This window comes from Streptomyces pseudoechinosporeus (assembly GCF_054783935.1).
In genome coordinates this window covers 121,667-178,204 of the sequence record NZ_BAAGPS010000011.1, presented here as the reverse complement: position 1 = coordinate 178,204, position 56,538 = coordinate 121,667, and the positions used below count along the sequence as shown (strand labels likewise).

General features: G+C 69.9%; 47 protein-coding genes and 4 pseudogenes. 26 read left to right on the top strand and 25 right to left on the bottom strand.

The window, feature by feature from the left end; genetic code table 11:
- The first annotated feature begins 48 nt into the window (after positions 1 to 48).
- From ACYVO6_RS17265 to ACYVO6_RS17245, 5 genes are all read left to right on the top strand, one after another.
- Positions 49 to 1,008, top strand: a complete 960-nt coding sequence (locus ACYVO6_RS17265; RefSeq protein WP_461062179.1) for a carbohydrate ABC transporter permease — start codon at positions 49 to 51, stop codon at positions 1,006 to 1,008.
- A complete protein-coding gene (locus tag ACYVO6_RS17260; protein ID WP_461062177.1) occupies positions 1,005 to 1,901 on the top strand; it encodes a carbohydrate ABC transporter permease in 897 nt (298 codons plus the stop codon). The genes ACYVO6_RS17265 and ACYVO6_RS17260 overlap by 4 nt, the downstream gene beginning before the upstream one ends.
- Positions 1,898 to 2,965: a zinc-dependent alcohol dehydrogenase gene (locus tag ACYVO6_RS17255; protein WP_461062175.1), complete on the top strand. Its 1,068-nt coding sequence runs from the start codon at positions 1,898 to 1,900 to the stop codon at positions 2,963 to 2,965. Before ACYVO6_RS17260 ends, ACYVO6_RS17255 begins: the two co-directional genes overlap by 4 nt.
- A gap of 203 nt (positions 2,966 to 3,168) precedes the next feature.
- Positions 3,169 to 3,975 (top strand): DeoR/GlpR family DNA-binding transcription regulator, encoded by an 807-nt coding sequence (locus ACYVO6_RS17250; protein WP_461062173.1) that lies wholly within the window; start codon positions 3,169 to 3,171, stop codon positions 3,973 to 3,975.
- The gene (locus tag ACYVO6_RS17245; RefSeq protein WP_461062171.1) at positions 3,972 to 4,709 is read left to right on the top strand and encodes an HAD family hydrolase; all 738 of its coding nucleotides are present in this window, start codon (positions 3,972 to 3,974) and stop codon (positions 4,707 to 4,709) included. The genes ACYVO6_RS17250 and ACYVO6_RS17245 overlap by 4 nt, the downstream gene beginning before the upstream one ends.
- 134 nt (positions 4,710 to 4,843) lie before the next feature.
- On the opposite strand, the gene ACYVO6_RS17240 is transcribed toward ACYVO6_RS17245, so the two are convergent.
- Positions 4,844 to 5,254: an SseB family protein gene (locus tag ACYVO6_RS17240; RefSeq protein ID WP_461062169.1), complete on the bottom strand. Its 411-nt coding sequence runs from the start codon at positions 5,252 to 5,254 to the stop codon at positions 4,844 to 4,846.
- 14 nt (positions 5,255 to 5,268) lie between these two features.
- On the bottom strand, positions 5,269 to 6,852 hold the full coding sequence (locus ACYVO6_RS17235) for a hypothetical protein (protein WP_461062167.1): 1,584 nt from the start codon (positions 6,850 to 6,852) through the stop codon (positions 5,269 to 5,271).
- Positions 6,853 to 7,054: 202 nt separating this feature from the next.
- Here ACYVO6_RS17235 and ACYVO6_RS17230 point away from each other — a divergent pair, with 202 nt between their 5' ends.
- Positions 7,055 to 8,155, top strand: a complete 1,101-nt coding sequence (locus ACYVO6_RS17230) for a BUD32 family EKC/KEOPS complex subunit (RefSeq protein WP_461062165.1) — start codon at positions 7,055 to 7,057, stop codon at positions 8,153 to 8,155.
- On the opposite strand, the gene ACYVO6_RS17225 is transcribed toward ACYVO6_RS17230, so the two are convergent.
- The 5 genes from ACYVO6_RS17225 to ACYVO6_RS17205 are packed head-to-tail and all read right to left on the bottom strand — an operon-like array spanning position 8,112 to position 13,621.
- A complete protein-coding gene (locus ACYVO6_RS17225; RefSeq protein WP_461062164.1) occupies positions 8,112 to 9,926 on the bottom strand; it encodes a hypothetical protein in 1,815 nt (604 codons plus the stop codon). The genes ACYVO6_RS17230 and ACYVO6_RS17225 overlap by 44 nt on opposite strands.
- Positions 9,923 to 10,486 carry a hypothetical protein gene (locus ACYVO6_RS17220; protein ID WP_461062329.1) on the bottom strand — a complete coding sequence of 188 codons (564 nt, stop codon included), beginning with the start codon at positions 10,484 to 10,486 and terminating at the stop codon, positions 9,923 to 9,925. The genes ACYVO6_RS17225 and ACYVO6_RS17220 overlap by 4 nt, the downstream gene beginning before the upstream one ends.
- 44 nt (positions 10,487 to 10,530) lie before the next feature.
- Complete coding sequence (locus ACYVO6_RS17215) at positions 10,531 to 11,403, bottom strand: carbohydrate ABC transporter permease (RefSeq protein ID WP_461062163.1); 873 nt, start codon at positions 11,401 to 11,403, stop codon at positions 10,531 to 10,533.
- Positions 11,400 to 12,338 (bottom strand): carbohydrate ABC transporter permease, encoded by a 939-nt coding sequence (locus ACYVO6_RS17210; RefSeq protein ID WP_461062162.1) that lies wholly within the window; start codon positions 12,336 to 12,338, stop codon positions 11,400 to 11,402. The genes ACYVO6_RS17215 and ACYVO6_RS17210 overlap by 4 nt, the downstream gene beginning before the upstream one ends.
- The gene (locus ACYVO6_RS17205) at positions 12,335 to 13,621 is read right to left on the bottom strand and encodes an ABC transporter substrate-binding protein (protein WP_461062161.1); all 1,287 of its coding nucleotides are present in this window, start codon (positions 13,619 to 13,621) and stop codon (positions 12,335 to 12,337) included. The genes ACYVO6_RS17210 and ACYVO6_RS17205 overlap by 4 nt, the downstream gene beginning before the upstream one ends.
- 115 nt (positions 13,622 to 13,736) lie before the next feature.
- Here ACYVO6_RS17205 and ACYVO6_RS17200 point away from each other — a divergent pair, with 115 nt between their 5' ends.
- Complete coding sequence (locus ACYVO6_RS17200; RefSeq protein WP_461062159.1) at positions 13,737 to 15,086, top strand: Gfo/Idh/MocA family protein; 1,350 nt, start codon at positions 13,737 to 13,739, stop codon at positions 15,084 to 15,086.
- 485 nt (positions 15,087 to 15,571) lie between these two features.
- Here the strand turns inward: ACYVO6_RS17200 and ltrA are convergent, their stop codons facing one another.
- The 3 genes from ltrA to ACYVO6_RS17185 all read right to left on the bottom strand — a co-directional run bounded on the left by ltrA (position 15,572) and on the right by ACYVO6_RS17185 (position 20,384).
- Entirely contained in the window at positions 15,572 to 17,344 is a 1,773-nt protein-coding gene (gene ltrA / locus ACYVO6_RS17195) for a group II intron reverse transcriptase/maturase (RefSeq protein ID WP_461062157.1), read from the bottom strand.
- 900 nt (positions 17,345 to 18,244) lie between these two features.
- Positions 18,245 to 19,183, bottom strand: a complete 939-nt coding sequence (locus tag ACYVO6_RS17190; protein WP_461062155.1) for a sigma-70 family RNA polymerase sigma factor — start codon at positions 19,181 to 19,183, stop codon at positions 18,245 to 18,247.
- Between the two features lie 10 nt (positions 19,184 to 19,193).
- Positions 19,194 to 20,384, bottom strand: coding sequence for an NAD(P)/FAD-dependent oxidoreductase (locus ACYVO6_RS17185; RefSeq protein WP_461062153.1), 1,191 nt, complete (start codon positions 20,382 to 20,384; stop codon positions 19,194 to 19,196).
- A gap of 424 nt (positions 20,385 to 20,808) precedes the next feature.
- Here ACYVO6_RS17185 and ACYVO6_RS17180 point away from each other — a divergent pair, with 424 nt between their 5' ends.
- The 3 genes and pseudogenes from ACYVO6_RS17180 to ACYVO6_RS17170 all read left to right on the top strand — a co-directional run bounded on the left by ACYVO6_RS17180 (position 20,809) and on the right by ACYVO6_RS17170 (position 23,097).
- Complete coding sequence (locus ACYVO6_RS17180) at positions 20,809 to 21,501, top strand: haloacid dehalogenase type II (RefSeq protein ID WP_461062151.1); 693 nt, start codon at positions 20,809 to 20,811, stop codon at positions 21,499 to 21,501.
- A gap of 215 nt (positions 21,502 to 21,716) precedes the next feature.
- Positions 21,717 to 22,230: pseudogene (locus ACYVO6_RS17175) on the top strand (DUF6879 family protein).
- Between the two features lie 15 nt (positions 22,231 to 22,245).
- The gene (locus tag ACYVO6_RS17170) at positions 22,246 to 23,097 is read left to right on the top strand and encodes a helix-turn-helix domain-containing protein (protein WP_461062149.1); all 852 of its coding nucleotides are present in this window, start codon (positions 22,246 to 22,248) and stop codon (positions 23,095 to 23,097) included.
- A gap of 523 nt (positions 23,098 to 23,620) precedes the next feature.
- On the opposite strand, the gene ACYVO6_RS17165 is transcribed toward ACYVO6_RS17170, so the two are convergent.
- A complete protein-coding gene (locus tag ACYVO6_RS17165; protein WP_461062147.1) occupies positions 23,621 to 23,980 on the bottom strand; it encodes a hypothetical protein in 360 nt (119 codons plus the stop codon).
- A gap of 201 nt (positions 23,981 to 24,181) precedes the next feature.
- Here ACYVO6_RS17165 and ACYVO6_RS17160 point away from each other — a divergent pair, with 201 nt between their 5' ends.
- Positions 24,182 to 24,373, top strand: a complete 192-nt coding sequence (locus ACYVO6_RS17160) for a hypothetical protein (RefSeq protein WP_461062145.1) — start codon at positions 24,182 to 24,184, stop codon at positions 24,371 to 24,373.
- Here ACYVO6_RS17160 and ACYVO6_RS17155 read toward each other — a convergent pair.
- The gene (locus tag ACYVO6_RS17155; protein ID WP_461062143.1) at positions 24,367 to 25,677 is read right to left on the bottom strand and encodes a S8 family serine peptidase; all 1,311 of its coding nucleotides are present in this window, start codon (positions 25,675 to 25,677) and stop codon (positions 24,367 to 24,369) included. The genes ACYVO6_RS17160 and ACYVO6_RS17155 overlap by 7 nt on opposite strands.
- Positions 25,678 to 26,083: 406 nt before the next feature.
- Between ACYVO6_RS17155 and ACYVO6_RS17150 the strand changes: the two genes are divergently transcribed.
- Entirely contained in the window at positions 26,084 to 27,427 is a 1,344-nt protein-coding gene (locus tag ACYVO6_RS17150; RefSeq protein WP_461062141.1) for an IS701 family transposase, read from the top strand.
- Between the two features lie 92 nt (positions 27,428 to 27,519).
- Here the strand turns inward: ACYVO6_RS17150 and ACYVO6_RS17145 are convergent, their stop codons facing one another.
- The 3 genes from ACYVO6_RS17145 to ACYVO6_RS17135 form a co-directional block, all read right to left on the bottom strand.
- Positions 27,520 to 28,722, bottom strand: a complete 1,203-nt coding sequence (locus tag ACYVO6_RS17145) for a glycoside hydrolase family 6 protein (RefSeq protein WP_461062139.1) — start codon at positions 28,720 to 28,722, stop codon at positions 27,520 to 27,522.
- Positions 28,723 to 28,893: 171 nt separating this feature from the next.
- Positions 28,894 to 29,382, bottom strand: coding sequence for a hypothetical protein (locus ACYVO6_RS17140; RefSeq protein WP_461062137.1), 489 nt, complete (start codon positions 29,380 to 29,382; stop codon positions 28,894 to 28,896).
- Between the two features lie 9 nt (positions 29,383 to 29,391).
- The gene (locus ACYVO6_RS17135) at positions 29,392 to 30,840 is read right to left on the bottom strand and encodes a helix-turn-helix domain-containing protein (protein ID WP_461062135.1); all 1,449 of its coding nucleotides are present in this window, start codon (positions 30,838 to 30,840) and stop codon (positions 29,392 to 29,394) included.
- Positions 30,841 to 31,042: 202 nt separating this feature from the next.
- On the opposite strand from ACYVO6_RS17135, the gene ACYVO6_RS17130 reads away from it, so the two are divergent.
- The 7 genes and pseudogenes from ACYVO6_RS17130 to ACYVO6_RS17100 all read left to right on the top strand — a co-directional run bounded on the left by ACYVO6_RS17130 (position 31,043) and on the right by ACYVO6_RS17100 (position 36,495).
- A complete protein-coding gene (locus tag ACYVO6_RS17130) occupies positions 31,043 to 31,654 on the top strand; it encodes a hypothetical protein (RefSeq protein ID WP_461062133.1) in 612 nt (203 codons plus the stop codon).
- A complete protein-coding gene (locus ACYVO6_RS17125; RefSeq protein WP_461062131.1) occupies positions 31,651 to 31,842 on the top strand; it encodes a hypothetical protein in 192 nt (63 codons plus the stop codon). Before ACYVO6_RS17130 ends, ACYVO6_RS17125 begins: the two co-directional genes overlap by 4 nt.
- A gap of 86 nt (positions 31,843 to 31,928) precedes the next feature.
- Positions 31,929 to 32,897, top strand: a complete 969-nt coding sequence (hemC, locus tag ACYVO6_RS17120) for a hydroxymethylbilane synthase (protein WP_461062129.1) — start codon at positions 31,929 to 31,931, stop codon at positions 32,895 to 32,897.
- 1 nt (position 32,898) lies between these two features.
- Positions 32,899 to 33,003: pseudogene (locus ACYVO6_RS17115) on the top strand (transcriptional regulator); the annotation flags it as partial.
- Positions 33,004 to 33,178: 175 nt separating this feature from the next.
- Positions 33,179 to 33,754, top strand: coding sequence for an ArsR/SmtB family transcription factor (locus tag ACYVO6_RS17110; protein ID WP_461062127.1), 576 nt, complete (start codon positions 33,179 to 33,181; stop codon positions 33,752 to 33,754).
- On the top strand, positions 33,751 to 35,004 hold the full coding sequence (locus ACYVO6_RS17105) for an MFS transporter (protein ID WP_461062125.1): 1,254 nt from the start codon (positions 33,751 to 33,753) through the stop codon (positions 35,002 to 35,004). Before ACYVO6_RS17110 ends, ACYVO6_RS17105 begins: the two co-directional genes overlap by 4 nt.
- A 165-nt stretch (positions 35,005 to 35,169) precedes the next feature.
- Positions 35,170 to 36,495, top strand: a complete 1,326-nt coding sequence (locus ACYVO6_RS17100; RefSeq protein WP_461062123.1) for a lanthionine synthetase LanC family protein — start codon at positions 35,170 to 35,172, stop codon at positions 36,493 to 36,495.
- On the opposite strand, the pseudogene ACYVO6_RS17095 reads toward ACYVO6_RS17100, so the two are convergent.
- A pseudogene (locus ACYVO6_RS17095) lies at positions 36,444 to 36,560 on the bottom strand (XdhC/CoxI family protein); the annotation flags it as partial. The gene ACYVO6_RS17100 and the pseudogene ACYVO6_RS17095 sit on opposite strands and share 52 nt — an antisense overlap.
- Between ACYVO6_RS17095 and ACYVO6_RS17090 the strand changes: the two are divergent.
- Positions 36,558 to 36,872, top strand: a pseudogene (locus ACYVO6_RS17090) (Scr1 family TA system antitoxin-like transcriptional regulator); the annotation flags it as partial. The pseudogenes ACYVO6_RS17095 and ACYVO6_RS17090 overlap by 3 nt on opposite strands.
- A gap of 104 nt (positions 36,873 to 36,976) precedes the next feature.
- Here the strand turns inward: ACYVO6_RS17090 and ACYVO6_RS17085 are convergent.
- Genes ACYVO6_RS17085 through ACYVO6_RS17065 form a run of 5 tightly spaced genes read right to left on the bottom strand, consistent with a single transcriptional unit; the run spans position 36,977 to position 42,573 of the window.
- A complete protein-coding gene (locus ACYVO6_RS17085) occupies positions 36,977 to 37,468 on the bottom strand; it encodes a GNAT family N-acetyltransferase (RefSeq protein ID WP_461062121.1) in 492 nt (163 codons plus the stop codon).
- 44 nt (positions 37,469 to 37,512) lie between these two features.
- Positions 37,513 to 38,667 (bottom strand): XdhC family protein, encoded by a 1,155-nt coding sequence (locus tag ACYVO6_RS17080; protein ID WP_461062119.1) that lies wholly within the window; start codon positions 38,665 to 38,667, stop codon positions 37,513 to 37,515.
- A gap of 32 nt (positions 38,668 to 38,699) precedes the next feature.
- Positions 38,700 to 41,093 carry a xanthine dehydrogenase family protein molybdopterin-binding subunit gene (locus ACYVO6_RS17075; RefSeq protein WP_461062117.1) on the bottom strand — a complete coding sequence of 798 codons (2,394 nt, stop codon included), beginning with the start codon at positions 41,091 to 41,093 and terminating at the stop codon, positions 38,700 to 38,702.
- A gap of 2 nt (positions 41,094 to 41,095) precedes the next feature.
- A complete protein-coding gene (locus ACYVO6_RS17070; RefSeq protein ID WP_461062115.1) occupies positions 41,096 to 41,686 on the bottom strand; it encodes a (2Fe-2S)-binding protein in 591 nt (196 codons plus the stop codon).
- Positions 41,686 to 42,573: an FAD binding domain-containing protein gene (locus ACYVO6_RS17065; protein WP_461062113.1), complete on the bottom strand. Its 888-nt coding sequence runs from the start codon at positions 42,571 to 42,573 to the stop codon at positions 41,686 to 41,688. The genes ACYVO6_RS17070 and ACYVO6_RS17065 overlap by 1 nt, the downstream gene beginning before the upstream one ends.
- 284 nt (positions 42,574 to 42,857) lie before the next feature.
- On the opposite strand from ACYVO6_RS17065, the gene ACYVO6_RS17060 reads away from it, so the two are divergent.
- On the top strand, positions 42,858 to 44,531 hold the full coding sequence (locus tag ACYVO6_RS17060) for a PucR family transcriptional regulator (protein WP_461062111.1): 1,674 nt from the start codon (positions 42,858 to 42,860) through the stop codon (positions 44,529 to 44,531).
- A 153-nt stretch (positions 44,532 to 44,684) separates the two neighbouring features.
- The gene (locus tag ACYVO6_RS17055) at positions 44,685 to 45,458 is read left to right on the top strand and encodes a hypothetical protein (protein WP_461062109.1); all 774 of its coding nucleotides are present in this window, start codon (positions 44,685 to 44,687) and stop codon (positions 45,456 to 45,458) included.
- Positions 45,459 to 45,716: 258 nt separating this feature from the next.
- On the opposite strand, the gene ACYVO6_RS17050 is transcribed toward ACYVO6_RS17055, so the two are convergent.
- Positions 45,717 to 46,583, bottom strand: coding sequence for a GntR family transcriptional regulator (locus ACYVO6_RS17050; RefSeq protein ID WP_461062107.1), 867 nt, complete (start codon positions 46,581 to 46,583; stop codon positions 45,717 to 45,719).
- A 154-nt stretch (positions 46,584 to 46,737) separates the two neighbouring features.
- Here ACYVO6_RS17050 and ACYVO6_RS17045 point away from each other — a divergent pair, with 154 nt between their 5' ends.
- Positions 46,738 to 47,613 (top strand): (2Fe-2S)-binding protein, encoded by an 876-nt coding sequence (locus ACYVO6_RS17045; RefSeq protein WP_461062105.1) that lies wholly within the window; start codon positions 46,738 to 46,740, stop codon positions 47,611 to 47,613.
- Positions 47,614 to 47,935: 322 nt separating this feature from the next.
- Positions 47,936 to 48,985, top strand: a complete 1,050-nt coding sequence (locus tag ACYVO6_RS17040; RefSeq protein ID WP_461062103.1) for a DUF2637 domain-containing protein — start codon at positions 47,936 to 47,938, stop codon at positions 48,983 to 48,985.
- 71 nt (positions 48,986 to 49,056) lie between these two features.
- Here the strand turns inward: ACYVO6_RS17040 and ACYVO6_RS17035 are convergent, their stop codons facing one another.
- On the bottom strand, positions 49,057 to 49,548 hold the full coding sequence (locus tag ACYVO6_RS17035; protein WP_461062101.1) for an ATP-binding protein: 492 nt from the start codon (positions 49,546 to 49,548) through the stop codon (positions 49,057 to 49,059).
- A 201-nt stretch (positions 49,549 to 49,749) separates the two neighbouring features.
- Positions 49,750 to 51,309: a protein phosphatase 2C domain-containing protein gene (locus ACYVO6_RS17030; RefSeq protein ID WP_461062099.1), complete on the bottom strand. Its 1,560-nt coding sequence runs from the start codon at positions 51,307 to 51,309 to the stop codon at positions 49,750 to 49,752.
- Between the two features lie 228 nt (positions 51,310 to 51,537).
- Here ACYVO6_RS17030 and ACYVO6_RS17025 point away from each other — a divergent pair, with 228 nt between their 5' ends.
- Positions 51,538 to 52,527 (top strand): helix-turn-helix domain-containing protein, encoded by a 990-nt coding sequence (locus ACYVO6_RS17025; protein WP_461062097.1) that lies wholly within the window; start codon positions 51,538 to 51,540, stop codon positions 52,525 to 52,527.
- A 158-nt stretch (positions 52,528 to 52,685) separates the two neighbouring features.
- Positions 52,686 to 55,040: a glycosyl hydrolase family 95 catalytic domain-containing protein gene (locus tag ACYVO6_RS17020; protein ID WP_461062095.1), complete on the top strand. Its 2,355-nt coding sequence runs from the start codon at positions 52,686 to 52,688 to the stop codon at positions 55,038 to 55,040.
- Here the strand turns inward: ACYVO6_RS17020 and ACYVO6_RS17015 are convergent.
- Positions 54,955 to 56,448, bottom strand: coding sequence for a DNA-3-methyladenine glycosylase 2 family protein (locus tag ACYVO6_RS17015; protein ID WP_461062327.1), 1,494 nt, complete (start codon positions 56,446 to 56,448; stop codon positions 54,955 to 54,957). The two genes, ACYVO6_RS17020 and ACYVO6_RS17015, sit on opposite strands and share 86 nt — an antisense overlap.
- Positions 56,449 to 56,538 lie beyond the last annotated feature (90 nt).

Below are 56,538 nucleotides of genomic sequence, written 5' to 3'. Positions count from 1 at the left end.
GGCACCGCTCCCCTACCCCCCCGGCCGTCACTGGCAGAGGAAAGCTTCATGACCACGCTCACCGCTCCCCCCAAGACAACACCACCACCCACGCGCCCACGCACGTCCACCGGCGTCAGCAAGTGGCGGCGGCGCATACCGCTGCTGCCGGCACTGATCTTCACCATCGTCGTCACCCAACTGCCCTTCGTGGCAACGCTCGTCATCTCCACCTTCCAGTGGAACATCCTCAAGCCGGGCGACCGGCACTTCGTCGGCCTGTCCAACTTCACGTTCGTCTTCACCGACGAGCGGCTGCGCTCGGCGGTGCTCAACACCGTCGTGCTCACCGCGTCGGTCGTGCTCATCAGCGTGGTCCTCGGCCTTGGCCTTGCCATGCTGCTCGACCGCAGGTTCGTCGGCCGCGGGCTGGCGCGCACCCTGCTCATCGCGCCGTTCCTCGTCATGCCGGTCGCCTCCGCGCTGCTGTGGAAGCACGCCATCTACAACCCCGACTACGGACTGCTCAACGGCACCCTCAACGCCGTATACCGCCTCTTCGGCGCCGACAACGGCCCCACCATCGACTGGATCTCGTCCTACCCCATGCCGGCCGTCGTGCTCTCGCTGGTCTGGCAGTGGACCCCGTTCATGATGCTGATCCTCCTGGCCGGCCTGCAGGCACAGCCCGGTGACGTCCTGGAGGCGGCCCGCGTCGACGGTGCGTCGGCCATGGCGACCTTCCGCTTCATCACCCTGCCGCACCTGCGCCAGTACCTCGAGCTGGGCATCCTGCTCGGCACGATCTACGTCGTGCAGACCTTCGACGCGGTCTACACCATCACCCAGGGCGGTCCCGGCTCCCAGACGACCAACCTGCCCTACGAGATCTACCTGACCATGTTCCGCAAGTACGAGTACGGCGAGGCGGCCGCCGCCGGAGTCGTCGTCGTACTCGGCTCGATCGTGATCGCGACCTTCGCGCTGCGCACCATCGCGTCGCTGTTCCGTGAGGAGATATCCCGATGACCGCTCACGCAGCAGTCGCCGCCCCTGGAGCGAAAGCCAAGAAACTCGTCCGCCGTCACGACAAGCAGGGCGACCACGGCGGTGCGCAGGGTCTTTCGCCGCTGTGGACCTTCGTCGCCTGGCTCGCCACCCTGGCGTTCTTCGCGCCGGTGGCGTGGATGGTGCTCACCTCCTTCCACCAGGAGGCCGACGCGGCGACCAACCCGCCAACCCCCTTCGCCCCGCTCACCTTCGACCAGTACGAAACGCTGTTCAGCCGGGACATCACCCCATTCCTCCTCAACTCGGCCATGGCCAGCGTCATTTCGACACTGCTGGTGCTCGGGCTCGCGGTGCCGACGGCCTACGCGCTGTCCATCAAGCCGGTCGAGAAGTGGACCGACGTGATGTTCTTCTTCCTGTCCACCAAGTTCCTCCCGGCCATCGCGGCCCTGCTCCCGGTCTACATGATCGTCAAGGACGTCGGGATGCTGGACAACGTCTGGACGCTGATCGTCCTGTACACCGCGATGAACCTGCCGATCGCGGTGTGGATGATGCGCTCGTTCCTCGCCGAGGTCCCCAAGGAGATCCTGGAAGCGGCCGAGATGGACGGGGCCAACCTGCTCACCGTGCTGTGGCGGGTCGTCGCACCGATCGCCATGCCCGGACTCGCCGCCACCTCGCTGATCTGCTTCATCTTCAGCTGGAACGAGTTCATGTTCGCCGTGAACCTCACCGCCACACAGGCGTCCACCGCGCCGGTGTTCCTGGTCGGCTTCATCACCAACGAGGGCTTGTTCCTCGCCCGGTTGTGCGCGGCGGCCACGCTGGTGTCGCTGCCGGTCCTGATCGCCGGTTTCGCCGCCCAGGACAAGCTCGTACGCGGTCTGTCGCTGGGAGCCGTGAAGTGAGCACCCGACCCGAACGGAACCCCACCCCCATGAACCAGCAGATCCGCCGCGTACTCGTCCGGTCGATCGACGACATCCAGATCGAACGGACGGACGCCCCCGTGCCCGGCGACGGTGAGCTCCTCGTCCGTACCACCGTGGTCGGCGTGTGCGGCTCCGACACCCATGCCGCTCTCGGGCATCACCCGTTCATCGACCTGCCCTACCGCCCCGGACACGAGGCCGTCGGTGTCGTCGCCTCCGTGGGTACGGGAGTCGAGGACTTCGCCTCCGGCGACCGGGTACTCATCGAGCCGAACCTCTACTGCGGCCAGTGCTTCCAGTGCCGCTCCGGCCGCTACAACATCTGCCAGGAGCTGAAGGTCTTCGGCTGCCAGACCCCCGGCGCCATGGCGGACCTGTTCGCCATCCCCGCCGACCGCGTCCATCGCATCCCCGGCGGCGTGACCGACATCGAGGCGGCTCTCGTCGAACCGCTGGCCACCCCGGTGCACGCCGTGGCGAAGGCCGGTGATCTCACCGGACGTACCGTCGTCGTCCTCGGCGCCGGGCCCATCGGCCTGTTCACCCTCATCGCCGCGCGGCACGCGGGAGCCGGCCGGATCGCCGTAACGGACCTCATGGACGGCAAACGGGACCGGGCGCTGCGCCTCGGCGCCGACACAGCCCTCCCCGCCGACGCCCCCGACCTGGTCGAGCAGGTCCACGCGGTGCTCGGCGGTCCGGTCGACGTCGTCTTCGACTGCGTGGCCCGGGAGCAGTCCATGGCCCAGGCCACCGGCCTGGTCGCCAAGGGCGGTCACATCGTCGTGGTGGGTGTGGGCGCCGCCGGCCCGACCCCGATCCGTCTCGACCTGGTCCAGGACCGGGAGATCCGTATCGAAGGCACCCTGATGTACACCGCCGAGGACTACCGCACCGCCATCTCCCTCATCTCCTCGGGCGCCGTCGACGCCGACGAGGTCGTCACCGCCACGTACGGACTGGAGGACGCCGCCAAGGCCTTCGCCGCCTCCCTCGAACCGGAACACGTCAAGGTCCTGGTCACTCTGGAAGCTCTCTAACGGTGTGCGGGTGCTCTGGGCGGCAGCCGCGTGGGCGCCGGTTCCTCCCGCCGAATATGCGAAACTTCGAGTTTGAAGCTTCGCGGAGGAGGCCGACCGCACTGGCCGTGAACGCCGTGACCGAAGCGCTGTGCAGGCCCTGGTCCGTCAGTCCGTCGGCAGAGGCGCGACGGACACAGGACACGGATGGAAGGAGAGCCGCAGTGCCCGCCAGGACACGGTCGTCGCAGGCCGCGGTCGAGGAGCGGCGTCAGGCCGTCCTGCGACACGTCGCCGAGCACGGCGAGACACGTATCGACGACCTCGCCGACCGGTTCGACGTCAGCCTGATGACGATGCACCGCGACCTCGACGACCTTGCCCAGCGTCACCTGCTCCGCAAGGAACGCGGCCGGGCCGTCGCCTTCCCCGCGCTCACCATGGAGACGGCCACCCGTTTCCGCGAGAGCACCGAGCACTCGGCCAAGGCCGCGTTGTGCGCTGCCGCAGTCGCCCGGATCAGGCCGGGCAGCACGGTACTCATGGACGACTCCACCACCCTCTTCCCCCTCGCCCCCGCCCTCGCGGAGCTCGACCAGCTCACCGTCGTCACCAATTCGGTAGGCCTGGCGCAACGCCTGGGAACCGCCTCCGGCGTGGACGTCACCCTGCTCGGCGGGCGCTATCACGGCGACTTCAACTCCTGTACGGGCCCGGCCGTCACCCGCACCCTGTCCGGCATACGTGCCGATCTCGCCCTGATGTCCGCCACCGCCGTCCTCTCGGGCGAGCTCTTCCACCCCCTGAACGAGTACGCCGAGGTCAAGCTGGCCATGCTCGCCTCCGCCGAGCGGGCCGTACTCCTCGTGGACCACTCGAAATTCGGCAAGGCCGCCACCTACGCGTACGGCACCGCGGCCGACTACCAGACCGTCATCACCGACACCGGCACCCCCGACGGGGAGATCGCGGCCATCCGCGAACTGGGAGTTCCCGTCGAGACGGTCGACCCCGGAGAACCTTCCCCGTGATACAGACCCTGTTCGAAACCCCCAGCGCCTATCGGCTCACCACCGCCGAGATGGCCAATCCCGTACCGCGGGTCGAAGCCGTGCTGTTCGACTTCAGCAACACGATCTTCCAGATGATCGACCTCGAGACCTGGCTGCGCCGGGTCGGCGCAGCCACCGGCCGCCTCGCTCTGCTGCACGAGCAGGGCGCCGTGGCCGAGATCTCCCGGCAGCTGCGCACCGCGTTCCGGCTGCCCGAGGTCGCCGCCCTCCAGGAGGGCCGGGACCTGTCTCCCGAACGGCATCGCGACGCCATGCGGGGATGGTGGGGTCACGTCGACTTCCTGCGAGGCGTGGAGGAGGCGGCCTACCGGGAACTCACCGCGCCGGACGCCTGGCTCCCCTACCCCGACACCGCGCCCACCCTCCACAGCCTCCGCGCTCGCGGACTGCGCATCGGCATCGTGAGTGACTTCGCCTGGGATCTGCGGACCCACCTTGCCCGCCACGCCCTGGACGACCTGATCGACGCCTGCGTCATCTCCTACGAGCAGGGCCGCGAAAAGCCCGACCCCCAGCTCTTCCTCAAGGCCTGCGCCGACCTGGGCGTCGCCCCCCGCGCAACTCTCATGGTCGGCGACAACCCGGTCCGCGACGGCGGCGCGACCGCCTGCGGCCTACGGACCTACATCCTCCCGGCCGAGAACCGCACCGGCGACCGGGGCCTGTCCGACGTCCTCCGGCTCGTCACCTAAGCGGCCTTGGCGAAGTCCGGTGCGGTACCGCGCCCGCTTGAGGGGCCGCAGGCCCCGATAGGGGCGCGGGGAACTGCGCGACCAGCCACGACGAACCCGCAGATCAGAACCGCACAACCCAGCGGAGCGCTTAGTCATCGCTGGCAGTGGGAGAGCACGCTGCGTACGGCCGCGGAGGTGAAGGTGACCGCGTCCGGGTGGCCGAGGTCGATGGCCAGGGTGAGGTCGGTTTCGGTGGGCCAGTTGGCTGCCAGGACCTCGAGTTGCACCTGCCGGTAGCAGTAGATCTCCGGGAAGGCGTCCGAGAGCCTTTCCTCGCAGGTGAAGGCCACCACGGCCTGGGTTCCCGGCGGGTACTCGAGTACGGGGAGGGTCAGGACGCCGCTGTCCTGGGCGTCACGCGTGGCGATGTCTTCGGGCAGGGGCACGAGGACATCGCAGGCGATTAGCGTGTCCAGGGCCGACGGGTCGTAACGGTGGCGCTTGAGATCGCGCAGGGCATCCTGCGCGGCGGCCGTGAGCACTGCCTCGGGGATGGCGATCATGGCCTTCGTCCTCATCAGTGCGTTGCGGTTCTGGACGGGGCGTTTTCCCACGTACCCCAGGTGAGAGCAGGTATGCGCGCTACCGCCCGGTTGCCGCTCCGCTCGCCATGCACGGCGGGTGCCACATAGATCCACACGTCAGCGATCCGGTGGGGCAGCCATGTGCGGGCGTACGCGGGCGGTTGCCCTCCCTCCGTGGTGAGGACGGCGACCGGCAACCGCCCGGCGGTCCGCACGATGTCCGCCCGGGTGGTGTTGGCGTTGTTGCCGTGGGTCTGCGCCGAGGCGCACCCGGTGTAGAAGGCGATCGGGATGGCCTCGTACCCGGTCAGCAGGCACGGCGGCCGTACGCCGAGCCGGTGCAGCTCCGCTGCCGTGCGGGCCCAGTCGCGGCGGGCGGCGTAGGTGCGGTCCACGATGTGGTCCAGCACCGCGTACTGGATCGCGAGGTGCCCGGCGAGACCGAGCGCCACCAGGGTCACGGCCACTTTCCGCCGCGTTCGGCTCCGCGGGGTGGTGACCAGGTGGACGAGCGCGCCCGCGACCGGGAGCGCCAGCAATGCGTAGGCGGGCAGCAGGAAGCGTGGCGCCGCGTATCCGATCAGGAACAGGTACGGGAAGGCGGCCGTCGCGGCGCAGGTCAGGGGCAGGAGGGTGGCGGCCGTCCGGTGGACCCGGACGGCGACCGCGAGGCCGAGGGCGGCGAGCAGGGGGAGGACGAACCACCAGATCATCACCGCCGGGTGCGGCCACGGCGCGGTGCACGGGCGGCACAGCGTACGGCCGACCAGGGTGCGCAACTGGTCGTCGACGGCGAGGTTCCAGCCCAGTCCGCCCTGGACCAAGGAGGCGTCGGCCAGCCGCTGCCTCAGGCCGCCATAAGCGACGTACGCCTCGACGACCCACTCGGCCGCCCCGGCCGCCAGCCCCGCGACAAGCGACAGGAGCAGTGGCCATCGCCGCCAACGGCGCACGCACACCAGCAGGGCGAACAGCGGCAGGGTCACCCAGACCGCGTCGGTGGGCCGCATCCACGCCATCAACGCCGCGCTCGCGCCCACACCCCACAGCGCCGCCCGGTCGAAGCTGTTGGTCTGGGCGCGCAGGAAGTACCCGACACCCGCCAGGGCACCGATCGCGACCCAGTAGTTGGGCATGACCTGCGGGCCGTAGAACAGGGTCACCCACAGCGTCGCGAACAGTGCGCCCGCCAGGGCCAGCACGCGCATGGGGAACAGTCCCCGCCAGGCGCGCAGCGCGAGGAACAGGCCGAGTCCGGACAGCAGCGCCAGATAGACCCGCAGCAGTTCCGTGGACGTCGACCACGAGGCGATGGGCGCGGCCAGCAGCGAGATGCCGCGGGCGCGCGGCGCGCTGAAGAACGCCGCCGGGGCCTGCGGGCTGACCTGACTGACGTACACCGCCTCGTCCCAGCCGAGGCCCATCCCGGGGCGTACGAGGGTCAGTTGAGCGAGTGTGAAGGCCCCTGCCACGAGGGCGAGCCCGCCCTGACCGCCGAAGCGCCGCGCGGTGCGGGCCCGCGAGGACGGGCGGCGGCGCTCGGCGTCGACGAGCGGGACGTGCAAGGTCTTGGGCATCGTCGACCCTTCACCCCCAGCCTGAAGAACGCAGCCGTAAAACAGCGGAAACAGGAACAAATTAACGCGGGTCGGTCAGGTGCGCAGCACGGGGGAGACGAATGGGGAGGGGGGTCCGGCCACCCGAAGGGCTGTTACGTAGGGTGGCGGTCATGCCAGGAGACGGGTGGGCGCGGTAATGGCGGAGACAGAGTCCCCTGACATGTCACGCGGAGCCCGGCTGGCCGCCCACAGCGCCGTCTCCACAACGCTCGCCCTGTGCAGTGATCAACGGCTGCGTGAACTGGTGGACGCCGCCGTGCCGTTGGGCTCCGGCATCGGCGGCAAGTCGGTACTGATGCAGGTCGCCGGACGCCCGGTGTTCGTGAAGCGGGTGCCGCTCACCGACCTGGAGTCGCTGCCGGAGAACGTCCGGTCCACGGCGAACCTGTTCGGGCTGCCCGCCTTCTGTCAGTACGGCATCGGTGCCATCGGCGGGGCGGGCTTCGGGATCTGGCGGGAGCTCGCCGTGCACATCATGACCACCAACTGGGTGCTCGGGGACGAGCACCAGGGCTTCCCGTTGATGTACCACTGGCGCGTGCTGCCGGACCCGGCGCAGCCCCTTCCCGAGGACCTGGCCGATATGGACCGGGCCGTCGCCTACTGGGGAGGCGGGCCGGAGGTACGCCACCGGATCGAGGCGCTCGGCCGGTCATCGGCGAGCGTCGCGCTGTTCCTGGAGTACATCCCGCAGACCCTGCACACCTGGCTGGGCGAACGGATGCGCACGGAGGACGCGAACGAGGCCTGCTCCCTGGTGGAGCGGGAACTGGAGGCGGGCGTCTCCTTCATGAACACGCGCGGGCTCCTGCACTTCGACGCCCACTTCCGGAACATCCTCACCGACGGCCGTCGCCTGTACTTCACCGACTTCGGGCTCTCGCTCTCCTCCCGCTTCGACCTGTCGCCGAGCCACGCCGCCTTCTACGACCGGCACCGCGTCTACGACCGCGCCTACACGATGACCTGGCTGGTGAACTGGCTACTCAAGGACCGGTACGGCTACGAACGGGAGGAGCGCGAGGCAGCGGTGCGCGCCTGCGCCCGGGGCGAGCGCCTCACGGGAATCCCCGACGCGGCGGCGGCGATCATCGCCCGCTGGGCACCGCTGGCCGCGGTGGTGTCGGGCTTCGACCGCACGTTCCATGACGAGAGCAGGGAGACCCCGTACCCGGTGGAGGAGATCCACCGGGTCAGCGAGAAGTACGGCTTGGCCGTCAGCGCAGGTTCAGCCGGTACGTCAGCGGAGACCTCCCGGTGATCAGCACCCGTATCCCGTCCGGTGTGAGCGAACCGCTCATCCAGGAGTAGCGCTCCCCCGCGTCCACCACCGGCGGCTGTTTGCCACCCTTGCCGTTGCCGGGGCCGAAGGTGATGCGGTCGTCGCCGACGGTGTACGTGGCTTCTCCGCGGACGAGCTGGTACGTGTCCGGGGAGTCGGTGACGGGTTCCAGGCCGTCGCCGGTCAGGGTGCCGCCGCGGCGGAAGCAGAGTTCCAGGGCGAACGGCACCTCGGAGCCGGCCAGTTCGACGTCCAGTGTCCAGGAGCTGTCCCCCGCCTCCTTCACCAGCACTTCGGTACGCAGCGTGCGGTACTCCTTCGGCCGGTGCGGGAAGTCCATGGCCGACCAGAAGCGGCCGTCGTCGGTGAGCGGGTAGAGACCGTCGCGGCGGCGGTGCTGTGGGGGCAGCGGCTGGTGGTAGGCGGCGCGGACCTCGGCGGTGAGCCGCCAGCCGCCGTCCGTGCGCTCCAGGTTCTCCGCCCGGAAGTGGCCGAGCGAGAAGAACTGCGGGGCCAGGCGGAGGGAGTCGAGGATGGCCCCTCCCTTGCGCATCTTGAAGAACGTGGGGTTGGTGGACAGGCCCGACGAAATGGCGTGCACGTCGGGGAAGTCGGTGCCGCCGTAGATGCTCGCGGTGGCGTCGCCCCGTCGTACGCGCACCAGGGCGCAGCTCTCGTCGTGGTGTTCGAAGTCCGTGGGCAACTCGGCGACTTGGGGCAGCTTGCGGGCCAGCTCGGGCCGGTCGAGGACCTCGGCGAGCCGGTCTCCCGGCGGGGTCTCGCCGAAGGTCTGGCCGGCTCCCCGCTCCTCCAGCAGCGCGGCCACCGCCGCGAACCGCCCGTCGCCGTCGCGGATCGCCAACTCCCGGTACTGGAGCCAGAATTCGGGAAGGTACCGCAGGACCGTCTGGTCCTGGCGGCGCGAATGGACCGACTCCACCTCGCCGTTGGGCTCGATGACGTACAAGGTGGCGGCGAGGTTCTTGCGCACGACCGCGTAGAGGTCCCGGCGTCCGTGGTGGCGGGCGAGGGTCAGGAGGGCCGGATTGGTCACCACAGCCGAGTAGGTGGGACTGCGCTCGCTGTACTCACCGCCCGCCAGCTGGTCGATGCCTTCGGCGAGCCAGGCGTCGATACGCCGCGCATACGCAGGGTCGGGCCAACGGCGGTGGATGCGGGCCAGCGCCGCGCACACCAGCCAGCGGTGGTTCGCCGTGTGCAGCCCACCGGTGGCGAGCCCCGGGCCCGCCGCGCGCAGAATCCGCTCGACGGTCGCCCGCAGCTTCGCGGTCGGCCGGTGACCGTCCTCGTCGAGCAGGCTGTACGCCAGATTCAGGTCGACGATCGAGAACGCGGTGTCCGGCGGCGAGTGGGCCGCGCCCTGGTCCCAGAGCCCGTCGTCGAACTGCTCCTCGGCCAGCGTGTCCGCGAGCGTTTCCAGCGGGCCGAGCAACGCCTCGTCGTGGTGGTACGCCGAAGGTGCGTGCACGTAGACCGAGGTGAGAGTGCGGAGCGCGCGGGCGGAGGAGCGGGCCTTGCCTTTGTCGCGCAGCTCGGTGAGGTAGGTGGCGTACTCGTCGAGAACCGACCTGGCGCGGGTGTCCGCGGCCGTGGTGAGAAAGGCCAGGAAGTCCACGTCCTCATCCCCATCAACTCCCGTGTCTGCAAAGGCAGTTCCCTGCCCCACGGCCGCACTCGCGGCAGTGGCGGCGCCCGTGGTGGAGGCGAGGAAGGTTCTACGGCCCATCATGCAGACCCCGTTCGAGAGGCCCCGGAAGACAGCCGTACGTCGATCGCTGTCAGCGCCAGCGCCAACGGTCCCGGTGCCAGGAACGCCAGCGGCAGCAGCATCCACGCGCAGAGCGCGGCTGCCGCCACGGCGAGGAGTACGAGGCCGGAGCCACCGACGTCCCGTACGGAGTCCCGGGCCGCCTCGCGCACCGCCGCGCGCCAGTCGGTGAGGGACTCGGGGCGGGCGCAGGCGCGCAGGCCGACGACAGTGGCGTACGCACCGATGAGCGCGGCGATGGCGGCGAAGAGCGGCGCGCCCGGCAACCCCGCCCGAGCCAGCGCCAAGTCCGCCAGCAGCAGCAATACACCCGCCGCGGACAGCACACCGGCCGCGAGGTCCCCGGCCCGCAGCCGCTGCCGCAGCAGCGCCAAGTACCGTCCCGCCGTGGCCGGTTGGTCCTCCCGCGCGCCACGCAGCACCGCGCACGCCGTCGACAGCGCCGCCGGAAGCGTGACGACCGGCAGCGACACCAGCGCCGTACAGACCCCCACACTCAGCACATCCGCGAACAGGGTCATCCGCGGTCCGAAGATCTCGCCCGTCTCGCGGGCCTGCCCGGCGCTCACCCCTTGATCCCGGAGTTCGCCATGCCCTCGACCAGGAAGCGCTGGAAGGCGAGGAAGAACAGCACGATCGGCAGCAGCGCGATCACCGACATCGCGAACATCGGGCCGAAGGCCGACTGGCTGGAGGCGTCCACGAACTGCCGGAGTGCCAGCGTGAGCGTGAACTTCTCCGGCGAGAAGAGATAGATCAGCTGGGTGAAGAAGTCGTTCCAGGTCCAGATGAAGGTGAAGATCGCGGTGGTGATGAGCGCGGGCCGGGTCAGCGGCAGGATGACGAGGAAGAAGCTGCGGAACGGCCCACAGCCGTCGATCCGCGCCGCCTCCTCCAGCTCACGCGGCAGCCCTCGCATGAACTGCACGATGAGGAAGACGAAGAACGCCTCCGTGGCAAGGAACTTGGGCAGGATCAGCGGCCAGTACGTGTTCACCATGCCGAGCTGGTTGAAGATGATGTACTGCGGGATCAGTACGGCGTGGTGCGGCAGCATGATCGTCGCGATCATGAACGCGAACAGCGGCCCGCGGAAGCGGAAGCGCAGCCGCGCGAAGGCGTACGCGGCGAGGGAGCAGCTCAGTACGTTGCCGATGACGGCGCCGCCCGCGATGAACAGCGAGTTGCCGAGCAGCCGCCACACGGAGACGTCGTTCACTCCCTCCAGGGCGGTCGAGTAGTTGGACCATTCCAGGCTGCTGGGCAGCAGGTTGAGGCTGGCGATCACCTCGTCGGCGGGCTTGACGGAGGTCGCGAGCAGCCAGGCCAGCGGGTACAGCATGACCAGGAGCGCGGCGAGACAGCTGGCGTGCAGGGCGATGCGCCGCCAGGCAATGGGCTTGCGGGCGGCGGGAGTTGCGGCGGTGGAGGTGGTCATCGGTCCCCCTCGGACGCGTAGAAGACCCAGGAGCGCGAGGTCCGGAACAGTACGGCTGTGACGGCGCCGATCACGATGAGCAGGGTCCAGGCCATCGCGGAGGCGTAGCCCATGTGCGAGGCGACGAAGCCGCGGTCGTAGAGGTAGAGGGTGTAGAAGAGCGTGGAGTCGGCCGGGCCGCCCTTGCCCGCGCTGATCGCGAAGGCGGGGGTGAAGACCTGGAAGGCCTGGATGGTCTGGAGTACGAGATTGAAGAAGATCACCGGGGACAGCATGGGCACGGTGATGGACAGGAACTGCCGCCATCGGCTCGCCCCGTCCACGGCCGCCGCCTCGTACAACTCCCCCGGGATCTGCTGGAGTCCGGCCAGGAAGATGACCATCGGTGCGCCGAACTGCCACACCGTCAGCAGAGCGACGGCGAACAGCGCCCAGCCCGGCTGGTTGACCCAACCCCCAGTACCCAGCAGGTTGTCGACCGTGCCGCCGTCGTTGAAGACGGCCCGCCATACGAGGGCGATGGACATGGACGCGCCGAGCAGGGAGGGCGCGTAGAAGGCCGAGCGGTAGAAGCCGCGTCCGCGCCGCATGGACTTCAGGGCGAGCGCCACGACCAGGGCGAGGCCGAGTTGGAGGGGCACGGCGATCACGACGTACGTGAGGGTCGCGACGACCGAGCGCCAGTAGCGCGGGTCCTCGGTGAACATCTGCGTGTAGTTGCGCAGGCCCACCCACTGCGGCGGGTTGAACAAGTCGTAGTCGGTGAAGGAGAGATAGAGCGAGACCGCCATCGGGAGCAGCGTCAGCACGGCCGCGCCGAGGACCCATGGGGAGAGGAACACCCAGGCGGCGCCCTCGCGTTGGCGGCGCGGGGGCTTCTTTCCGGTGGCGGTCTGCCGGGTTCGTACGGCCGTCGGCATCTCGGTGGTGGTCATGACCTCAGCTCCGCCTTCGCTTCGGTGACGTAGTCCTCGGCCGCCTCGCGGGGCGACATCTGCCCGAACGACACCTGGTCGTAATCGCGCTGGAAGGTGGTCTGCAGGGCGCTGTCGCCCGAAGGGGGCGCCTGGGGTGGGTCGTTGAGGTCGCCGTCCAGGGAGGCTTGGAAGTCGGCGACCGTCTTGTCGAAGTCCTTGAGCTCGGGTGCGATCTCCTCGCGGATCACCTCGTTGACGGGGATGCCACGGGTCGCGCCGAGGATCTTCGCCGCGTCCATGTCGTTCAGCATGAAGTCGATGAACTGGGCAGCCTGCTTCGGGTGGCCGGAGCTGTCCGCGATGCCCATGAACATCGACGGCTTGAAGTACTGGCCGGGCGTGCCGTCCTCGCCGGACGGCATGGGGGCGAGGGTGACTCCGGTCGGGACGAGGGCCAGGAAGCCGCTGGACGGGGCGTCCCAGTTGTTGTCGGAGAGGGCCTTGCCGCCGCGCCCGAGCGGGGTGTTCTCGACGGTGCCGTCGAGCTGGGTGGTCTCCTCGGCCGGTGAGACGGCCCCCTCCCGGCGCAGTCCGTCCGTAAAGGTCCAGTAGCGCGTCAAGTCGTCGGCGGTGAAGCCGAGTTTCCCGTCCTTGGTGTACAGGGACTTGCCCTGGCCGCGCAGCCAGACCTCGAAGGCGTCCTCGCTCCATCCCGGATCGGTGCCGCCGGGCTTGCCCGTCTTCTCGGCGAGGGCGCGCATGGAGTCGGCCCAGTCGCTCCAGGTCCAGCCCTCGCGGGGCAGCTCGACTCCGGCGGCCTTCCACTGCTTCGTGTCGTACACGATGGTCTCGGTGCCGCGCGCCTGGGGGATCGCGTACTGCTTGCCGTCCACCACGCCCGTGGCCAGCAGGCCCTTGTCGATGTCCGCGGTGCTCAGCGCGGACTTCTGCTTCGCGAGGTCCAGGAGGACACCGCCGGACGCGTATTGGTCGATCATGCGGTAGTCGAGCTGCATCACGTCCGGGGCGTCACCGCCGGCGGCCTGCGTGGCCAGCTTCTGCTTGTACGCGTCGTATCCCGAGAACGAGGTCTGGATGTCGATGCCGGGGTTCCGTTCCTCGAACAGCGCGACGGCCTCCTCGGTGCGGGCTGCCCGGTCCGGGTTGCCCCACCAGGTGTAACGGAGCACGACCTTGCCGCCGCCGACCGAGTCGCCGGATCCCGTACAGCCGGTGAGTGCCGCACAGAGTGCCAGCACGGCGACCGTCATGCAGGACCTCGTTGTCCTGTTTCCGGGCATACGCAGAGTCACCTCTCTCAGTTCTTTCAGCTCTTCTGCTAGAAAGCGCTTGCACCCTGGCCGACCCTAGGTAACGTCCGGATGTCAGAACAAGACCTGTGCAAGGAGAAACGGAATGCGACCGACCGTTGACACCGCACACCGCCGCCGCTGTGCCGTGGTGGGGCTTGGCGCACGGGCCCAGCTCTTCACCCGGGCGCTGTCAGGCCCGTACGCGGACCGGATCGAGCTGGTGGGCTTCTGCGATGTCAACGCGCACCGCATGGCCGTCCACAACGACTGGCTCGCGGCCGAGCACCCCGGCCGGGCGCCCGTACCGGCGTACGCGGCCGAGGACTTCGAGCTGATGCTTCGTGAGGAGCGCGTCGATCTGGTCGTGGTGTGCAGCATGGACCGCACTCACGATCACTACATCGTGCGGGCTCTGGAGGCGGGCTGCGACGTGGTCACGGAGAAGCCGATGACCACGGACGCCTCGCGGGCCCGGCGCATCCTGGACGCTCAGCGACGCACGGGCCGCGAAGTGCGGGTCGCCTTCAACTACCGTTACAACCCGGTGCATTCGGCCGTACGTCAGTGCATTGCCGCCGGTGAGATCGGCGAGGTCGGCTCCGTGCACTTCGAGTGGCTGCTCGATCTGCGGCACGGTGCGGACTACTTCCGCCGGTGGCATCGGGACAAGGCGAACTCCGGTGGCCTGATGGTCCATAAGGCGACTCACCATTTCGACCTGGTGAACTGGTGGTTGGGGACGTCGCCCGAGACGGTCTTCGCGCAAGGCGGTCTCTTCTTCTACGGGGAGAGTGCGGGGCGGCGGCGTGGACTTGCGCGCTCGTATACGCGGGCTCATGGCGCCCCCGCCGCCGACGGCGACCCCTTCGCCGTACGCCTCGCGGACTCGCCCGTGCTTCGCTCGCTGTATCTCGACGCCGAGGGGGAGGACGGCTACCACCGCGACCAGAACGTCTTCGGGCCCGGCGTGAGCATTGAGGACGACATGGCGGTACTCGTGCGGTACGCCTCGGGCGCGACCCTGACGTACCACCTGACGGCGTACGCCCCTTGGGAGGGCTACCGGGTTTCGTTCAACGGGAGTTCGGGGCGGCTGGAGCTGCTGGTGGAGGAGACGACGTGGGTTCGTCCGGACGTCGTCGGGTCGGAGGGCTCGAGTCCTGTCATGCACGGCTCGGCGGTCGGCGAGGAGGCGGGCCGCACCGAGCTGCTGCTGCGCCGCTTCTGGGAACGGCCGCGCGAGGTGAAGGTCGCGACCGGCGCGGGCGGGCACGGAGGCGGGGACGTCCGCATGCTGGCGGACCTGTTCGGCCCGCGGACGGACGACCCGGATGACCTGGGCCGCGCGGCGGACGCGGCGGATGGGGCACGGTCGCTGGTCACGGGGCTGGCGGCTAATCGGTCGTTCGAGACGGGGGCGGTGGTTCGGGCGCGGGATTTGCTGGATGTGTGAGGCGTTGGCGTCCGGCGGTTGAGGGGGTGAGGTCGCGGGTGGGTGCGTGCGGGTTCGGGGTGACTGGTCGCCGCTCACGTTGGGGTTCCGGTCGCGCCCACGGACGTGCCGTATGGCGGGCTGGTGGCGACGGCGGGGTCTGAGCCCTGGGCGCGGTGATCGGCACGGAGGTGTTGAGTCCCACAGCGTGAGCAGTTCTTCCCCTCATGTTCACGCGGTGCTCGTTTGAGCGCCTGAAGGGCATCCTTCCCCTACCTGTTCACGCTTTTTGCAGGACAGGGGTCATGGGCTCGCGATGTGTGTACGGCCTGGAGGATTTGCGCGCCGCGTGGGCTGTCCCGACAACCGCCCCGCCGACCAGTACAGCAATTCCCCGGATGCTGTGGTCGGGTAGCCGGAGCCCATTGCTGGACCCCGGCCCCCTCAGAACCGTGCTTGCACCTCGCAGTGCACACGGCTCAAGCAAGCCCCTGGGGCTTCGCAGGTCAACAGACTGATGCGGTCCGTCGGCCGTCGCCTGCGTGATGCTGGCGGTGGCAGTCGGCGTGAACGAGGCGGAGGTTGGTTCGTTCGTCCGAGCCGCCGTCGCGCCGGTAAACGAAGTGGTGCTTGTGAAGCATCTTCTTCGACGCCGCGAACCAGTTGATCCACTCGCGTGGGCTGTCCGGTTCGTATTCGGCTCCGACGATCAGCGCCTGTTTGCAGAGGGGACAGAGTCCCCTCTGCCGGGCCGCCAAGGTCAAGCTGACCTTGTCCATCGGCGGTGGCGCCTTGCGGCGGCGGCGTTGGCGCCAGTACTCGGCGAGAGCAGGGTCATCCGGTGATGCCGTGCCCTTGACCGGGTAGTGGCGGACGATCTTTGTCCAGGAGAGGTAGGGCAGGAAGGTGCCGCTGTCGCGGTCACCGAACACCCACCGGTTGTTCCTGAACTCGTTGAACCTGCCGAAGTACCGGTCGACGACCCAGTGCCTCGACTTCTTTCGGTGGGCCCGCCGGGCCCACTTATAAAGGAGCCTCCACAGGTAGTGGTCCAGGGCGGAGAAGACCTCCGAGGACGACACCGCCCGGTAGTAAGCCGCCCAGCCGCGAACGATCGGGACGAGCTTGCGCAGTACGGCCTCGGCGTTGGAGCCGCGCAGGCCCCGCACCTCGGTCCGTAACCGCTCCCGGAACCTCTTGCAGGCCGTTGTGCTCGGCGTGGTGATCAGCTGGTTCCCGGTCCGGCGGACGGTGAAGCCGAGGAAGTCGAACCCCTTCGAGAGGTGCACGACCTTGGTCTTCTCCTCGTTGAAACGAAGACCTCTCGGCGCCAGCCAGTCCTCCAGCCGGGACCTGACCTGCTGCACTTGGACTTCGTCGTGGCAGAGCACGACGAAATCATCGGCATACCTCACCAGTACCGGGGTGCCCGCGACCGCGCCGGGTTCCCGCCCGGCCCGTTTCACCGCGTATTGGCACCCCGCGGCCTGCTCCAATCCGTGCAGGGCAACGTTCAGCAGCAGAGGGCTGATCACACCGCCCTGAGGAGTTCCCTCCTCGGTCGGCGCGAACCGGCCGCGATCCATCACGCCCGCCTTCAGCCAGCCGCGGATCAGGTCCCTGGCGGGGAACTGACCGAGCATGGTCATCAAGTGGTCGTGGTTGATGCGGTCGAATGCCGCCGACAGGTCCGCGTCGAGGACCCACAGACGGTTAGGGTGCTTGCCCTTCACCGTCCAGAAGATCGCGGATATCGCGTCCTGGCAGCTGCGGCCGGGCCGGAAGCCGTACGACTTGGGCTCGAACCGCGCTTCCCACTCGGGCTCCAGTGCGTTCTTCACGCGGGCCTGGAGGACCCGGTCACGGATGACCGGGATGCCGAGCGGTCGCTGTTTCCCGTTGCTCTTGGGGATGAACACGCGCTTGACCGGCCTGGCTCTCCAGGGCTGAGACGACCGATGGAGTTCGGCTGCCAGCTTGCCCCTCGCCGCAGGCGTGAGGGCTCGTTCCCCGTCGATGCCAGCGGTCTTGCGACCACTGCTCTGCTGTGTCACCCGCTTCACGCTGACCAGCGTGTTGCTGCGGCTCCGCAGCATGAGCTTCTGTAAGTTGCGGGCCTTCTTCAGGTCCCTGTCCTGCGTCGCCTTGAAGATCCTCTGCCTCAGGCGTCGTACGTTTTCCTCGCATTCGGCCCAGTCGATGCTGTGCCAATCGAGGGTCGCGTCCTCGGGTCCGTTCGCCGCAGGCGGGAGCATCGCGGCCGTTGCCGTGATCTCCATGTTCGCCTCCGGTGTCTAACTTGTCCCTTGGTTCTGACGTCCTTGCAGTGGTGACTTCGAAGGCTCACCCGATCCACGTGGGCGCCCTTTCGGGCCGGGCCACCGGGACCCGTATCCGGCGAGTTATGCGGAAGAGCGTGAAGGTCTCTCTTCCGGTTTCCTCTGGTCTTTCGGCCCGCCGGCGTTCGCTTCTTGGATCATCCTTCTCCCGCTGGGGAGTTGAGCCTTCCTCGCGGTCGGCCTACCAGGCTCAGGGCCTGGACCCCGACGGGGTTTCCACGTTCCGCACCAGTAAGAAACGGCTGGGATGGACGCCCCCTCTACCCCGGGACCAGCGGTGTCCGTCCTCCGACGAAAGTTGGCCGGAGATCGCTTGGCACCTTCCAGCGCCGGGTCCTGCAACTGCCGCTTGCACACCATCGCGCAGCTCTATCGTCACGAGGCATAGTCAGGGGTTCACTCGCGTTCGTCCGCTCAGCCTTCCCCTCACCTGTGGCTCCTCGATGGCCGAGGTGCCCTTGGGCTTGAACGCTCAGCTTCACACCCCGCCGTTACCAGCGACGCATGTGAGCGTGGGGACGGGCCTGGACACTGGCCCGAAGTCCAGCTCTCTCAACTTCCCTTCATGCAGCTGTCCTTACTTACCTGGTGCGACTTCGTGTCGCACACTTCGAGCGATAGGTGGCCAGGGGCGTTCGGATCCGCCCTGGTCAGCCCTCCGTGACGATTCGTAGTTGGCCATTGTGTCGACTGATAGTTGGCCATCGGGGATCCGAACTGCATGGCCGAGTCTGATTCGGGAGACCGACGTGCTTCGGCCCCCGTGCTGCTGTGCAGCGCGGGGGCCGAAGGGATGCCGTCCTCGCTCCGACTCAGGTCACTGGATTCCGGTGGCTCTGGTCACCATGCGTTGATGACCGGAGCGTCGGGTTCGTGCTGCCGCCAGGCCTCGTTGAGGCGCGCGAGCCGGTCCGCGGCGGCGATGCCGCGCAGGGACGCGACCTTGCCGTCACTGACTTCGAACGCCACGGCGCCCACGACCCGGTCGTCGACCACGGCGAGGACGGCCGGGGAGCCGTTGACCAGCACGATGTGCATCGCGGGGGAGCCGCCGGCCAGCCGCCGCTTCGCCGGAGTGGGCTTGAAGCCGGCCCGCACGTAGGAGGCGACGCGCTCGCGCGTCTTGTACCGCAGCAGCCGCCTGGCCAGTCCGGCGCCGTCCGAGACCGCGGTCGCGTCGGCGGTGAGCATCGCCACCAGCCGTTCGGTGCGCCCCGACGTGGCGGCGGCGAGGAACTCCTCGACGATCCGGCGCGCGGACGCGGGGTCCACCTCGTCGCCGCCGCGACGCTCGGCGGCGACCCGGCGTCGGGCCCGGTGGACATGCTGCTGGCTCGCGGACTCGGTGATGTCGAGGATCCCGGCGATCTCGGCGTGGGGGTAGGAGAAGGCCTCGCGCAGGACGTAAGCGGCCCGCTCGACCGGCGAGAGGCGCTCCATGAGGGTCAGTACGGCCAAGGACACCGATTCGCGCTGCTCGAAGGTATCGGCAGGGCCGAGCATCGGGTCGCCCTCGAGGAGTGGCTCGGGCAGCCAGTCTCCGACAGCGCGCTCATGGCGCGTCTGCGCCGAGCGGAGCCGGTCGAGGCAGAGATTGGTGACGACCTTGGTCAGCCACGCCTCCGGCACCTCGATACGTTCCCGGTCCGCGGCCTGCCAGCGCAGGAACGCGTCCTGCACGGCGTCCTCGGCGTCGGCCGCCGAGCCGAGCAGCCGGTACGCGAGCGAGGCCAGCCGACCCCGGCTGGCCTCGAACCGATCGATGGCTGCACTGTCCATGCGGAACAGCCTATGCGGCGACCCTCACACCGACCCGGTCAGGCGCGGTGGCCAGGCGGCGCTTGCGCTTCGGCATGCCGAAGGTCGGGTGGGCGATGCCCCACCCGGCCCCCTTGAGCACGCCCGACTTGAGCCGCGCGGCGGCCTTGCCGCCCAGGTACCAGGACTTCGACCGGACGTCCCCGTCCACCATCTGGAAGATCGCGTCCCGCCGACCGAGGCTGATGTGGTTACCGTGGTACTTCAGCCCGGTGGTCGGGACCTCGCTGCCCGTCAGGCGCGCGATGATCGCGGCGGTCGCCTGCATGTTGGTGTAGCCGGCCGAGGCGCAGGACATCGGCAGCGGCCGGCCGTTCTCGCCGATCGCGTAGGCACAGTCACCGGCGGCGTAGACGTCTGGATGCGAGACCGAGCGCATGGTGCGGTCGACGAGGATCTGGCCGGTCTCGGCGACCTCCAGGCCGCTGGCGGCCGCGATGGGGTGCACGGCGAACCCGGCCGACCACACGGTCACGTCGGCCGGGATGGACGTGCCGTCGGCGGCGATCGCCCGTGTCGGCTCGACGGCTTCGATGCCGGTGTGCTCGTGGACGGTGATGCCGAGCCGGTCGAAAGCCTGGCGCAGGTGGCGGCGGGCCTTCGGGGAGAGCCAGGCGCCCAGCTCGCCGCGGGCGGCGAGCGCGACCGAGAGGTCGGGTCGGGACTCGGCGAACTCGGTGGCGGTCTCGATGCCGGTCAGCCCCTCACCGACGACCAGCACGGTGCCGCCCTCGCCCAGGCCGACCAGGCGCTCGCGCAGACGCAGCGCCGAGGACCGGCCGGTCACATCGAAGGCGTACTCGGCCACGCCGGGGACGCCATGGTGGGCGACGGAGCTGCCGAGCGCGTAGAGAAGCGTGTCGTACGCGAGCTCGCCGTCGCCGTCCTCGCCGGTCACGGCGACGGTCCTGCGCTCGGGGTCGACGCCGGTGACGCGCGCCAGGCGCAGCCGCACCCCGGTGCCCGCGAATACGTCGGCGAGCTTGCGGAACGCGAGGTCCTGGCCGATCGCGAGCTGGTGGAGCCGCATCCGCTCGACGAAGTCGGGCACGGCGTTGACGACGGTGATCTCGGTGTCGGCGGGGGAGAGTCGGCGGGCCAGGTTTCCGGCGGCGAAGGCCCCGGCGTATCCAGCGCCGAGTACGACGATGCGGTGCTTCATGACGTTGCTCCTGTCTCGTTCGCGTGCCCCTTGAACGAGACGGCGCCCCGATTGCTGACAGGAGCCGGGTGTGACACGGGTCACCGAACAAAGACGAGCGGCTGAGCCCCCGACAGGCGCTTGGGCCTGCCTTGGGCAGTCGAAACGGGGCGATGGCCAACTACGGATCGAGACGGCCAACTATCGATCGGCGTCACAGATGCGGCCCGGCTGCCCACCGGCAGGCGTGTCAGGGAATGTGACAGATCGCCCAGCAGGTGTCACAACTACAGCCGGACACCCCTCGAGTGGACGTGCCCCGCTGAGCGGACATCCCGACGCGTCCCCTTCCGCCGGTACGGCGGCCCAAGTGCGGCCCGCCACAGCGGAGTTCCAATGTGGCAGGCTACGTCGCGTCCGTACACCCTCAGCAGGAGACCACCGGATGGCCGATGCATGGGACATCGAGGTCGTCGTCTTCGACGTCCTCGGAACGATGGTCGACGAGCCAGGCGGACTTCGAGCGGCCATTCGCGACGCGGTGCCCGCGTCCGACGATGCGTCGGTCGACCATCTGCTCACCGTGTGGCATGAGCATGTCAAGCACGAGCAGCAACGTATCGAAGAACGAAGCCGGGCATACGCCAACACCGAGATCATCGACCGCGAGGCAGCTCAACGCGTAGCCGACCGTGCCGGACTCACCGACCCGGCGGCCATCGAGCGACTGACTACCGCGAGTCAGCGCCTGAAGCCCTGGAACGACTCCGTCACCGGACTCACGCGCCTCGCGCGGCGATTTCCTGTACTGGGGCTCTCCAACGCCAGTCGCGCGACGCTGCTCCGTCTCAACGCATACGCCGGGCTGCGCTGGCACCAGGCGTTGTCCGCCGAGGATGCCCGGGCCTACAAGCCCGCACCGGAGGTCTACCGGCTCGCGATCGACGCGGCAGGATGTCCACCGGAGCGCGTGCTGATGGTCGCCGCCCACGCCTGGGACCTTCGCGGAGCCCAGGCGGCAGGAATGCGAACCGCCTACGTTCAGCGACCAGTCGGGGACCCTCCGAAGAGCACCGACACCTTCAATTGGCGTTCAGACAGCCTGGATGAGTTGGTCACCGCACTGACGGCGACGTAGCAGCGCCGACCTCGGTTATCGGCCTGGCCAGTGGCAGCACACGTGCAGGGGCGCAGTTACGAAGCACCTCCATCCCGGCGGTGGCAGAAGCAGCCACAGCGGCGCACCAGGAGAACGCGGTACGAGTACGTCACCGGCGCACGATCCGGTGCCGGACGACGAAGCGATCATTCGTATCCCGGCCCGGATGATCCCGATGATCAGGGAGGCATGCGATGCCGTCGAGCGTGCCCACGTTCGCTGATCTCCTGGCTGCTTGCGATCACTCCGCCGTGCATCTGGAGATGCGCGACGCCTACGCCCCCACCGAGCGCTTCGAAGCATGGCGACGCGGCGACCGGATCAACTGGGAGGATCGCGCCTCCTGGTGGCACCCGTACGACCAGACAATTGCGGACGCGGTCAGCAGGGGCGTGGTGATCCGCCGGGCGCGCGTCATCTCGGAGCCGGTGAGCGAGTACATCCTGGGAGCACTACGTCACGCGGGAGTTGATCGAGGCCGGCGAGGACGTCCGCTGGCTGCCCCGCCGCCAGACGACGGACCTGTCCCTCCCGGGCAACGACTTCTGGCTCTTCGACGACCGGCTGGCATGCGTGCACCACTTCGACGGCGACGGGGCCGTGGTCGACGACGAGTTCATCGAGAACCAGGCGCTGATCAAGCACCTCGCCGCCGCCTTCGAAGCGGTCTGGGAACGCGCCGTCCCACACGACCAGTACAGCATCTGACCGATCGGCCGGCTCATGTCTTCCCCCCCGTCGTCCAACGTCCAGCAGGCCCGCGAGGCACTCGCCGCGCGTCTGCGGGACATCCGCCTGGACGCCGGGCTGACGAAGCGTGAGCTGGCCGTGCGCTGCTCCTGGCACGAGTCGAAGTCCTCACGGATCGAGAACGCCCGGACGCCGCCGTCGGACGCGGACATACGGGCCTGGTGTGAGGCGTGCGGTGCGGCCGGGCAGGCGCCGGATCTCATCGCCGCCAATCGGCAGTCGGCGGAGATGTACGTCGAGTGGCGGCGCCTCCAGCGCACCGGCCTGCGTCGCCTTCAGGAGTCAGGCGCCACTCTCTACCAGCGCACACGGCACTTCCGGGTGTACTGCTCGGACGTCGTCCCCGGCTTTCTCCAGACGCCGGGGTACGCCACCGCACTCCTCAGGTCCATCGCCACCTTCCGAGGGACACCGGACGACGTGAGCGAGGCGGTGGAGGCACGCATGCGCCGCAACTCCGTGATTCGCGAGGGCGACCACCGGTTCGCGATCGTCCTGGAGGAGTCGGTACTCCGTTACCGGATCGGTGACGCCGACACGATGGCCGCGCAGCTCGGTCACCTGCTCTCCGCGATGGCACTGCCGTCGGTCTCCGTGGGCGTGATCCCCTTAACGGCAGATCGCGACATCTGGCCGATGGCGACCTTCACCGTCTTCGACGACGCGCGCGTGCACGCCGACTCCCTCGACGCCGCCGCGACGCTCAGTGAGCCGGGACAGGTCGATCTCTACCTCCGCGCCTTCCAAGGACTGTCCGCCGCCGCGGTCCACGGCGCCGCCGCGCGCGGGCTCGTCACCCAGGCACTCACTGCCCTGGACGGTTAGTTCGGGCGCGCGGTGAGCGGGTCGTTGAAGCCGCCTCGATCTCGAGGTTCACCCACTCACACGCTGGGTCCACGTGTCAGGGTGATGTCCATGTCGAACCGTCGTCGTCAACGCTGGTCGTTCACCGCCGCGCGCGTACCGGCGCCCTTTGCCGCGTGCCGAGAGACCGCCGCTTCGGCCGCGGAACATGCGTTGGCGGGGGACGCCACGCTTTGTGGCATCGGGCGGAAGCAGGTGACCGTGTATCGGCACCTGTTCTCCGCCGAGAGGGCAGAGGCGTGCTCGGAGTGCAGGATGAGGGCGGCTGCCGCTCCGGCCGGACCTGAAGTCCAAGAACGCCCTCACGAACGCTCTGGAGACGCGCCGCCGGGCGGCCCGGCAGGATGAGCCGCTCGACGCTCTCCAGCGGGGCTGCTTCGGCCGCGCGGACGAGTCGACCGAATTGCCCGGAAGCCTGAGAGGTTCGACGAGATTCGAGGTGTCGGCACCGCCACCAGTCGCGGCGGAGCGGAGCCGATAACTGTCAAATGCCTTCGCGCTGGGACTCGTGCCAGCGGCGACGTTCTCGGCGAAGACGGCGCCGTAATCGATAACGGCCCATCCGCTTGCCGCATGCACTTCCTGCACTCAGGACCAGCAGCAAAGCGAGAAGCGCAGCCAAGACTGCCTGAGACGCGCTGGCCACTCGCAGGTCAGCCCAATAGAAGCCGTAGCTGATCGCCGCCAAGGACGTCGGCCCCACACTCACCAGGAAGAACCGGCTCGCCGCACCGGGAACGGGCCCTCCATTGGCAGCCCACTTCTTCAGGCCTTCGACGAACCAGAAGGCAACCAGTGCCGCCACTTCGAGCCCTGAAAACAGGACCGCCAATCCAAGGTCCACGACCCACCTCAACATGGTCACCATGCTGAAGCGGACGGACAGCCGTGCGCCTGAGTACGGCTACTCAATTGGAGTTCTGGATAAAGCATCGGGCGAAAGCGCCCTCTGACACGGCAGCTGTAAGTCTTGATCGTCGAGGCGTCCGTGCAGGTCAGCAGGTGCCTGCGGGTGTGGGAACGGCCACCGTGATCATGAGCGTTTGTGACGACGTTCAACGATCAGGTGGCCGTGGAGGCCACGACAGCCGAGCAGGTGTGGAGGACGGCGTTCGGGGCGCTGATGGCCGAGGTGGCCGACGTACGGTCCGTACACACCGACGAGGCGATACGTGAAGGATCGGGGCTGGTCCTCCGCGCAGACTCGCAGTTCTGCAGTGCGGGACGGCGTCAGTAGGCGCCGGCGTAGCCGAGGTGGCCGTAGTACCGGTTGCCGTTCGGGTTGTCGGGGTCACCGGCGAAGCCGTAGGAATCGGGCTGGGCCGCGGCGTCGGCGCGGAGCTTGCTGATGACCTGGGCGGGCGTCTTTCCGGCGCAACCGCCCTGCGATTGCGGCCTGATGATGCACAGGGCTGCGATGCCGGCCATGTGCGGCGAGGCCATGGAGGTGCCCGACAGGACACGGGTGTCCCCGCCTAGGGCGGTGGATTCGATGCAGACACCCGGAGCGGCGATGGTGTGCTCAACGTCCGCGGAGCCCTTGGTGGTGAAATTGGAAAAGTCCGCGGCGCTGTCGTCCTCGTCGCGTCGGCAGGTGGGTGAGGCGCCGCCGCCGGGCCGGCCGTTGAAGTCGGCCATCGCGGTGGCGGTGAGCACCTCGTTGTAGGCGGCGGGAACGGTGTTCGCGTAGTTGGCTGCGTCGTTGCCCGCCGCGACCGCGAATGTCACGCCCGCCTGGTCGACGGCCCGGCAGATCGCCATGTGCATCGGGTCGTCGTTGGTGTTGCCGCAGTTGCCGTCGTCGGAGCCGGATCCGCCGAGGCTCATGTTCGCCACGGTGATGTTCTTGGCCTGGGCGTTCTTCGCCACCCAGTCGATCCCGCAGACGATGTTGGAGGTGAAGCCGGAGCCGGCCGCGTTGAGCACTTTGACCGCGTACAGCCGCGCCCCGGGCGCCACACCGACGGCGCCTCGGCTGTTGTCCCTGGCGGCGATGGTGCCGGCCACATGGGTGCCGTGCCCGTGGTCGTCCTGAGACGAAAGGCCGGGAGCGGGAAGGGGAAGGGTAAGCCGAAGGGGGAGAGTGCAGTTGACCCCGCCGGCCACGTTGAGATCACTGTTGAGCTGGTCGATTCCGGTGTCGAGGACCGCGACACCCGCATTCACGGTGCCCATCCCGTCCCCGGAGCGTGTGCTGCTGTGGTCGCCCTCCACCCGATCCACGCCTGTGGGCAAGGTCTGCCGGCTGGCACGCACCGGCAGGTCGGTCGCCACCGCCGCTACATCGGGGTCATTCCGCAGCTCCCGCACCCGGTTCTTCGGGACAGCGGCGGAATAACCCTCCAGCGCGTGCCGGTAGACGAACCTCGGGAGCAGTCCATAGCGGATGCCGTGCTTCCGCACGACCGCGCCCACATCGGCGACCGAATCGCGGAGCACAACCACATAGCGGCCCATCTTCTCGCGGGGCTGAGCCGTAACCTCCGCCCGCGCTCCTGCGGGCGGAACCATTACCAGCAGCGCTACTACTGGCACGGACACAGCCACCAGTTTTTTCGGCAATCCTCGGAACCATCTTTGCCACAACACGCTTAATGTCCCCTTGTCTTGTGCTATTCGTGACAGTTCATCCCGAAGCAATGCCTACTGTGCGGATACGGCAGGATCCCAGTGACAAGGCCGCCCACTCACTCGAAGGTGCTCGCGAGCTCGGCGGGCGCGGGGCCTGCGCCAGCGGAGTGAGCAGCTGCTCCCGTGCCTTGTCGGCCGGACAGCGATGAGCCGATCAGCCCACACCCCACCAGACCAGCAGCCACTGCACCAAGAAGTGGTATCGGGGTGGCTCGCAGGTCATGCACGGTGGCTGTAAGTCTTGATCGTCGAGGCGTCCGTGCAGGTCAGCAGGTGCCTGCGGGTGTGGGAACGGCCACCGTGATCATGAGCGTTTGTGACGACGTTCAACGATCAGGTGGCCGTGGAGGCCACGACAGCCGAGCAGGTGTGGAGGACGGCGTTCGGGGCGCTGATGGCCGAGGTGGCCGACTGTTTCCCGCGCCGTGATTCGCGACTGCTGGCGCGGGAGATGACCGAGGCGATGCTGATGGAGCTGGAGCGGCGCAACTGCTGGACGCTCGCCGAGGCACTCGGCCACGACGGGCCGTACCGGCTGCAGCACTTCCTTTCCCGCGGCTCGTGGGACCACGACCTGGCCCGTGACCGGCTGGCCTCCTGGGTGTCAGGTGAACTCACCGACAGCGATGCGGTGTTGGTGGTCGATGAGACGGGGGACGAGAAGCCCTCCACCGACTGCGTGGGCGCCGCTCGCCAGTACTCCGGCGCGCTGGGCGGGATCGGGTTGTGCCAAGTCGCCGTGCACCTCACCTACGCCACGCCGCGCGGCCACGCGCTGATCGACCGGGAGTTGTACCTGCCCGCCGCCTGGGCGCAGGACGAGGAGCGCCGCCTGCTACGGCACGTGCCCGACGAGGTCTGTTTCGCCACCAAGCCCCAGCTCGCCGCCGTCATGCTGCACCGGGCCCGCGAACTGGGTGTGTGCGCCCGCTGGTTCGCCGGCGACGAGGTCTACGGCAGCCTCGAGCTGCGACGAACCGCCCGGACCCTCGGCTTCGACTACGCCCTGGCCGTCAAGGCCGACCACACCGCCACCACCTCCGCGGGCCGCTTCACCGCCACCCGACTCGCCCGCCAGGTCCCGGCGAAGTCCTGGATGCGGATGCGCACCGGGCACGGACTGAAGGGCGACCGGCACTACGACTGGGCGCTGATCGAGGTCCGCCCCGACGACACCCCCACCGACGGCGAGGCCACCGGGCACGCCTTCCTGGTCGTGCGCCGCCACCGCTACACCCGTGAACTGTCCTTCTACCGCTGCCACTCCACCACCCCCGTCAGCCTCGTCGGCCTCGTCAACATCATCTGCACCAGGTGGAAGATCGAAGAGGACTTCCAGGGCGCGAAGGGCCTCACCGGCCTCGACCAGGGCCAGGTCACCTGCTGGAACTCCTGGATACGCTGGAGCCTGATCAGCCTCCTGGCCGCCGCAGTCCTGGCCATCACCCGCTCCCGCACCGCCGCCCCGGCCGCCGGCATCGCGCTCATCCCCGCCAGCCCCCGCGAACTGCTCGCCGTGCTCCGCGTCACGGCCCTTCCGACACCCCGCCGCGACCTCGGGCACGTCCTGCACTGGTCCGCCTGGCGCCGCCACCACCAGCACCAAGCCGTCCAGGCCCACCGCCGCTGGAACAACGTCACCGCAGAAGCGACAAGGTGACCCCACGACGAAGATCACGACTTACAGCTGCCGTGTCTGAGCGGCGGGCGCGCCAACAGGCCGGCCCGCCGCTCAGTGAACTCCCGGGCCCGTCACCCCCCGCCCAGAATCGGCGGATTGGCCAACCGCACCAGTTCCAGGGCCTGTTCGGGGAACCAGTCGCCTGCGTCCGGATCGACCATCCCGCGCTCCGGATCCTCCGGGCCCTCCGTGCCGCGCAGGCACAGGCCGTCCGACTCGCCCGGGATCTTGATCCAGAGCCGGGCGTCGTGGAGCGGGTCGCCCGTGTCGAGGGTGGGGCGGGCGCCGAGGCCGCGGTCAGGTGGGTTGCACCAGTCCTGGGGGTCCGTGTACTTGCCCGGGGGCGGGGTCCAAGGGCCCCGGCCGTTGCGACTGGAGTCGGTGACGAAGTGCTTCATACTGGAGGGCGGTACGCGTACGTTCTCCTCCAGCCAGGCCTGGGCGTCGGCGCGTGGCCAGCCCTGGTGGGGGCAGTCGGCCGCGTCGCCGCCTCCGTCCACGTACGCGAGGCAGGACGAAATCAGCTTGCCGTACCAGGAGTTGGCGTCGTCGGTCTGGTAATTGGACGTGTTGGTGTAGAAGCCCGTGGCGCGGGCGATGCCGCCCTTGAGGAGGCGGGGGACGATCGAGTTGACCGTGTGCCAGCCGGGGTGGCCCGTGTCCAGGTACACGCGGGTGCCGCGCAGCGGTTCCAGCTTGTCCACCGCGTAGTTGACCTCGGTGTAGCGAGCGGCGGTGAGCGTGCCCTGGGCGTCGTCCTGGCCGCAGTCGGCGGGGACGAGGGCGAGGGAGTCGGGCTCGAGGACGACGAGCGCGTCACGGCTGCCGATGCCGCGCGCGACCGCGTCGATCCACGCCTTGTACTCCGCCGTGTTGGAGGCGCCGCCACCCGAATAGTTGGAGCAGTCGCGGCCGGGCACGTTGTAGAGCGCGAAGACGGGCAGCGCATCGTCCTGGTCCGCGTCGCGCGCCACCTCGCGGATCTGCCGCTCGACCTGGACCGGCGTCTGATCGCCGTACCAGACCGCCTGCGGTGTGTGCGCCATGGCCAAGGCGCCTGCGGAGTCCCGGAGTTGGCCCGCTCGGGCTAACTCGAAGGCTTGGCGGTACGCCGCCGGGTTGGCCTCGGGGACGTACATGCCGGGTCTGTGCCGATCGGCATCCGCCGCATCCGCCGCAACATTCGCTACATCCGCCGCGCCTGCCGTCGGCACGCTCAGCAGAGAGGCCAGGCCAACCAGTAAGGCGGCCAGGCCTGTTGAGATACGTCTCATGGGTTCACTCCTTGGTTCGCAACGGTCACCGGGGACTTGCGGACTTACGGGAGCGCTCCCACGAGCCTCGTCGCGCACGGGGCGACCCGTCAAGGTGGCTGCACCGGACGGCTTGTGGCCGCACGGGTCAGCCCTTCGGGGCCGGGAGGGGGTCTCTCACTATTTGGCTCCTCAGCCCCGGCGTGCCGCGCCGTCTGGCCATACGACGTCGACGGGGAGGCCTGCCTCGCGCGCTTCGAGGACCGTGTCCGCGGTGCCACCGCCCTTGCCCGTGGGCGGCTCGCCGTTCCAGACCGCCATGAGCCGGTCTGCGCGTTGCAGCAGAGTGCGGTTGGCGTCCTCGTAGGCCGCCCGGTTCGCGGTCTCGTTGGGCAGGACCAGCACCTCGTCAGCGGCCTCCGTGAGTCGATCGAAGGTTTCCGCGTGTTCGGGCTTGACCTTGTTCTCTCGGTAGTCCTGTGACGGGATCACCGCGACCAGGCGGCCGCCGAGCTCCAGCACGGCTTCCGCGAACAGAGAGTCGGAGCCCTGGGCGATGCACGAGACGCCGATCAAGCTGCCGTCCGCAAGAGGCTTCAGGGCCGAGCGCAGGGCCTGGCGCACCAGGGGAACGCTGGCGTCGGTCAGGTCCATGTGCCCGGTCACGGCGATGGTGGTCACGTCTCTCCCTCAGCTCGACAACAAGTCGCGGATCATAGTGCGCGCCTCGCCAACCGCTCGAGATGCCCCCCGGCCAACGGTGTACGGGTACAGCTGCCCGAGCTGCGCGCGCACGCGGTTGGACTGGGTAAGAGCCGCTGCCTCGACTGCCTTGTGCGTGTGATTGACGGCGCTCGTTACATCGCCGATGAGGAAGTGGCACTCTGCCAGGCCGATCAGGTCGAGGGCGTGGCTTCGGCCGGCCTCCGGTCCCCGCGTCGCGAGGGCCTTGCTGATGGAGCGGGCGGCGGCTTCGGCGTGGCGGTGCGGTTCCTTGCGGGCCATGTCGAGGAGACGGCCGCCGGTGACGCCGGCCAGCTCGGCGCTGTCGAAGTAGGCAATCCAGTACGGCTCTTGCTCCGTTCCGGCGTCGGCGAGGGCCTCGATAGCTTCTTTGGTGGCCCGCTGAAATGCCGTGGAGCGACCCAGCGCGGCGTACGCCCACGCCTCGCGGGTGTGGAGCATGGCGCGCACGCGCGGGCCCGCGTCGCGGCCGGCGCCCTTCTGCGCGAGGTGCACCAGCTCGAGGGCGTCCTGCGGCCGGTCGCGGTAGAGCATCTGGCGGGCCATGCCCGCCAACACGTTGCCGCCGAACGCCGTGTCTGCTCCGGCGTGGGCTGCTCGCAGCGCGAGACGGTAGTAGTCCTGGGCCCGCTGCTGGTGCCCGGAGTCCCAGGCCATAGTGGCTGCGATGCCTCCGAGTTGGGCCATCACCCGGTACAGGCGCTGCTCCACGGCGGGCGCCTGGTGCTCTTCGAGGTGTGCCGCAACTTCGTTGAGCTGTCCGACGACAGCCTTGCGACGCAGGCCTCCGCCGAACTTGTGGTCCCAGGCCCGGAACGCCCTGGCGGTAGCCTCCAGCTCTTCGACGTCTCGCTTGCCGAGCCTTCCGCGCCAGCCGGGTGGATCGGTTGCGGCGGCGGGCCGGAGCCATGCTTCGAGGGGGTCGAGGAGGGGGGCGCCGCCTATCACGGCACCGGCCAGGGCGCGCGTTGCTGCGCGGCGGTCCATCACGAGGTCGCTCCTGGTCAGTTCAGATGCCAGGTGCACGGTCGTGTCGGGGCGCCAGGGAGCGTCGTCGTCGGGTAGCCGTGCGGCTGGCGGCTTCGGCGGGTCGGGGTCGTCGGGCTGTCTCTCCCACGGGCGGTCGGCGAGGCCGACCATCCGGCCAGGGATCCGTAACCCGTCGGCGATGCGGCAGATCACGTCGAAGCTGGTGACCTGCTGCTGCCCGCTGGTGATCGTGCTCACCTTGCCGGGCGTGAGCTGGCAGGCCGATGCGATCCGGTTCTGGGAGAGGCCGCCCCACTTCTTGATGAGGGTGAAGGCGGCTGCGAAGTCGTGCTCTGCCAGGGCTCGTTTCACGTCGTCACGGTCGAGGACGTCGGGGGCGAGCGGGCCGGGGGTGGTGGCGTCCATGGGGCCAACTTCCGGAGTGATCGTATGCGCATCGCAGCGCCATGCCGAACCAGAAACGAGTGTATTACCGCCTCGGTAATCCCCGCTGGTCATCCCGGAGTTGCACGCACACAACGACTCTCGACGAGTGAACGGAACACACGGCCCCGGCGACCGCACGAACGGCCCCGGGGCATGGCCGACGCTTCGAGGGAGCGACGACATGACGCAACGTACTGCCCGAGTGCCTGCCTCGGCAGAGCGGGATCCGGACCCACTGGACAGCGACGACAAACAGCAGGCGCTACACCCTGTGGAAACCGAGTCCGAGATCCTCGTCCACACCTCCGCGGACCGGGAGTTGGCGACCGCCCACTGGCTGCTCGCCTCAGCCGACAGCCACGACGAGGCCCGCGCGCAGTGGCATAAGCACGGGCTCACCCTACTGCGCTGCGGCACCCTGTTCTCCGCCGTCCGCATCCCCGCGCGCCTGGTGCACGCCGCGGCCGGCAGTGAGGATCCCGCGACGGTGGACGCGTTCCTCGCCAGAGCCCTCCACGGCGGCCCCGTTATCTGCGACCCGCGCGGGCGCCACTACTACGCGCTGGTGCCCGCCAGCACGGCCGTCAGGTGGCGGCAGCCGGGCGCGGAGTGCCTGGGCCGCGACACGTATCTGGGGGTGCCGCGGCCGGACGCTGTGGGGCTGGACCACCGGGCGTGGTCCTCGTACTGGTCGGTGCCGATGCCCTCGGCCGCCGAACTGTGCACGCCGGCCGCGGTGGCGCAGCTCGTGGCGGTCGGCAACTTCCGGACCGCCGACGAGGAGTTGGAGTGACCGATAGCTGGCCGGAGCGCTTGCAGCGGCTCGCGAGCAACAGCGAGTTCACCCGCACGCAGCTCGCGTACCGGGCCTACCTCGACCACTCCATCGCGTGCGCCGGCTGCGGGCACGGCCAGACGCGGTGCGAGACGGCAGAGGAGCTGTGGCGCGCGTACAAGGACGCACAGGAGAAACGACCATGACGCGGAAGCAGCCCGGATCCGGGGCCGCTCCAAACGCCTGGATCGACCCTCTACCGTGAGACGCGAACCGAGAGGACCCCGACCCCATGAACGACTTCCCGGCCCGGACCCTGCGCATCGGTACCCGCAGCTCCCCGATGGCCCTCGCGCAGGTCGAGCACGTGTCCGGCCTGCTGCGCAAGATCGAGCCCGACCTCGACATCGAGGTGGTGCCCGTGACGACCGAGGCCGACAAGTGGCAAGGCGACCTCGCGCAACTGGGCGGGAAGGGCCTGTTCGTCAAGGAAATCGACACGATGTTGCAGCGCGGACAGGTCGACATGGCCGTCCACTGCATCAAGGACGTACCGGGCGACGTGCCCATGCCGCGCGGACTGATCTTCGCCGCCTACCTCCCCCGCGATGACGTGCGCGACGTGCTGCTCTTCCCAGAGGGCTCCGACATGCAGACGCTCGACGACCTGCCGTCGGGCGCCACGGTCGCAACCTCGGCCGTCCGCCGTAAGGCACAGATCAACCGCGTCCGCCCCGATCTCAACGTCGTCCGCGTCCGCGGCGCCGTCGGCTCCCGCGTCGACAAGCTCGACGGCAAACGCAAGATCGACACCAAGCTCGACGCGATGATCCTCGCCCGCGCGGGCCTCGAACGGCTCGGCATCCCCGACCGCGCCCGCCAGGTGTTCAGCGTGGACGAGATGCTGCCCGCGGTCGGTGCCGGCGCCCTCGGCCTCGAGTGCCGCAAGGACGATGACGCGGTCGCCCACCTGCTCCAGCAGCTCAACCATGAACGCACCATGACCGAGATCACCGCCGAGCGGGTCATGCTGCACGGCCTGCGCGGACACTGCAATTCGCCGATCGCCGGGTACTGCATCACCGAACCAGACGGACAACTCAGCTTGCGCGGGATGGTCTTCTCCCGCGACGGCTCCAAGTTCGTGCACGCCCACATCTGGGGCGAGTCCATGAACGACCCGGCCGTACTCGGCTCGCGCGTCTGCGCCGAACCGCTGCGCCAGGGGGCCCGCGACATCATCGAGGGCATTCCGCACTGACCTGAGCACGTACCTCCGCACCTGGAACACGCTGAAGGAATCCGCCGTGTACGGGGCCGACGCGCACCGGGCCATCAGCGCCGCGCGCCGGACCCTCAACGTCTGACACCCGCTGTGCCCGCAGCCGTCCTTCAACGCCTGCTTGGGATCAGCCCATCGGCTGCCGAGCGATGGGCGGCCGGGGCCGTCAGGACGGCCTACGCAGCCGAGGTGGTCCACCGATCCCAAAAAGCCACGTGAAGAGTATTGAGAAGAAGTCTTTGCATAGATACCTTCTCGTCATGCCTGAATTACGACCACGCGTGCTGTCCGACATCGACGCACTCAAGGCCCTCGCTCACCCGCTGCGCCAACAACTGGTGAACTGGCTTCAGCGCCATGGTCCGGCCACGTCCGCCGACCTGGCTGCCGAGTTCGGTGAGGACCGCGGCGCGACCAGCTATCACCTGCGGCAACTGGCCCGGTTCGGGTTCATCGAAGAGGACACGGACCGCTCATCCGGGCGTCGCAAGTACTGGCGAGCCATCCCACAGGACGTGCGGCTGCCGCGCCGCCCGACGGAACCCGAGGTTGCTCTCGCCGCCGAGGAGATCGGCCGGCAATGGATGGAGCGTGCTGATCGTGACCTGACCGCCTACCTGTCCCACAGAGAGGCGTTCGGCGAATTCGCCGCCGGCGCCATGCACTCCTTCGGCAGCACCATGCTCACCGCTGAGGAACTGGCCGAGTTCGGTGAGGAGTACATCGCCTTCCTCAAACGCTGGCACCGGGAACCCGGTCAGGCGCCCCCCGGCAGCCGGCACATCTCCGTGGTGTTCCATGCCTTCCCCACCCCTGACAGCGGGGACGCGTCGTGACCGCCCCGACCGCCGAAAAAACCGCCGAACGGCCCTCGTTATGGCGCAACCGTGAGTTCGTCGCTCTGTGGAGCGGTCAGGTCGTCTCGACCCTGGGCTCCCAGATCAGCGGGACGGCGATGCCGCTGCTTGTGCTGGCGACCACCGGATCGCCCTCCGACGCCGGGATCGTCGGAGCCGCCGGCACGCTCCCCTTCCTCATCGCTCACCTGCCGGCCGGAGCGCTGGTGGACCGGTGGAACCGCCGCAAGATCCTGCTGATCAGCGAACTCGTCGCGGGACTGGCACTCTCCACCGTCCCGATTGCCATGTGGTGGGGCAAACTCACGGTCACGCACCTCGCCGTGGTCGCCTTCATGCAGGGACTGTGCTTCGTCTTCTTCGGGCTGGCCGAGCGCGCCGCACTCCCGAAGATCGTCCCTGTCGCGCTCCTGCCCACCGCAGTGGCCCATAACGAGGCCAGGACCCGCGGTGCGGCTCTGGCCGGTCCTCCCTTGGGCGGCATGCTCTTCGGCATCGACCGCGCCGTGCCTTTCCTGGCTGATGCGGTCTCGTACGTCATTGCCTCCATCGTGCTGCTGTTCATCCGAAGCGACCTGCAGAACCAGACAAAGCCTCCATCGGAGCCTCTGTGGCAGGCGACCACCGCAGGTTTGCGCTGGGTCTGGCGCCACCCCCTCATCCGCGCAGCGATCCTGTTGATCGCCGTCAGCAACCTGGTCTTCCAGGCTCTCGTATTGATCCTGGTCGTCCTCGCCCAGCACCAAGGCGCCACATCCACCACCATCGGGATGATGCTCGGCATCTACAGCGGTGGTGGTCTGATCGGCGCACTCGCGGCGAGCAGGCTCCATCGTCACTTCAAGCCCAAGACCGTCATCGTCGGCGTCAATTGGATCTGGGCTGCGCTTCTGCCTCTGTTCGCACTCACGTCGAGCCCTGTGCTGATCGGCGCCATCGGTGCTGCCACCGCCTTCGTCGGACCGCTGTGGAACGTCGTGATCACCACCTACATAACCGTCCTGGTTCCCAACGAGTTGCTGGGGCGTGTCACCAGCGCGGCCATGACCCTGTCCTGGGGGGTCATGCCGCTGGCCTCCCTCGGTGCCGGATACCTGCTCACCACCATCGGACCAATCGGCTCCGTGTTCGTGCTGGCCACGGTGATGCTTGTTACCGCGGTCATCGCCACCGTCAGTCCGGCCGTCCGTCATGCCCCGCCGATTCCTGCGCACGGCAAGTCGGCCTGACCTCGACCGCCAACTGCGGGAGTCCGCCGCCCGGTGCCTGGCTCTATTCCGCACCCTCGAATCTCCGAACCTGCCGACAGTACGACCCGGAGCCGGGTGGCCTGCGTTACTTCGTGCTGCGGGCCTGAGCGGGAGTCCCCCTGAGCACGTGCCAAAGTGGATGACATGACGGCAACAGGCATGCGGGACGCGGGAATTGACGAGGTCGAGGCGCTGGCGGTCGACGCCCTGCGTTGGATGCTCGCCGCCGCGCGGGACACCGGGGGCGGCGGTCTCGGCTGGCCCGACAAGCCCTCCGCCGACGAGCCCGAGACCATGCTCTACTGCGGTACCGCCGGGGTCGTACCGGTGCTTCTGGAGGCGTGGCGGCACTTCGGGGACGACTCGTTCGCGGACACCGCCCTGCGCGCGGCCCGCAGCCTCGCCGATGCCGTCGAGGGCTGCGAGGACAGTTCCCTGTACTTCGGGCTCACCGGCATGGCCCTGGCCCTGCGGGCCGTTCACGACGAACTCGGCGACACGGCCTCCGGCGCCGCCGCCGACCGGGCCATGGAACTCGTGCGGTCGCGTTTCGACGGGACCCGCTGGGGCGAGCTGTTCGAGCTGATGGGCGGCAACGCCGGGATCGGCCTCGGTGCACTGCTCCTCGGCGACGAGGAGTTGGCCGTACTCGCCCTTGAGCCCTATCTGCGGACCGCCGAGAAGGTCCCGTCGGGCGTGCACTGGGAGTTCCGTACCGGCAGGGAGGGGCGTATGCACCACGTCTCGCACGGCACCCTGGGCATCGTGTACGCGCTGGCCACCGTCGGCACCGCGACGCGACGGACGGACCTCGTCGAGCTGGCCCGGGCCGGTGCCGCGGGCGTCGTGGCGCGGGACGAGGACGGCCCCGAGGGGTTCCTGGTCGCGCACTCCGACCCGGCACACCTGCCCGACCGGATCGAGCGCTACAGCTACGGCTGGTGTCATGGGCCCGCCGGTGACGCCCAGGTCTTCCGGCAGCTGAGGGACGTGCTCTCCGAAGAAGCGGCCGCCTGGTCGACCCTGGCCGACCGCTGCTGGCACACCATCATCCACTCCGGCCTGCCTGGCCGACTGCGCCCCGGCTTCTGGGACAACAACGCCCGCTGCTGCGGCACCGCAGGGGTCCTCGCGCTGGCCTGCGACCGGATCGCCGAGCAGGACGACGGCCACGACTTCGCCCGGGTCCTGGTCGCGGACCTCACCGACCGTGCGATCCGGGACGCCGACGGCGCCCGCTGGTCCAACTTCGAGCACAAGGTCACCCCGAGCGGCCTCGAACCCCACACGGGTTGGGCGATGGGCAACGCGGGCATCGCCCGGGAACTGATGCGCTACGTCCGGCTGGGCCGAGGAGGCGATCCGGACTACGCGTTCAGCTGGCCCGACCAGCCGACGGTACGCCGAAGCGCCTCTCGGGCCACCGACCCGATCCGCCCCGCCAGCTCCGATGTCGACGTAACGTCGTGATGAATCGGCGTATGCGCCCCGGTCAGCGAAACCCCACTCCCCCCACGCCGGTTGGCGACGATCTCCGGGCGCTGATCTGCCCGCCGTCCGTCCTGGCCGCGCAGCTCGACCGACTGTCCGGGGTGGTCGGCCTGGACACGGTCGAGCTGGGGATCATCCCGTTCAGCGCCTCGCTCAAGATTCCGCCCGCCACGGCGTTTTGGATGTACGACGACAGCCGCGTGATCGTCGAGACCTGGCACTCCGAGCTGTGGATCGAGGACGAGGCCGGCGTGAGCACGTACCTCCGTACGTGGAACACGCTGAAGGAGTCCGCCGTGTACGGGGCCGACGCGCACCGGGCCATCAGTGCCGCGCGCCGGACCCTCAACGTCTGATACCCGCTGACGCCTCAGCTCAGGTGAAGCGAGAAGCCTTCAGGTCGGAGCCGCACTGGCAGGGCCACGTCTGACGTATCCCGACCCCGACCCAATGTGGGCGATCAGCCAATGGCGGTAAGCCGACGCCGGTACCGGACGCCAGGGCGCCCACTGAGCGTGATGTCCCCCACAGGGGTGAACCCGTTCCGTGCGAGCACGGTCATGGACGCCGGGTTATCGAGGGTGGTGACCGCCCTGAGTGCGGAGAGCCGGTAGGTCGTGGCGGCGAGGCGGCACGCCTCCGCGACCGCGGCGGTCGCGACGCCCCGGCCCGTGGCGCGCTCGGCGATCCTGTAGCCGAGCTCGGCGCCGTCCTCGTCGACGTCGACGAGGTTGACGCGGCCGATCAGGTCCCCCTGCTCGTCGAGGACGACATGGAAGTGGCAGTCGCCGGCGTCCTGCTCGGCGAGGCGGGCGAGGAGGCGGGAGGCAAACTCGGCGAAGAACGCGTCACCCCGATCCGGCACGGACCGCGCGAAGTACTCCCGGTTCTCCTGCTCGAAAGCCAGCAGAGCAGGCGCGTGGTCGTCCCGGAGCCTCTCGAGCCTCAACATGCCCGGCAGCATACGCAACGATGATCGCGTCCGGGCGTCAAGCATCAGGCCACCGACCCGATCCGCCCCGCCAGCTCCGATGTCGACGTAACGTCGTGATGAATCGGCGTATGCGCCCCGGTCAGCGAAACCCCACTCCCCCCACGCCGGTTGGCGACGATCTCCGACGCGATCGACAGCGCCGTCTCCTCAGGCGTACGCGCCCCGAGGTCCAGCCCGATCGGTGACCTGAGCCGCGCCAACTCCAGCTCCGTCACGCCGACTTGGCGCAGCCGCTCGTTCCGGTCCAGGTGCGTGCGCCGGGAGCCCATCGCGCCGACGTATGCGACCGGCAGTCGCAGCGCGAGCTTCAGCAGGGGTACGTCGAACTTGGCGTCGTGCGTCAGGACGCACAGCACCGTACGGGCGTCCACCGACGTCCGCTCCAGGTACCGGTGCGGCCACTCGACGACGACCTCGTCGGCCTCGGGGAAACGCGCCACCGTGGTGAAGACCGGCCGCGCATCGCACACCGTCACGTGGTAACCCAGGAATTTGCCGATGCGTACCAACGCCGACGCGAAGTCGATCGCACCGAAGACGAGCATCCGCGGCGGCGGCACCGACGACTCAACCAACACCGTGAGCGGTGCTCCGCAGCGAGAGCCCTGCTCTCCGATCTCCAGGGTTCCGGTGCGGCCCGCGTCCAGGAAAGCGCCCGCCTCGGCCGCCACCGTGCGGTCCAGCTCGGGGTGGGCGCCAAATCCGCCCTCGTACGAGCCGTCGGATCGTACGAGCAGAGCGCGACCCAGCAGCTCCCCCGGTCCGGAGACGATGCGCGCGACCGCCGCCGCCTCCCCGCGGGCGGCGGACAGCGCCGACACGAACACCTCCCGGTCGGGGGCCGAGGCCCGTACCGGCGTCACCAGGATGTCGATGACGCCGCCGCACGTCAGGCCGACTGCGAAGGCGTCCTCGTCGCTGTACCCGAAGCGTTCGAGGACCGACTCCCCGTCCGCCAACGCCTGTTGGCACAGCTCGTACACCGCACCCTCCACACAGCCCCCGGAGACCGAGCCGATCGCCGTGCCCTCGGAGTCCACCGCGAGGGCCGCGCCGGGCCCGCGCGGCGCGCTGCCGCCGACGGCCACCACGGTGGCCACGGCGAAGTCGCGGCCCTGCTCGACCCACCGGTGCAGCTCTTGGGCGATGTCCAGCATCTCGGTCTCGCTCTCCTCTCCGCCCCGGAGGGTCACATGCCGGTGAGGTGCTCCGGCCGTACCGGCGTCCTGTTCAGCTCCAAGCCCGTCGCGTTCCGAATGGCCGCAAGAACAGCCGGAGTTGACGAGAGAGTCGGAGCCTCGCCTGCGCCCCGCAGCCCGTACGGGGCGTGGGCGTCGGCCAGTTCGAGTACGTCGACGGGCATGGTCGGGGTGTCGAGGATCGTCGGGATCAGGTAGTCCGTGAAGGAGGGGTTTCGGACCTTCGCCGTCTTCGGGTCGACGAGGATCTCCTCCATGACGGCCATGCCCAGGCCCTGGGTCGTACCGCCCTGGATCTGGCCGACGACGGACAGCGGGTTGAGGGCCTTGCCGACGTCCTGGGCGCAGGCCAGTTCGATGACCTTCACCAGGCCCAGCTCGGTGTCGACCTCGACCACGGCCCGGTGGGCGGCAAAGCTGTACTGGACGTGTCCGAAGCCCTGCCCGGTATGCTGGTCGAACGGCTCGGTCGGCCGGTGCCGCCACTCCTCCTCGACCTCGACCGCCTCGTCTTCGAGTACGTCCACCAGGTCGGCCAGCACCTCACCGCCGTCGGTGACGACCTTGCCGCCCTCCAGCAGCAGCTCGGCCGTGGCCCAAGCAGGGTGGTACGGACCGAACTTGCGGCGCCCGATCTCCAGGACCCGCTCGCGGACCAGTTCGCAGGCGTTCTTGACGGCGCCGCCAGTGACGTACGTCTGACGTGACGCCGAAGTCGAGCCCGCGGAACCCACCTGTGTGTCGGCCGGCTGGATCGTCACCTGGGTGACGCCGAGCTCGGTGCGGGCGATCTGCGCGTGGACGGTGACGCCGCCCTGGCCGACCTCCGCCATCGCGGTGTGGACGGTGGCGACGGGCTCGCCGCCGACAACCTCCATACGGACGCGGGCAGTTGAGTAGTCGTCGAAGCCCTCGGAGAAGCCGACGTTCTTGATGCCGACGGCGTAGCCGACACCCCGTACGACGCCTTCGCCGTGCGTGGTGTTGGACAGGCCGCCCGGCAGCTGGCGTACGTCCGCGCCCTCGGAGCTCTCCCACTGGCGCTCCGGCGGCAGGGGCATCGCCTTGACGCGGCGCAGGAGTTCGGCGACCGGGGCGGGCGAGTCGACGGGCTGGCCCGTCGGCATGATCGTGCCCTGCTCCATGGCGTTGAGCCGGCGGAACTCGACCCGGTCCATGCCCACCTTGTCGGCGAGCTTGTCCATCTGTGCCTCGTACGCGAAGCAGGCCTGCACCGCGCCGAAGCCGCGCATGGCGCCGCAGGGCGGGTTGTTGGTGTAGAGGGCGAGGGCTTCGATGTCGACGTTGTCGATGACGTACGGGCCCGCGCCGAGCGAGGCCGCGTTGCCGACGACGGCGGGTGAGGCCGAGGCGTACGCGCCGCCGTCCAGGACGATGCGGGCCTTCAGGTGCGTCAGCTTGCCGTCCTTCGTTGCCCCGTGTTCGTAGGAGAGCTTCGCGGGGTGGCGGTGGACGTGGCCGAAGAAGGACTCGAAGCGGTTGTAGACGATCTTCACCGGCTTGCCCGTGCGCAGCGCCAGCAGGCAGGCGTGGATCTGCATCGACAGGTCCTCGCGTCCGCCGAACGCGCCGCCGACGCCGGAGAGCGTCATCCGCACCTTGTCCTCGGGCAGGCCGAGGACCGGGGCGATCTGGCGGAGGTCGGAGTGCAGCCACTGGGTGGCGATGTAGAGGTCGACGCCGCCGTCCTCCGCGGGCACCGCGAGTCCCGACTCCGGGCCGAGGAAGGCCTGGTCCTGCATGCCGAAGGTGTACTCGCCGGTGACGATGAAGTCGGCGCGACGGCGGGCTTCCGCCACGTCTCCGCGGATGATCGGCTGGCGGTGGAGGATGTTGGGGTGCGGTACGTGGCCGAAGTGGTGGTCGGTGCGGTTCTCGTGGATCAGCGGCGCGTCGGGGGCGGTGGCGCTCAACTCGTCGGTCACGACGGGGAGTTCGCGGTACTCGACCTTGATTTTGGCGGCGGCGCGGCGTGCGGTCTCCGGGTGGTCGGCGGCGACGATCGCGACCGGCTCACCGTGGTGGCGTACGCGGCCGTGGGCCAGTACGGGGGTGTCGTGGATCTCCAGCCCGTAGTGCCGCACGTCGGTCGGCAGGTCGTCGTACGTCATGACGGCGTAGACGCCGGGCTGCGCGAGGGCCTCGCTCGTGTCGATCGACACGATCTCCGCATGGGCGACCGGGGAGCGAAGGATCTGGCCCCACAGCATGTCCTCGTGCCACATGTCGGAGGAGTACGCGAACTCGCCGGTGACCTTGAGTGTGCCGTCAGGTCGGAGTGTGGACTCGCCGATGCCGCCCTTGGTCTGCGAGCCCTGGGTGACCTTGGTGGGAGTACCGAGGGGAGCGTTGTTGCCGGCCATGCTCAGACCGCCTCCGACTGCCGGGCGGCCGCGAGGCGGACCGCGTTCATGATCGTCTCGTAGCCGGTGCAGCGGCAGAGGTTGCCCGACAGCGCCTCGCGGATGTCCGCGTCGGTCGGCGTCGGGTTGCGCTCCAGCATCTCGTCGGCCGCGACCAGCAGACCGGGGGTGCAGAAGCCGCACTGCACCGCGCCTGCGTCGATGAACGCCTGCTGGACCGGGGAGAGTTCGGTGCCCTCGCCGGTCTGGGAGTCGGTGCCGTGCGCCGACCACCGCTGGGCATCGTCCAAAGATGTGACACCTTCCGCGGAAGTGTCACACTTTCCTGACCCACAGGCCCGCTGCCGTGCGTACTCCGCAAGCCCCTCGACCGTGACGACCTCGCGCCCCTCCACCTGACCCGCCGCGACCAGACACGAACACACCGGTACGCCGTCGAGCCGGACCGTGCACGAGCCGCACTCCCCTTGCTCGCAGGCGTTCTTGGCACCCGGCAGCCCCAGGCGCTCCCTCAGCACATACAGCAGGGACTCACCCTCCCAGACGTCGTCGGCTTCCTGGGGGCGGCCGTTGACCGTGAAATTGACGCGCATTACGCGACTCCCTCCGTGGCGGCGGTGCCGCGGTACGACTCCCAGGTCCAGGTCAGCGTCCGGCGGGCCATGATGCCCACCGCGTGGCGGCGGTAGCTCGCGGTGCCCCGGACGTCGTCGATCGGGTTGCAGGCGGCGGCGCACAGGTCCGCGAACTGCTTGGCGACCGACGGCGTAATGATCTTGCCGTTCTCCCAGAAGCCGCCCTCTTCGAGCGCCGCGTTCAGGAACTCCTCGGCGGCCTTGGCCCGGACGGGCGTGGGTGCGGCCGAGCCGATGCCGGTGCGGACAGTACGCGACGACGGGTGCAGGGCCAGCCCGAAGGCACACACAGCGATCACCATCGCGTTGCGGGTGCCGACCTTGGAGAACTGCTGCGGTCCTTCGGCCTTCTTGATGTGTACGGCCCTGATCAGTTCGTCGGCGGCGAGCGCGTTGCGCTTCACGCCGGTGTAGAAGTCGTCGATCGGGATGCGGCGGGAGCCTCGTACGGACTCGGCCTCGACCTCGGCGCCCGCGGCGAGGAGCGCGGGGTGGGCGTCGCCGGCCGGGGAGGCGGTGCCGAGGTTGCCGCCGACGCCGCCGCGGTTGCGGATCTGCGGGGAGGCCACGGTGTGCGAGGCGAGGGCGAGGCCCGGCAGTTCGGCCCGCAGGTGCTCCATGATCTGGGTGTACGGGACGGAGGCGCCGAGCCGCACGCTGTCCTCGCCGACCTCCCAGTCGCTCAGCTCGCCGATGCGGTTCAGGTCCAGGAGGTACTCGGGCCGGCGGTGGTCGAAGTTGATCTCGACCATCACATCGGTGCCGCCCGCAATCGGCACGGCGGTGGGGTGCTCGGCCTTCGCGGCGAGCGCCTCCTCCCAACTGCCGGGGCGAAGGAAGTCCATGATCGGCTCTCTTCTTCGTATCGTGGGGCGTTCCGTTTGAGCCAGGTCGGGGACGGCGGCATCGGCTCGTTCAGATGCTGTTCACAGGGCTTGAGGTCAGTAGACCGCGGCGTCCCGCACCCGGGTCAGTCACACAAACCATGAAGGAGTCGGCTGGCCAGGGCGATCGTCTTGTAGATTCGTCTGAACGGGGGACGCCGGCAACCTCATCGTTTTCCTCGGGAAACACCGGACACGGTCCCCGGGAACCAGAGATTTCCAGACAAGGAACGGCGGCGACGAGAATGCGGTTGCGCGCACTGCTGGACACCGATGCGCTGGGCCTCAGGCTGCTCGGCGGCGAGGACGAGCTGGACCGCAGCGTGCGCGGGGTGATGACCACGGATCTGCGGGACCCCAGCCGCTATCTCTCGGGCGGTGAACTGGTCCTCACGGGTCTCGCGTGGCGGCGCGGCGCGGCGGACTCCGAGCCTTTCGTACGGATCCTCGTGGCCGCCGGAGTCGCGGCCCTGGCCGCCGGTGAGGCCGAGCTGGGCGACATCCCCGACGATCTGGTGCTGGCCTGCGCCCGGCACCGGCTGCCGCTGTTCGCCGTCGACGAGTCGGTGGCCTTCGCGACGATCACCGAGCATGTCGTACGGCAGGTCTCGGGCGAGCGGGCCGGGGATCTGGCGGCCGTGGTGGACCGGCACCGCCGGATGATGACTTCCGGTCCGGCGGGCGGCGGCCCGGACGTGGTCCTGGACCTGCTCGGCTCCGATCTGGACCTGCGGGCCTGGGTGCTGTCCCCCGCCGGGCGCGCGATCGCGGGCGCGAACCTCTCGGGACCCGGGCTGCCCGCCGAGGTGTGCGCCGAGCTGGCCGCCGAGCACCTGGCGGCGGTGCGCACCGGTCGGCGGGGACCGTATCGGGTGTCGGTGGGGGGCACGACGTACTCCCTGTTCGCGATCCTCAGCAGCGGCAGGGGGGCGGCGGCTTCGCGCGACGTACGCGAGACGGTGCTGTCGGACTGGCTGCTCGTGGTGGAGGCGGATGCCGGGGACTGGCCGGAGGAGCGGCTCGACCTGCTCCACGGGGTGACGCAGCTGATCGCGGTGGAGCGGGACCGGCGGGACGCGGCGCGTACGGTGCGCCGCAGGCTCGCGCAGGAGGTGCTGGAGCTGGTGCAGGCGGGTGCCGCGCCCGCGGAGATCGCGGCGCGGCTGCGGGTCGCGGCGCCCGTGCTGCTGCCGGGGCTCGGGGCGGCCCCGCAGTGGCAGGTCGTGGTGGCCCGTGTCGAGTGGGACGGCGGGGAGATCGAGGGCGGGCCGGTGGCCCAGTCGCTCCTGGAGGAGATCCTCGTCGACCCGTTGTCGTCCGGGCCCGAGCCGTCCGACCGGATCGCGGTGGCCCATACGGGCGAGGAGGCGATCGCGCTCGTACCTCTGCCGGCGGTGGCCTCCGAGCGCGACGGGCCGGGGTCGGGGCTGCTCGCCGACGCGCTGCTGGCGGCCGTCCGCGGCCCGCTGTCGGCCGGCCTGAACGACGACGGGCGGCTCACGCTCGGCGTCAGCGCGGCCGTGCACTCGGCGGAGGGACTGCGGGGTGCGCTGGAGGAGGCCCGGCACGCACGCCGGGTCGCCGCCGCGCGTCCCGGGCGGGTGTGCGCGGCGGGGCACCAGGAGCTGGCCTCGCATGTGCTGCTCCTGCCTTTCGTCCCGGACGACGTACGCCGGGCCTTTACGGCTCGCCTTCTTGATCCCCTACGGGACTACGACCGCCGGCATCGCGCCGAGCTGATCCCCACGCTCGAGGCGTTTCTCGACTGCGACGGCTCCTGGACGCGGTGCGCGGGCCGCCTGCATCTGCACGTCAACACGCTGCGCTACCGGGTGGGCCGTATCGAGCAGTTGACGAGTCGCGACCTCTCGCGGCTCGAGGACAAGCTGGACTTCTTTCTGGCGTTGCGGATGAGCTGAGGTCACAGGGCTGTGGATCTGGAGGCACGAAGTGCCACTCCTTGCACCATGACTTTGTGAAATCCTTCACCCACCCCCTTGGCCAGGCGCGCAGATTCATGCTGAGATGCGGCCACCACTCAACAGCTCAATGGTGTGCTCGGGGAGGGCAACGTGGCGTATCCCGCCATGTCTGGTTACGGAACCGCTGCAGGGGACGATCCACTCCAGACCGCGGTATGGCGGCTGCGCTCGCGTGCCTGCTGGGCCGACGCCGCCGCACTCCTCCAGCCCGTCACGGCGGGCGCGGCGCTCCAGCGGGCCTCGCTCCTCGTCGAGCGGTGTCTCTACACCGAGCAGGGCTGGGCGGAGGCCGAGGACGCGCTGCGTACGGCGGAGGCGCTGGCACGGAGTGACGATGAGCGGGGTGCGGCGGCCTGTGAGCGGGGGCAGCTGGCGTACGCGGCCACGCTGCTCGGCGTACGCGACCGGGCGGACGAGGCGCGGGCCGCGCTCGGCCGGGCCGCCGCGCTGATCGCGCCGAGCGCTCCGGGCCGGGCCCTGCTCGACTTCCGGCGCGGGCTGCTCGCCGAGAACCTCGCGCACTCCCCGCAGGCGGCCCGTGCCGCGTACCGTCGCGCCCATGCCGGCGCGACCGCTCAGGGCGACGCGCTGCTGCTCTCCTTCACCTGGCGTCACCTCGCCGGACTCGCCCTGCGGGAAGGGGAGTTGGTGGAGGCCCGGCACGGCTTCACCGAATCGCTGCGGATCCGCGAGGAGCTGGGCTACCTGGTCGGTACGGCGCCCGCGCTGGCCTCCCTCGCCGACGCCGAGATCGAGCCGGACGCGTCCCGGCTGCGGGCCGAGGCGGCGCGGCTGTTCCGGCTCCTGGGGGGCGTACCGACGTGGCTGGCACCGCAGTTGGCTCCGCCGGCGGCTACGGCGTGACGCTTCCTGGCTAGGGCCTGTGCCGAAAGTGGCGCCTGCCGGGCGACGCCTGGCACGCTCCCCCACTGCCTTAAGGGCGTGGGAGGTGCCCCCACTCGCCGCACCGGGCGAAAGCCCAAGTACGTCCAGTACGAGGACTTCCACCCGGCACGCCGAGAGCACGCTCCCCCACGCTCGAACCCGAGCTCGCGCGGGGGACCCCCATCGCCGCCGCCCGGCCCGCCCTCCGGGCGGACGACGCCACCTTCGGCACAGGCCCTAGGCGAAGTGATCCCGTACGAGCGACTGCGTCGTCGGCAGGTCCTTGTTGATCAACGCGTCGAGGAGCGCGGTGTGTTCGGCGGCGTTCGCCGTCAGGGCGGCGCGGCGGCGGGAGGCGGGGCCGGTGATGAGGGGCCACTGGGCGCGTCGGTGCAGGTCGTCGGCGATCCGTACGAGCTGCTCGTTGCCGGAGAGGGCGAGCACCGCGCGGTGGAAGGCGCGGTCGGACTCGACGTAGGTGGCCCGGCAGCCGGTGGACGCGGCCCGCGCCGTCGCCTCGGCGAGCGGGCGCAACTCCGCCCAGCGCTCGGCGGGCACGCTACGGGCCAGCCGCTGCATCACGGGCGCCTCGAGCAGCACCCGGATCTCGGCAAGCTCGGCCAACTCCCGCGCCCCACGCTCGACAACGCGGAACCCCCGGTTCGGCACCACCTCCACGGCCCCCTCGACCGCGAGCTGCTGCATGGCTTCGCGTACGGGAGTCGCGGAGACTCCGAAGCGCTCGCCGAGCACGGGAGCGGAGTAGACCTCGCCGGGCGCGAGCTCTCCGCCCACCAGGGCAACGCGGAGGGCGTCGAGGATCTGGCCTCGGACGGAGGACCGCTGGACGACGGGGCGGGGGGCTGCCGCCCGGGGGGAGGGGATCGGGATCTCGCTGTGGGTGTGCTCGCCTCGGGCGGGAGCCGAGTGCGCATCCGCCGCCCCCTGCTGCGGGGGCACCCTGGCCGCCCCCGTCCTCGGGCGGGCGTCCGCCGCCGGGCGCGCCTGCGCCGACGTATCCCCCGCATCCCCGGCGGAGCCGCTCGCAGAACGATCCGTACCCCCGGTGGAGCCGTGCGCGTCACGCTGGCCGGCCTGGTTCACGGGGGCCTCCTCCGGAGTTGGCGGTACTTGTGGTCATTGCGGGTGATGTGGCCGTACGTCCTGCACGATAGGCGGAGCGAGCGGCAGTTCAAACCTCGAACACATCGGCTAAGGTAAGCCTTACCTGTAAACGAGCGTGATCGGTGGTCTTTATATGTCCGTTCCCGCCCAGGCCGCAGCCTCGCCCGCCACCCCCGCAAGCCCTACACACTCAGTTATCACGGAGGCGTACAACCACCTGGCCAAGGCGTATCCCTACCTGGGCATCACGGAACTCGGCCCCGAGGAACCGGCCCCGCAGGGCGACGGCTGGGTCGCCGTCGACGGGCTCGCGGCGGGCGGACCCGACCTCGACGCGTTCCTCGCGTGGGACGAGACACAGACGCTCAAGGACTACGGACAGCAGGCCCGCCCCGACGTCATCGCCAGCTTCGGCCTGCACCGGTACGCCTGGCCGGCCTGCCTGCTGTTCACGGTGCCGTGGTTCCTGCTGCGCCGCGTGCCCCGTTTCCCCGTGGAGCACGTCTCCTACCAGCGCGAGCTCGGCCGCATGACGGTGCGGGTCGGCGAGTTCGCCTGCTTGCCGGACGACCCGGCGGCCACGCTGCCCGGCGCCCGCGTCGTACCGGACGAGGAGACCCTGCGCACGGAGGTACGGGCGGCCGTCGCCGAGCACCTGGAGCCTGTACTCGGCGGCTTCGGTCCCCGGATGCGCCGCCGTGGCCGCGCCCTGTGGGGCACGGTGACCGACGACCTGGTCGAGAGCCTCCACTACATCGGCCAGCAACTCGGCGAGGAGCCGCGCGTGATGGCCGAGTTGGACCTGCTGCTCCCGGGCACGACCCGCCCGTACGTCGGCACGCCCGCCTTCCGCGAACTGACCGGCCCAAGCGGCGAGTCGCTGTCCACCCGCGACCGGGCCAGCTGCTGCTTCTTCTACACCCTGGAACCCGAGGACACCTGCGCCAACTGCCCCCGCAACAGCGAGGCGGTACGCATCGAGAAGCTGACGGCGGCAGCGGCCGGCTGACGGCCTGCGCGGCAATCGGCAAGTCTGCAAGTCTGCAAGTCGACTGCCGCCACAGTCTGTTGAACGTCTGAACGTCGCCTCGCAGATTACGGGCGATTCACAATTTCCTCACTTGCCGCAGGAACTATCCGTTGAACCACCCGTAAGGGTAATCTTATTCGTACTCGACTCTCGTCCCTCGCGTGGCAGTTCGAGCAGAACGTCGCCCTGCGCATCCCCTTGCACTCCCTTGGCGGCCTCTTGCGCCGAAACCCTCTGAGGGCCGACGGGATTGGGCCACTATGGCGGGCGTTACGCCCTATCCCAATGCAAGGGACCCCAGATGAGACTGACCGACATATCGCTTAACTGGCTGCTTCCGGGCGCCGTACTGCTCCTGGGCATGCTGGCGGCGGTTGCGGTGCTCGCGCGCGGCAAGCGCGCCGGGGAGAAAGCAGCAGAAGCGGACGACTCTTGGGAACGCAGCGAAGAGCGACGCCGGCGCAAGGAGGCCATCTACGGCACCGCCTCCTATGTGCTGCTGTTCTGCTGCGCCGCGGTCGCCGCAGCGCTCTCCTTCCACGGACTGGTCGGCTTCGGTGAGCAGAACCTGAATCTCTCCGGCGGCTGGCAGTACCTCGTTCCGTTCGGCCTGGACGGCGCCGCGATGTTCTGCTCGGTACTCGCGGTACGCGAGGCCAGCCACGGAGACGCGGCCCTCGGTTCCCGGATACTTGTGTGGACGTTCGCGGCCGCTGCCGCCTGGTTCAACTGGGTGCACGCCCCCCGGGGCGCCGGCCACGCGGGCGCCCCGCACTTCTTCGCCGGCATGTCGCTGTCGGCCGCGGTGCTGTTCGACCGGGCACTGAAGCAGACCCGCCGGGCGGCGCTGCGCGAGCAGGGCCTGGTGCCCCGCCCGCTGCCGCAGATCCGGATCGTCCGCTGGCTGCGCGCTCCCCGTGAGACCTACGGCGCCTGGTCGCTGATGCTCCTCGAAGGTGTGCGCAGCCTGGACGAGGCGGTCGAGGAAGTGCGCGAGGACAAGCGGCAGAAGGAGACGAACCGGCAGCGCCGGCGCGACCAGGAGCGGCTGGACCGGGCCCGTATCAAGGCGCTCACCCGTGGCCACCGCGGACTGATCGGGCGCGGCGGCAGGCAGGTCGAGGTGCAGGCCGTGCAAGCCGCCGCGGCCCCCGCCCAGGTGACCGCGGAGCCTGCCATATCGACGCCGGAACCACTGCCCATGCGCGCCGCCCGTCCCTCCCTCGCCCCCGTTAGAAGCGGTGCCGAGCCGGTCACCGTCGACCTCACGGCCGAGGACGACACGATGGCTCTGCCGCGGCTGGACTCCTTGGAGCGCAAGCTCAAGGACCTGGAGCAGCAGTTCGGCTGAGGATTGATGCTCCCTTTAGGCTCTCCCCCACCTTGTGGCCTTACTTTTGTACGGCGGCGTGGCCTGCTCAACTAGGCCGCGCCGCCGTTCAGTTCGAACCACACCGCCTTGCCCACGCCGTGTGGCCGTACGCCCCACTCGTCCGCGAGTGACTGCACGAGCACCAGGCCCCGGCCATGCGTACCCTCGTCGGCGTTCGCCGGCTGCAGACTCGGCTTGCGGCCCAGGAAGTCCCGTACCTCCACCCGGAGTCCGCTCGGGCCGACGGTGGCCGTGAGCACCGCGTCGCTGTCGGTGTGGACGAGGGCGTTGGTGACGAGTTCGCTGGTCAGCAGTTCCGCTATCTCGGATCTTCCGGGCCTCCCCCAGCGGGAGAGCAACTCCCGCAGCGCTCTGCGCACTTCGGGCACGGCCCGCAGATCGGCCCGCCGCAGCCTGCGCCTGAGCTGCGGACCATCCTGCCGACCCGTCGCGCCGTCCGCCGATTCCTCCGCTGTCTGCACCGTCTTCGCCGAGAAGGCCCCGGATACCACGGGACCGCCTCCTCGTGCCTGCCTCTTCATGACCCCCGCCCGCACGTCGTTGTCGCCCCCTCCTGCTCGAACACGTACACGGAATGCATGCCCCGCCCGGCACGCGCCAGTCATGCCGAATGGTCAACTACCTGCGATACGGCCACGGGTTCCCCGTACCGGAGGGGATAAGCCGGAGGATGAGCCGCGGATGAGCCGGGAGGAGTCAGTCGCCCCCCCCCGGTCGCACGATCACTCCTCCCAGACCGCCGCCGCCGTGCGGTCGTCGGCGTATCCCTTGACCCTTACCTGGATGTCGGCGAGGAAGGCCGCAAGGCCCGGTGGCTCGGTGTCCGTCCAGCGGTCCGTCAGTTGGTGGGCGAGTTCGGGTTCGCCGCGGAGCGGTTCGGCCAGGCCGCCCGTGCACAGGAGCAGCGCATCGCCGGGGCGAGCGACGGAGGCGCGGAAGCGGAAGGGCGGGCGGGGCGGTTGGGGGGCGGGCTCATAGGGGCTCGGGGGTGTCGTGATGCCGAGGTCCATGGTGAGCCGGTCGCCCTCGGGGGTCTCGGAGGGCGGCGAGCCGAAGCCGACCACGGCCTCGCCGGTGGTCTCGGCGACCCGCGGCTCGATGTCCTGCCATTCGCCGTCGCGCAGCCGGAACAGACCGCCCGCGCCGACGCCGAAGAAGACGCGCGTACGGCACTCGGGGTCGGCGGGGAGCAGCAGGCAGCGCAGACTCGCCGTGTACTCCTCCGGGTCGATGCCCTGCTCGGCGGCGGTGGCCCGGAGTTTGCCCAGGCTGCGGTCGGTGAGCCGGTGCAGCCCGGATTTGAGGTCGCCGCGCCGGGCCGCCCTGATGTCCTCGACCAGCCGGGCGTGACTGCGGCCCACGGCCCGCCCGATCCACTGGCAGACCTCGGCGGCGGCCCGGTGCGCGCCGGGAGTGGCCCGCGCTCCGGTCGCCATGGCGACGAGTACCAGCGCCTGCTCCCCCGTCCCGAACCGCGCGGTCAGCAACGAGTCCCGCCGCGGCTCGCCCCGGTACCGCGCGGAGTCCCCGCGCACGGAAGCGGCCCGCAGCGTGGAGGTCCCGTAATGCGCCCCGTCCAGCACGGTGTCGGCGACCAGGTCGTCGAGATCGTCGGGGTCCGCGGGCGGAAGGGCGGTGGGTTCGGGGTCGTAGGTGGGCGGGCCGGAGCCTACGTAGTCGACGGTGGGTGTGGCGGGGATGTGGGGGGCGTACAGCGTGTCCGAGGAGGTCGCTGACGGGACGTCGGACGGGGTGTCGTCGGACGGGGTGCCTGGAGGGGCGTCGATCAATGTGGCGGGGCCGCCGGCCGGTGGCTCCGCCCCCTGGTCGTACGGGGCATCCGCCGGGGCATCGGCCCGCTCGGCCGCGGCGGAGGCGGAAGCGACCGGCGCCGCCCCCGGCGTCTCCGTGGACGTATCGCCGCCGGACACCTCCGTACGGAATCCCGACGGCTTGGGACCCGGTGGAAAGGAGGCCGGCCCCGGCGGTTCAGGAGGCGGCGCCTCCCAGGGCGCCCGCTGCCGCTGGAGCCCACTGCGCCGCAACGCGTCGGCGCCCGGCGGCACCGAGGGCGGCGGCCCCGAGGCCGACGGTTTCGCGGGCGCGCCTCCGCCGGACGGACCCTGTCGCGGAACAGCTCCGACCGTTCCCGCCGCCGAGGCGAACCGGTCGTCGAGGGAGTCGGCCGCGGCCGCTGGTCCCGTGTCCTCGGTGGAGTCGTCGTACAACTGCCGCCACCAGTCGTCGTCATGACCGGTGGGCGTCTCCCCCTGCTGGCTCATGCCCCCAATTGTCCACTGGACGGGCCGGATGAAAACGGTGCATCCGGAAAAACCGGCCCGTGGCGCGGATGCCGTACGGCAGTTGACGCCACAGTGACGCAACCGTGGCAGAGAAGCGGGCGGTACGGGAATGATGTACCTGGGGGTAACTTCCCAGGGGTAGCTGGGGGAAGGTTGCGCCGTGGCCGTTTTCCGCCACGGCCGGTCATCGAGGAGGGGCGTCGCCGGATGCTGGGAGCGATCGGTCTGGACGAGACGCATGAGTCGGCGTACCGGGCACTGGTGTCCGTGGGCGCCGCCGACGTGCCGGACCTCGCGCGGCGGCTCACGCTCGGCGAGTACGACACGGAGCGGGCGCTGCGTCGACTGGAGCGGCACGGGCTCGCGGCCAAGTCCTCGGCCCGGCCGGGGCGTTGGGTGGCGGCGCCGCCCGGGGTCGCCCTCGGCGCGCTGCTCACCCAGCGACGTCAAGAGCTGGAGAAGGCGGAGCTGGCGGCGGCGCGGCTCGCCGAGGAGTACCGCGCGCAGGCCGCCGAGCCCGCCGGGCACGACCTGGTCGAGGTGGTGACGGGCGCGGCGGCGGTCTCGCAGCGGCTGCTGCAACTCCGGCTCGGTGCGCGCGAGGAGGTGTGCGTGCTGGCCACCGCCGACGCGACCGGCGTCACGGGGGCGGAGCACGACGCGGAGGGAAAGGCCGCCCGCTACCGCGTGGTCGTCGAGCGCGCCATGCTGCACCGCCCCACCGGCATCACCGAACTGTCCGATCTGTCCGAGGCGCTCGGCCGCGACGAACGGATACGGGTCGTGGACCAGGTGCCGACCCAGCTCGTGATCGCCGACCGGACGCTCGCCATGGTGCCGCCGGCCTCGGGCGCCCTCGAACCCGCCGCACTCGTGGTGCACGCGAGCGGGCTGCTCGCCTCGCTGTCGGCGTTATTCGAATCGGTGTGGCGGGACGCGCTCCCGTTACGCCTCGGCGCGGCCGGCACGCTCACCGAGCAGGAGCCGGACGGACCCGACACCGCCGACCTGGAGATCCTCTCCCTGCTCCTCGCCGGACTGACCGACGCGAGCGTGGCAAAGCAACTCGACCTGGGCCTGCGGACCGTACAGCGCCGGGTGAAACGCCTCATGGAACTGACGGGCGTGACCACGCGACTCCAGCTCGGCTGGCATGCGTACGAGCGGGGCTGGGTCGCCCGGGAGCGCGAGGACTGAGCGACCCCTGACACACCACCGCCTCTAACACAGCGGCTAACACATCGGATCTCTCCCGACTTATTGACGACCTCTCGCGCCATCTCTAACTTGCGCCCTGGGATAGCTCCGATGAATCCACTCACATCCGTGTGTCCTGCGAGCCGCCAGGAGGCGCCATGCCCAGCCCGTCCAGCCGTCGTTCCAGCCGCCCGTCCAGACGTACCGTGCTCGCCACCGGCTCCGCGCTCGGCGGGACACTGCTCGCGGGCGGCCTGCCCGCACCGGCCACGGCGGCTTCCGGCTCAGCGACCCCCGGAGCCGACCCGCACCACTCCTCCGACCCCTGGCGTACCATCCTCGACGACGCCGACCTGGTCTGGCGGCGGATGCCGAAGACCTGGTACGAGGGCCCGTTCCTCGGCAACGGCTTCCTGGGATCCGGCATCTACGCCGAACCGGGCATGGAGACCAAGGCCGTCCGCTTCAACGTGCAGCACTCCGAAGTCCAGGACCACCGCCCGGAGTTCGGCTCGCTCTTCGGGCTCGCGCGGCTGCCGATCGGCCACTTCACCCTGGAACCGGTGGGCACGATCACCGGCCTGGACTGGCGCCTCGGCCTGCGCGACGCCGAACTGACCGGCACACTCACCACCGACAAGGGCACCCTCACCCTCCGCGCCCTGGTACACAACTCCCGCTCCGTACTGGCCGTAGAGGTGACGCCGAGCGAGGGCGAGCGCGACTTCACGTGGGTGTTCCACCCGGCGGAGGCGATCAGCCCGCGCGCCGCGTTCCGGCCGCTGCCGGGGGGGTACGCGGCCAACCCGCCCGCCGAGACCGGGGAACACGACGGCATCTCCACCGCCGTACAACCGCTGCTGTCCGGCGGTCAGCATGTCACCGCGTGGCGGGAGCGCACCCGGGGCCGTACGCGGACGCTGTACGCGCATGTCGCGCACTCGTACCCGAAGTCGACGGCGCTCAGCCGGGCCCTGGCCGCCGTCCGCAGCGCCTCTCAACTCCCGTACGATCTCCTGGCGGTAGCGCATCGTGCCTGGTGGCGGGCCTTCTACCGGAAGAGCTTCCTCTCGCTGCCCGACGCGCGCATCCAGCGCTTTTACTGGATCCAGCTCTACAAGACGGCGTCCGCGGCCCGTCGCGACGCGCCCGTGATGGCCACCTGCGGCCCGTGGGTGGAGTCCACGCCGTGGCCGGCGACCTGGTGGAACCTGAACGTGCAGCTGGAGTACTGGCTGATCCACGGCTCCAACCACCTCGAACTCGACGCCGTGACAAGGGCGTTGAGCGAGTTCCGCGACAACCTCACCGCCGAGATGGCGCCCGCGTACCGCGCCGACTCCCTCGGCATCCCGCGCACCACCGACGCCTCGCTGGTCAACGGCGGCGCCACGAACCCCGTACTGGGCTACGGCGTCGGCATCCCGGGCCAGGACCCGCCGACCCCCGAGACCGGCAACCTCACCTGGGCCCTGCACAACGTCTGGCTCAGCTACCGCCACACCATGGACGAGTCGATCCTCCGCGACGTCCTCTTCCCCCTCCTCCGCAAGGCCATCAACTACTACCTGCACTTCCTGGAGCCGGGCACGGACGGCAAGCTGCATCTTCCGGCCACCTTCTCACCGGAGTACGGCGGCAACTCGCGGGACTGCAACTACGACCTGATGCTGCTGACATGGGGCTGTCGTACGCTGCTGGAGTCGGCCGAACTCTTCGGCATCGACGACGAGTTGGCGCCGCGCTGGCGCGAGGTGCTGGCCCGGCGGGCCGCGTATCCGACCGACGAGAACGGCTTCATGATCGGCGCGGACATCCCCTTCGCGAAGTCGCACCGCCACTACTCGCATCTGCTGGCGGTGTATCCGCTGTACGAGTTGACGGGCCGTACGCCGGACGAAAAGGCCCTGATCGAGAGGTCGTTGGCCCACTGGGTCGGCTTCGAAGGCGCCCTCCAGGGCTATACGTTCACGGGCGCGGCCTCGATGTCGGCGCTACTCGGCAAGGGCGAGGACGCGCTCACGTACCTCGGCCAGCTCATGTCCCGCTTCATCCAGCCCAACACCATGTACAAGGAGACCGGCCCGGTCATCGAGACTCCGCTGTCGGCCGCCCAGTCCCTGCACGACATGGTCTGCCAGTCCTGGGGCGGCATCATCCGCATCTTTCCGGCACTCCCCGCGGCATGGGCGGACCTGACGGTCCACAACTTCCGTACGCAGGGGGCGTTTCTGCTCAGCGCGGTACGCGAGGGCGGTGCGACCCGCTGGGTCCGGCTGGTCAGCGAGGCGGGCGCCCCGTGCGTCGTACGGCATGGCATTGCGGGCGCGATCGACGTACGGGACGGCCGGGGACGCCCGCTGCGGTACGAGCCGGTGGGTGACGGCGTGATCCAAGTCCCCCTGCGCAAGGGCGAGTCGGCGCTCATCACCGCCAAGGGTGACCGTCCGGACCTGCGGATCGCCCCCGTCGAGCCGAACGAGGAGGCGCCGCGCTGGGGGCTGGCGGAGTGATCCCTGGGATGTGCTGGCCGGCGGCCTCCAGGTGCCGCAGGGCATAGGAGCGCCAGGGTCGCCAGGTGTCGGGAACGGGTTCGCCTGGCGGGGCCACGTCCGGGTCGCCGAGGGCGCGGGCGCGGATGGCGGCCACGGTGCGGGGATCGATGCCGGGCAGCGCGAGCAGGGCCTCCTGCGCGTCGTCGCGATCGGCGCCCGCGTCGAGCCGCAGGCGGCCGTCGGCGAGAGCGGTGGCGAGGGCGCCGAGGGTGCCGTCCGGTTCGGTCTCAGCGAGGGCGGCTGGCTCGGGAAAGACATGCGTGAGCGACCCACAGGGCGCGTCCAGCGCCTTCCCGTACACCCGCACCAGCCGCTCGGCCTCACTCCGGCCCACCACCGCGCGCACCGCCAGCTCCTCCGGATCGGCGGCACCGGGCGAGCGCAGCCCCGGCCGAGCGGCCACCAGCGGCGCCAGGAGGGGATCGGCGGCGAGCCGTTCGTCCACGGCGTACGGATCGGCGTCGAGATCGAAGAGGCGGCGCAACCGCTGTACGGCGGTAGTGAGGTCGCGGAGGTCGGTGAGGTGGAGCCGGGCGTCCAGCCAGCCGCCGGGGCGGGGCTCGGTGGAGCGGGACTTGGTGGGTCGGGACTCGCTGACGGCGACGATTCCGGTGCCGTACGGGAGGCGCAGCGTGCGGCGGTAGGTACGGGAACCCGGGGCTCCGACCACCTCCTCGATGCCGGGTACGGCCTCGGCGGCGAGCAGGTCGAAGACGGCGGCGGCCTGGTACGGGCCGCGGTGCGCGAGGCGCAGCGGGATGCCGGCGGACGGGGTGGCGGCCGCCCGGCGGGAGGCGGCACCGCGTCCGCGGGGCGCGGCGGCGCGCAGTTCGCTGGGCGTCAAGGCGTACACCGTACGGATCGTGTCGTTGAACTGCCGTACGCTCGCGAACCCGGCCGCGAAGGCGATCTGCGTGATCGGCAGCTCCGTGGTCTGCAGCAGCACCCGCGCGGTGTGCGCCCGCTGGGCCCGCGCCAGTGCCACCGGGCCCGCGCCCAGCTCCGCGGTGAGCTGCCGCTGCACCTGCCGCGCGCTGTACCCGAGCCGCACGGCGAGCCCGGCGACGCCCTCGCGGTCCACGACCCCGTCGCCGATCATGCGCATGGTCCGCCCCACGACGTCCGCGCGCACGTTCCACTCGGCGGAACCGGGCACGGCGTCGGGCCGACACCTCCGGCACGCCCGAAAGCCCTCGCTCTGCGCCGCGGCGGCCGTCGCGTAGAACCGCACGTTCCGCCGCTTGGGCGTCACCGCCGGGCAACTCGGCCGACAGTAGATCCCAGTCGTCTCGACGGCGAAGAAGAACTCCCCATCAAACCGAGCGTCCCTGCTCCGCACGGCTTCGTACCTGGTCTCTTCGTCAATCACACTCCCAGTCTGCGCCCCCGCCGACCACCGGACTGGCGGAATTCGGACACGACGTTGCGCCCCGAAGGGGCGCGGGGCTGTATCAAT

What these genes read in the sequence shown, in the direction of transcription:
- ACYVO6_RS17265 (WP_461062179.1), top strand. Translation starts at nt 49, where the DNA reads ATGACCACGCTCACCGCTCCCCCCAAGACAACACCACCACCCACGCGC.
- ACYVO6_RS17260 (WP_461062177.1), top strand. Translation starts at nt 1,005, where the DNA reads ATGACCGCTCACGCAGCAGTCGCCGCCCCTGGAGCGAAAGCCAAGAAA.
- ACYVO6_RS17240 (WP_461062169.1), bottom strand. Translation starts at nt 5,254, where the DNA reads ATGATCGCCATCCCCGAGGCAGTGCTCACGGCCGCCGCGCAGGATGCC.
- ACYVO6_RS17235 (WP_461062167.1), bottom strand. Translation starts at nt 6,852, where the DNA reads ATGCCCAAGACCTTGCACGTCCCGCTCGTCGACGCCGAGCGCCGCCGC.
- ACYVO6_RS17230 (WP_461062165.1), top strand. Translation starts at nt 7,055, where the DNA reads ATGTCACGCGGAGCCCGGCTGGCCGCCCACAGCGCCGTCTCCACAACG.
- ACYVO6_RS17225 (WP_461062164.1), bottom strand. Translation starts at nt 9,926, where the DNA reads ATGATGGGCCGTAGAACCTTCCTCGCCTCCACCACGGGCGCCGCCACT.
- ACYVO6_RS17220 (WP_461062329.1), bottom strand. Translation starts at nt 10,486, where the DNA reads ATGACCCTGTTCGCGGATGTGCTGAGTGTGGGGGTCTGTACGGCGCTG.
- ACYVO6_RS17215 (WP_461062163.1), bottom strand. Translation starts at nt 11,403, where the DNA reads ATGACCACCTCCACCGCCGCAACTCCCGCCGCCCGCAAGCCCATTGCC.
- ACYVO6_RS17210 (WP_461062162.1), bottom strand. Translation starts at nt 12,338, where the DNA reads ATGACCACCACCGAGATGCCGACGGCCGTACGAACCCGGCAGACCGCC.
- ACYVO6_RS17205 (WP_461062161.1), bottom strand. Translation starts at nt 13,621, where the DNA reads ATGCCCGGAAACAGGACAACGAGGTCCTGCATGACGGTCGCCGTGCTG.
- ACYVO6_RS17200 (WP_461062159.1), top strand. Translation starts at nt 13,737, where the DNA reads ATGCGACCGACCGTTGACACCGCACACCGCCGCCGCTGTGCCGTGGTG.
- ltrA (WP_461062157.1), bottom strand. Translation starts at nt 17,344, where the DNA reads ATGGAGATCACGGCAACGGCCGCGATGCTCCCGCCTGCGGCGAACGGA.
- ACYVO6_RS17190 (WP_461062155.1), bottom strand. Translation starts at nt 19,183, where the DNA reads ATGGACAGTGCAGCCATCGATCGGTTCGAGGCCAGCCGGGGTCGGCTG.
- ACYVO6_RS17185 (WP_461062153.1), bottom strand. Translation starts at nt 20,384, where the DNA reads ATGAAGCACCGCATCGTCGTACTCGGCGCTGGATACGCCGGGGCCTTC.
- ACYVO6_RS17180 (WP_461062151.1), top strand. Translation starts at nt 20,809, where the DNA reads ATGGCCGATGCATGGGACATCGAGGTCGTCGTCTTCGACGTCCTCGGA.
- ACYVO6_RS17170 (WP_461062149.1), top strand. Translation starts at nt 22,246, where the DNA reads ATGTCTTCCCCCCCGTCGTCCAACGTCCAGCAGGCCCGCGAGGCACTC.
- ACYVO6_RS17145 (WP_461062139.1), bottom strand. Translation starts at nt 28,722, where the DNA reads ATGAGACGTATCTCAACAGGCCTGGCCGCCTTACTGGTTGGCCTGGCC.
- ACYVO6_RS17135 (WP_461062135.1), bottom strand. Translation starts at nt 30,840, where the DNA reads ATGGACGCCACCACCCCCGGCCCGCTCGCCCCCGACGTCCTCGACCGT.
- ACYVO6_RS17130 (WP_461062133.1), top strand. Translation starts at nt 31,043, where the DNA reads ATGACGCAACGTACTGCCCGAGTGCCTGCCTCGGCAGAGCGGGATCCG.
- hemC (WP_461062129.1), top strand. Translation starts at nt 31,929, where the DNA reads ATGAACGACTTCCCGGCCCGGACCCTGCGCATCGGTACCCGCAGCTCC.
- ACYVO6_RS17110 (WP_461062127.1), top strand. Translation starts at nt 33,179, where the DNA reads ATGCCTGAATTACGACCACGCGTGCTGTCCGACATCGACGCACTCAAG.
- ACYVO6_RS17100 (WP_461062123.1), top strand. Translation starts at nt 35,170, where the DNA reads ATGACGGCAACAGGCATGCGGGACGCGGGAATTGACGAGGTCGAGGCG.
- ACYVO6_RS17085 (WP_461062121.1), bottom strand. Translation starts at nt 37,468, where the DNA reads ATGTTGAGGCTCGAGAGGCTCCGGGACGACCACGCGCCTGCTCTGCTG.
- ACYVO6_RS17080 (WP_461062119.1), bottom strand. Translation starts at nt 38,667, where the DNA reads ATGCTGGACATCGCCCAAGAGCTGCACCGGTGGGTCGAGCAGGGCCGC.
- ACYVO6_RS17075 (WP_461062117.1), bottom strand. Translation starts at nt 41,093, where the DNA reads ATGGCCGGCAACAACGCTCCCCTCGGTACTCCCACCAAGGTCACCCAG.
- ACYVO6_RS17070 (WP_461062115.1), bottom strand. Translation starts at nt 41,686, where the DNA reads ATGCGCGTCAATTTCACGGTCAACGGCCGCCCCCAGGAAGCCGACGAC.
- ACYVO6_RS17065 (WP_461062113.1), bottom strand. Translation starts at nt 42,573, where the DNA reads ATGGACTTCCTTCGCCCCGGCAGTTGGGAGGAGGCGCTCGCCGCGAAG.
- ACYVO6_RS17060 (WP_461062111.1), top strand. Translation starts at nt 42,858, where the DNA reads ATGCGGTTGCGCGCACTGCTGGACACCGATGCGCTGGGCCTCAGGCTG.
- ACYVO6_RS17045 (WP_461062105.1), top strand. Translation starts at nt 46,738, where the DNA reads ATGTCCGTTCCCGCCCAGGCCGCAGCCTCGCCCGCCACCCCCGCAAGC.
- ACYVO6_RS17040 (WP_461062103.1), top strand. Translation starts at nt 47,936, where the DNA reads ATGAGACTGACCGACATATCGCTTAACTGGCTGCTTCCGGGCGCCGTA.
- ACYVO6_RS17035 (WP_461062101.1), bottom strand. Translation starts at nt 49,548, where the DNA reads ATGAAGAGGCAGGCACGAGGAGGCGGTCCCGTGGTATCCGGGGCCTTC.
- ACYVO6_RS17030 (WP_461062099.1), bottom strand. Translation starts at nt 51,309, where the DNA reads ATGAGCCAGCAGGGGGAGACGCCCACCGGTCATGACGACGACTGGTGG.
- ACYVO6_RS17025 (WP_461062097.1), top strand. Translation starts at nt 51,538, where the DNA reads ATGCTGGGAGCGATCGGTCTGGACGAGACGCATGAGTCGGCGTACCGG.
- ACYVO6_RS17020 (WP_461062095.1), top strand. Translation starts at nt 52,686, where the DNA reads ATGCCCAGCCCGTCCAGCCGTCGTTCCAGCCGCCCGTCCAGACGTACC.